This window comes from Jeongeupia sp. USM3 (assembly GCF_001808185.1).
Taxonomy (GTDB): Bacteria; Pseudomonadota; Gammaproteobacteria; order Burkholderiales; family Chitinibacteraceae; genus Jeongeupia.
The window spans coordinates 395,019-450,628 of sequence record NZ_CP017668.1 but is presented as its reverse complement, the minus strand read 5'-3'; the positions used below and the strand labels follow the sequence as shown (position 1 = coordinate 450,628).

Genomic DNA, 55,610 nt, shown 5'->3' with positions numbered 1-55,610 from the left:
CGATCGCGACGCGTTTCTACCCCAAGGTGCAGGAGACGCTGCACGCGCTGCACGAGCGCGGCCTGCCGCTCGCCATCGTCACCAACAAGCCCGAGCGCTATACGCTGCCGCTGCTGCGGGAGCTGGGCGTGTCGGAACAGTTCGAGGTCGTGGTCGGCGGCGACACCCTGCCCGAGCGCAAGCCGTCGGCGCTGCCGCTGCAGCACGTGCTCGAGCGCTTCGGCGTCGCCGGGGACGAGATGCTGATGGTCGGCGATTCGAAAAACGACATCCTCGCCGCGCGCGCCGCCGGCTGCCCGGTCGTTGCGGTCGAATACGGCTACGGCAGCGACGTGGCTTCGCTCGGCGCCGACCACATCATCGCGTCGTTTGCCGAGCTGCTCGAGTTTGTCGAAGCCTGATCGGCGGCAGCAATGAAAAACGGGCCGACGGCCCGTTCTTCATTGCTGCGACATCCCGGCGTTCAGGCCCGCCGGTAAGTCACGAAAGCGAAGTCGATCTCCTTGGCGCTGTGCTGGGCCACGCGCTCGGCTTCACGCCACTCGCCCGCCGGCAGCGCCGGGAAGGTCGCATCGCCGTCGGGTGACAGCGCCACCTCGGTCAGGTACAGCGTATCGGCGAGCGGCAGCGCCTGGCGGTAGATCTCGCCGCCGCCGATCACGAAGGCCTTCTCGTCACCGGCACATGCCGCCAGCGCCGCTTCGATGCTGGTGAACGCTTCCGCGCCCTCTGCCCGCCAGCCTGCATTGCGGGTGATCACCAGGTGGCGGCGGCCGGGCAAGAGGCCGGGCAGCGAGTCGAAGGTCTTGCGCCCCATCAGCATCGGCGCGCCCATCGTCAGCGCCTTGAAATGCTTGAGGTCCTCGGGCAGGTGCCAGGGCAGCTTGTTGTCGATGCCGATGACGCGGTTCTGCGCCAGTGCGGCGATGATGGCGAGCTCCATCTCAGACCGCCACCGGCGCCTTGATCGCCGGATGAGATTGGTAGTTTTCGAGCACGAAATCCTCGAACTCGAACGCGAAGATGTCCTTCTTCGCCGGATTCAGGCGCATCGTCGGCAGCGGCAGCGGTTCGCGGCCGAGCTGGGTCTGCACCTGCTCGAGGTGGTTCAGGTAGATGTGGCAGTCGCCGCCGGTCCAGACGAAATCGCCGGGCTCGAGGTCGCAAGCCTGCGCCATCATCAGCACCAGCAGCGAGTACGAGGCGATGTTGAACGGCACGCCAAGGAACAGGTCGGCGCTGCGCTGGTACAGCTGGCACGAGAGCTTGCCGTCGGCAACGTAGAACTGGAAGAACGCATGGCACGGCGGCAGCGCCATGTTCTCGATCTCGCCGACATTCCATGCCGATACGATGATGCGGCGCGAATCCGGGTTGGTCTTCAGCGTCCTGACCACGTCGGCGATCTGGTCGATGTGCCGGCCGTCGGCGGTCGGCCAGCTGCGCCACTGGTAACCGTAGATCGGGCCGAGCTCGCCGTCGTCGCGCGCCCACTCGTTCCAGATCGATACGCCGCGTTCCTTCAGCCAGTTGTTGTTGGTTTCGCCCCGCAGAAACCACAGCAGCTCGTAAATGATCGACTTCAGGTGCGCTTTTTTGGTCGTGACCAGCGGGAAACCTTGCGAAAGGTCGAAACGCATCTGGTGGCCGAAAACCGACAGCGTACCGGTACCGGTGCGGTCTTCCTTCTTCGTGCCGTGATCAAGAACATGCTGAAGAAGATCGAGGTATTGCCGCATCGTGCACTCCGGGGCCGGCAGTGCGCCGGCGTGTCGAATCAAACCTCGATTCTACCGTCCCGTTGCGAGTGCGTCTCCCCGGCGGCAGGCGCCACGCTGTCGTCCGGTTCAGGCAGGCTCACCGTAAAGGTCGTGCCGTGGCCGAGCAGGCTGTCGCAACGGACGCCGCCGCCCATTTCCTCGGCCAGGCGCTTGACGATGGACAAACCCAGCCCCGTCGTATGCTCGCCACCGGTAGGCACCGCGGAGAGGCGGCCGAACTTGCGGAACAGCCTTTCCATTTCGTGCGGCGCAATGCCCGGACCGTGGTCGTGAACGCCGATCTCGACCATGCCGAGCGAGCGCGCCGCGGCGATCTCGATCGTGCTCTGATGCGGCGCGTACTTCGATGCATTCGACACCAGATTGTCGAGCACCTGCCAGAGCGCCTGGCGGTCCGCCAGCACGATCAGACCGTTCCGGCCGTAGCGGCAGCGCTGCTGCTTTTCCTCGAGCCGCCCTTCCCAGCTCGCCAGCAGCTCGGCGACGACATCGTCGAGCTGCAATGGCTCAAGCATCAGCCGATACTGGCCGGATTCGAGCGTATTGATGTCCAGCAGGTTGCCCAGAATGCGCTGGATCCGGTTCGCCAGCTGGGTAATGCCCTGCAGGCGGTCGCGCACACGCTCCTTGGGCCAGACGTCGAACTTGCTGCCGATCAGCCCCGCCATGCCGCCGATGCTCGCAACGGGGTTCTTCAGGTCGTGGGCGGCGATCGTCAGCAGCTCGTTCTTCTCTTCGTTCAGGCGGGAGAGCTCGGCGTTGGCCGTCTCGAGTTCGGTATTGCGCTGCGCCAATTCGTCGGTCCGCGCGGCGACCTGCGTCTCCAGCTGCTGGCGATGCCGGGCGATCGTGCTGGCCATGGCGTCGAAGCTGCGCGCCAGATCGCCGAGCTCGTCGTTGCGTTCGGTATCGAGCGGATGGGTGTACCGCCCTTGCGCCAGCGACTGGATGGCGGCCTTCAGCCTTCCCAGCGGACGCGAGACATCGACCTTGAGCACCCAGGCCATCAGTCCCAGCTCGATCAGCAACGCGATCAGGCCGAGCAGCAGCACCATGCTCGCGGCCAGCGCAGCCTTTTCCTGCAGCAGTCGCTTCGGGTAGACGATGACGAACAGCCAGTCCGCGCCGCGTATCTGCGCCATGCCCAGCCACGACTGGCCGTCCGGGCTTTCGACGAAGAGCTGCCCCGGCGATGCGCCGGTGATCGCCGCGAACTGCTCGCGCAGCGTCTTGTCGCCGGCGTCGTTCACGTTGTAGCGGCCGCGTGCGGCCTCGACCTGTTTCATCCGCTCCGGGTGGGCGATCAGGTCGCCGTGTCGCGTAATGATGAAATTGGTCGTCCCCGGAACGCCGACGCTGTTGGTCCGCGCAATCAGTTGGTCGAGCAGCAGGTCCTGCCCGGCGCCACCGATGTAGCGCCCCTGAAAGTCGATCGGCGTCACCACCGAAACCATCCACTGCACGGCCTGCTTGTCGAAGTAGATGCCGGTCCAGAACGTCTTGCGCTCCGGGTTGCGCGCCGGCGTGGCGCCGACCTCGGTTTCGAGGTCGAATTCGAAGTCGGCCACCGAGCCGTTGCGCGCGTAGTTGAGGTCCGGCAGGAACATCAGGCTGCCGTCCGAAACGTTCAGGTCGATGAAGGTATCGTAATAGCGGTTGCGAAACGCCGGCCCGTACCGGCTCAGCAGGTCGTAGCCGAGCATGACCTGCCGCATGAACTCCGGCGTCAGCTCGACGCGTGGCAACAGCGCAACGGTGGCGTGATACTCGAAGTCGTCGCGCTCGACCCGGATCCGCCACATGCCGTCGCGATCCTGCTTGAGCAGCGAGTGGAACTCGGCCGACACGTCGCTGCCCTGCATCTGCGCGTAGCGGCGGATGAACTCGTTGCGCAGCAGCCTGGTATTGGTTTCGGCCTGCAGGAAGGGCTCGCTCTCGAGCTGGCTGCGGGCCCGGATGTACTTCTCGAGATTGGTCAGCGCCTCTTCCTGCAGGCGCAGATAGCTGTAGTAGTAGCTGGCGGCGGAAATGAGCAGCGAAACGACGGTGATCCGGAACGCCATGTTCCGGAGGACGCGACGGAAAAGGCGACTGGGCTTGGAGCGTTCCATGCGCGCAGCATATCCAAATGGAAAGCCTTGCGCAAAATCTGGATCAGCCCTGTATCAGCTGGGGTACTCGGTGTTCAGTGCCTGGTAGCGCACGCCGACGATTTCGATTTCCTCGGTCCCGCCCGGCAGGCGCAGGAGCACCGCGTCGCCATCGCGGGCCCGCAACAGCGCGCGGGCGATCGGCGCCGTCCAGCTGACGTAGTGCCGCTTCAGGTCGGTTTCGTCGATGCCGACGATGGAGACCGTTTCCTCGCTGCCGTCTTCGCGCAGATAAGTCACCGTCGCGCCGAAGAAGACCTGGTCGGTCGCCTCCCTCGCTTCCGGATCGACCACCTCGGCATTTTCGAGCCGCTTGGTCAGAAAGCGGATGCGCTTGTCCGTTTCGCGCAGCTTCTTCTTGCCGTAGATGTAGTCGCCGTTTTCGGAGCGGTCGCCGTTGCTCGCCGCCCAGTTGATGATCTGGGTCAGCTCGGGGCGCTGCTTGGTGACGAGGTCGTGCAGTTCGGCCTTCAGCCGGCGCCAGCCGCCCGGGGTCATGTAGTTCTTGCTGCCGGCCGGGACTTTCAGCTCGGACGGGAGTTCGTCGTCGCCGTCGCGGTCTTCTTCCCTGGTGAAGTCCTTGCTCATGGCGGACTCAATGGTCCTTGGCTTCGCCGTTGAGCTTCAGGCCGGCCCATTTCATCACCGCCAGCACCTCGGTTTCGGACAGCTCATAGAACTGGCCACGCTTGAGCCGCCCCGGCAGCGTCAGCGCGCCGAAGCGCACGCGCATCAGCCGCGAGACGGTCAGGCCGAAATGCTCGAACATCCGCCGCACCTCGCGGTTGCGCCCTTCCTTGAGCACGACGCGGTACCAGTGGTTCATCCCCTCGCCGCCCTGGGCTTCGATGTGGGTGAACTTCGCCGGACCGTCGTCAAGCTCGATGCCCTTGCGCAACTGGGCAACCTGCTCGTCGGTCAGTTCGCCGAGCACGCGAACCGCGTATTCACGTTCCATTTCGAAGCTCGGGTGCGTCATCCGGTTCGCCAGATCGCCCGAGGTCGTGAAAATCAGCAAGCCGCTGGTATTGAAGTCGAGCCGGCCGACGGCGACCCATTTGCTCGACGACAGTCGCGGCAGGCGCTCGAACACGGTGAGCCGGCCTTGCGGGTCGTCCCGCGTGACCAGTTCGCCTTCCTGCTTGTGGTAGAGCACCACGCGCGCAAGGCGATCCTGCCAGCGCATCGTGACGCGCTTGCCGTCGATGCGGACGTCGTCGCCCTGCCCGACCTTGGCGCCCAGTTCGGCGATCTTGCCGTTGACGCTGACGCGCCCGGCCGCAATCAGTTCTTCCATGTCGCGGCGCGAACCGATGCCGCTGAACGCCAGCGCCTTCTGCAGCCGCTCTTCGCCAACCTGCGCCGACGTCAGCCGCTTGGCGCGCAACTGCTTTTGCACCGCGACTTCGTGCTGCGAACCCGCGCGCTGCTTCATGCGCTTGGCCTTGGTTACCACGCTGCGACTGCGAACCGGCTCAGCGCCGGTCTTGTCGGCACCCGCAGCACCTGCGGCGGCGCCGCCGCGCTTGGACGACGGCGCCGCAGCGGCGCCGTGCGGCTTGCGTCCCGATTCGAACTCGTCGCCCGGCTTCGGTGCTGCACGTTTGTTGCGACTCGCGAGGCCAGCGCGCTGCTGACCTGCGGCATTTTGTTCACGAATCGCCGGCTGGGGGCGGCGGGCACGAGTGGTTTTCATCGAAAGGCAAATCCGGAAATAACAGACGATTATATCGTGCTTCGCCGCGCCCGTTGATGCCGGCCGTTCGATCGCGGGGCGACAAGCAAACAGGGCCGCTCGCGGGCGGCCCTGTCAAACGGCAGGCCGAACCGGTCAGCTTTCGGCGCTTTCGGTAAAGAACGCAATGCAACCCAGGCTGGTCAACCCGAGATTGAAGTGCTGGCTCTCGAACCGCCCGGTCCCGCGCAGTTCGGCCTTGCGCAGGATGTCGTAAAGCACCTCGACTTCCTTGAACATTTTCAGGACCCGGGTGTCGCCGTTGAGGCTGGCTTCGATGGCATCCTTTGCCGCATGTTCACTGCCGACGACGATCCTGCCATCGGCGCTGCTGTACAGCTGCACGGCCGGCGGAATACGCACGGCCAGCCTGTCAAGGCAGGCGCCGATCTCGTCGCCGAGGCGTGTCAGTTCGGTCGCGGCCTTGTCGCGCACGTCGGCCAGACGGATCGTCTCGTCACCCGGGTGAGCCCCCAGAAAACGGGCGATACCCTCGTCGATATCCCATTCATCACTATCTGCATGTCCGTTCGGACTTTGTACGGCTTCCACGTTGTTGCTCCTCGATACGCTGCTGATCTGTTTTTAGCCTAGTTCAGCAAACGCTTAAATCGGCCTGGTTGTTAATTTGTACTTTATTGCTTTTGATCAAGCATCGCCTTGAGCTCGAAAATCAGCGCCAGCGCGGCGCGCGGGCTCAAGTCGTCGGGGTCGACATCTGTCATTTTTTCGACGAGCGGATGCGCCTCCGGCTCCTGGATGGGCTCGATCGGCGCACTGAACAGATCGCCCTGATGCGCTTGACCCGGGCTGGCCTGTTCCAGTTCCGCGAGCTTGCGCTTGGCCTGACGGATCACCTCGCGCGGCACGCCGGCGAGCTGGGCCACTGCAACGCCGTAGCTCTGGGACGCCGGTCCTTCCTGTACCGCGTGAAGGAAGACGATCCTGTCCTTGTGCTCGACCGCATCGAGATGGACATTGGCGACCACCGGGTAATCCTGCGCCAGTCGGGTCAGCTCGAAGTAATGCGTCGCAAACAGCGTGTACGCGCGGTTCTTGTCGATCAACTGTCGGGCGATCGACCAGGCGAGCGCCAGCCCGTCGAAGGTCGATGTCCCGCGGCCGACCTCGTCCATCAGGACCAGGCTGTGCTCGGATGCGTTGTTGAGGATGTTCGCCGTTTCGGTCATCTCGACCATGAAGGTCGAGCGCCCGCCGGCCAGATCGTCCGATGCGCCGATGCGCGTAAAAATCCGGTCGACCTTGCCGATCACCGCCTGCGTCGCCGGAACGTAGCTGCCGATGTGCGCGAGCAGCACGATCAGCGCCACCTGGCGCATATAGGTCGATTTACCGCCCATGTTCGGACCGGTGATCAGCAGCAGCTTGCGCGTCGGGCCGAAGCTCACGCCGTTCGGGATGAAGTCGTCGATCTGCGCCTCGACCACCGGATGACGGCCGGCGTCGATCTCGAGCCGGACGTCATCGACGAACTCCGGCGCGACGTAGCCGCGCTGCTGTGCATGCTGCGCAAGGCAGGCGAGCACGTCGACCGTCGCGATCGCCTGCGCCGCCAGCCGCAGCGGCGCCAGCTGCATCTGCAGCGTATCGAGCAGCGCGTCGAACAGCTGCTTCTCAAGCGCCAGCGCCCGATCCTGGGCCGACAATGCCTTTTCCTCGAACACCTTGAGTTCGGGCGTGATGTAACGCTCGGCGTTCTTCATCGTCTGGCGCCGGCGGTATTCGGGCGGCACCTTGTCGACGTTGGCATTGCTGATCTCGATGAAGAAACCGGCGACGCGGTTGTATTCGACCCGGAGCGTCGGGATGCCGGTGCGTTCGCGCTCGAGCAACTCCATCCGCTGCAGGTATTCGCCGCAGTTCGCCTGGATGCCGCGCAGCTCGTCGAGCTCGCCCGAATAACCGTCGGCGATCACCCCGCCCTCGCGCAGCACCACCGAAGGCTCGGCCATCACCGCTTTTTCGAGCAGCGTGCGGAGCGCGTCGTCGGGCAGCAGCGCCTGCGACAGTCCGGCAAAGAACGGCGTTGCCGGCAGCTGCTCGCCCAGTTGCGGCAACAGCGCCAGGCTGTCGCGCAGGCTCGAGAGGTCCCGCGGGCGGGCACTGCGCAAGGCGATACGAGCGGTGATCCGCTCGATATCGGCAATGCCGCTCAGTGTCTGGCGCAGGCCGTCGGCCGCGCCGGTATCGAGCAGGGCGCCGATCGCAGCCTGCCGCTCGAGGATGGCCGGCTGCTGCCGCAGCGGGTGGTGCAGCCAGTGGCGCAGGCAGCGCGAGCCCATGCTGGTCTCGCAGGCATCGAGCAAGGAAAACAGCGTCGGCGCGGCTTCGCCGCGTATGGTTTCGGTCAGCTCGAGATTGCGGCGCGTCGCCGGATCGAGTTCGATGTACTGGCTGGCGAACTCGACACGCAGGCCGGCCAGCGCCGGCAGTACGCCGCCCTGCGTGGTCCGGACGTACTCGAGCAGGGCGCCGGCGCCACCGACTGCCAGCATGGTGTCCGCGACGCCGAAGCCTGTCAGGTCATGGGTGGCGAAATGCCGGGTCAGCGCCCTTGTGGCGCTTTCACGGTCGAACTGCCACGGCGGCATCTGCCTGACCGGAATGGCCAGCGCATCGAGCAGCGCAAGCTCGGTATCAGACGAGACGACGATCTCGGCCGGGCGCAAGCGCTCGAGTTCGGTCGGCAGGCGTTCGACCTCGGTATCCATCAGCGCGAAATCGCCCGATGCAAGCGACAGCCAGGCGAGCCCGAGCCTGCCCTTGTTCGCGACGATCGCCAGCAGGCGGTTCTCCTGCTTGTCGTCAAGCAGCGCCGCATCGGTCAGCGTGCCCGGCGTCACCACGCGCACGACCTTGCGCTCGAGCGGCCCCTTGGTCGCGGCCGGATCGCCGAACTGCTCGCAGATCGCCACCGACTCGCCCAGCTTCACCAGACGCGCGAGGTACTGTTCGGCGGCGTGATAGGGCAAGCCGGCCATCTTGATCGGCTGGCCTGCGCTCTGGCCGCGCGTGGTCAGCGTGATGTCGAGCAGCTTGGAGGCCTTGACCGCATCGTCATAGAACAGCTCGTAGAAGTCGCCCATCCGGTAGAAAACCAGCTTGTCCGGATGCTCGGCCTTGAGTTTGAGGTACTGCGCCATCATCGGAGTGTGACTCAACTCCTTGTTTTTGCTTGATGTTTTATCCAATTCTCTAATGCCTGTCTAATACTGGGGAGCCAATCAGCGAGATTTTACCTTGAGGGAGACCTCAGATATGGCAAGAAAGTCGCAAGCGCCCGACATCGAGCCGTTCCGACGGCCGGCTGCGGGACGAATGCAGGAAGGAGCACTGCTTCACTAACCCGGCGCATGCGCGGGTGCTGATCGAGGTTTGGCGGCAGAAATGCAACGAGAAGCGGCCGGAAAAGGCTTGAGGTGGGCTGACGCCTTCGGCTTGTGAAAGCAATTGGCGATGAAAAAACCGTTAGTATCGGGTGCCGGACTCTAGAGAGTACTGCCACTCATGACGGGTTGACGTCGCTTCGGCGCCATCGAGGCATCACAGGGAAATATTATTTCGCAGTCCACAGAGAAAACACTACTAATTGCATTGGCTTATAATGCGTCAGTAATTTCCAAGCTTCACAATCGATATGCAGCGTTTCACGCGTACAGCGCTCAAATCCATCCAATGCCGTGGAAAGCATACTCACCATGCCGGACAGCAGCTTACAAACATGGTCGTGGGTTTTTATACAGAGCGCTCTAGGCGGCCATAGGGGGTAACAATATGGTGCTTGCCATTTTTCGCACGCCCCCCCGAACAAGCCCGACGAATCTATACTTGCTTTTTCGATGACCGGACACCATTCCGCCCCGCGCCGATTTTTCAGCCCCCACCGATTCGCAATCCAAAGGAGAATACAATGCACCTTTCCAAGGCGATAAAATTGAACGTCATTGCACTTTGCCTTGCCGCGAGCGGCCATGTGAGCGCTCAAGGCAATCCCCCTCCCGACCTTCTGCTAACGACCCCGGCAACGCCTGAAGTGATCCACAAGGGACTGCAGGCCGACGGCTACAGTCTGGCCATTGCCGCCTACAACTGGGGTTACCCGTTGGTCAGGATGGAGCGGGTCGCTCGTGAGTACACCGACACCCCGTCCCCAAAACCTGCAACCAGCTATCGCGCCCCCTTGGGGCAGATCGGCTGGGCGACCTCGCTAGCCACGCCGGCTGCGACGGACATGCCCACCGCCAACAATGACACCTACTACATGAGTGCGGTGCTTGACCTGAACGAGCCATACATCCTGACGGTGCCTGACACCCGTGATCGGTACTACGTCATCGACGTTTTCAACATGTGGCAGGAGCTGGAACACTACATTGGCCGCCGCACCACCGGAACAAAAGCCGGCAAGTATGTGCTGGTGCCGCCCGGCTGGAAGGGGGCGCTGCCGAAAGACGCCAAGCGTCTGGATGTCACAACGCGAAAAGTCTGGCTGTGGGGGCGGCTGCACGTCAAACAGGGAGAAGACACCACTCCCGTGCTCGCGCTTCAGAAGAAATTCTCGGTCACCCCGGCAAGCGGAAAAACCAGCAAGCTTGAACGCCTGCCGGCCCTCCCCCAAACCGGCAACGCTGAGCTCGGCTTCTTCACCGAGCTGGCCGCCGCACTCAAGAACAACGCGGTCAAGCCCGCAGACCGGGCGCTGTTTGCCCAGTTCGCGCGCGTCGGCCTGACCGAGAAAGGCTTCGACAGCAAAAAGCTCGACCCCGCCACCCGCAAAGGCATGATCGAAGGGTTAAAGGATGCACCCGCGGTCGCAGTATCGTCGTTTGCGAGCACATCGTCGGTGCGCAATGGCTGGAACTGGGTAACGGGGCTCGACAACTTTGGCTTCAATTACCCGCTGCGCGCCATGGTTGCCGGGCCCTACCTCGGCGGGCAAGGCGAGCGCGAGGCGATGTATCCCATTCGTTATACCGACAGCACAGGCCAGACACTCAACGGCGCCAATCGCTACGCCGTCAAGCTCGACTCCGCGCCGCCCGTAGGCGCCTTCTGGTCACTGACGATGTACAACGCCGATGACAAGATGCTGGTGAACAATGAGATTGGCCGTTACAAGGTCGGCACCGATACGCCGGGATTGAAGGCTGCGCCGGATGGCTCGATCACCATTCCGATCTCGCACAGCAAACCGGCCGGCGAAAACGCGGCCAACTGGCTCCCCGCACCGAGCGGCAATTTTTATGTGATTTTGCGCCTGTATCAGCCTTCGGATGACATCCTGTCCGGCAAATGGGCTTTGCCGCAATTGCACAAGGTCAACTAAGCGACATTCCCCCTCTCCGCCCAGGAACCGTTCATGACAACACTCAAAATGACGGCGGCCAGCCTTTGCCTCATGGTCGCCTTTACTGCCGCGACGGCCCAGACCGAACCATTGGGCGGCCAGCCGCCAATCGGATCGAAGGCTTCCGCGCCTGACCTGAGTTATCAGGTCAAATACCAGCGCGCCTTTGAGGTGGCATTGTGGGCATTGCCTGCTGTGGCAATTTACCGGTTTCGAAGCGCGGCCTTTGACGACCTCGGCCTGAAAGACAACGACATCATTGCCTATTCGACACCAGCTACGCCGAAGTTGGAGGCAATTACCGCGAACAGCACAACGCCTTATATCACCGCGTTTGCCGACCTCAAGAAGGAGCCTGTTGTCCTCGAGCTTCCGCCGGCCGGCCCGGATGGCAGCCTCTACGGTCAGGTTGTCGATGCGTGGCAACTCACGATTGCGGACGTCGGGCCATCCGGACTGGACAAGGGCAAGGGTGGCAAATACCTGTTCACGCCGCCTGGCTATGCAGGCACGGTTCCGAAAGGATACATCCAGGTCAAGTCGCCAAGCTACCGCATCGCCCTTGCGTTCCGCTCCGTGATTGCCAAAGGCAAAACCGCCAAAGATGCATACGCGTATTCGAAGCATCTCAAGATGTACAACCTGTCGCAGTCCGCAAACCCGCCCAAACAACGTTTTGTCGATCCTGCCAACGAGCGTTACGCCACGCTGCCATTCTATGACGAGCGCTACTTCAACGACGTATACGACATCTTCACCTACGAGCCGAGCAGCCCGGATTACAAGGTGATCATGGGCATGCTGTCGACGCTGGGCATCGAACGCGGCAAGCCGTTCAATCCGGATGAAACAACCAAGAAGGCCATGCGCCAGGCCGCTGTCGACGCCTGGGCCTACCTCCAGTCTCGGTTCGACAATTTGCCGCAGGAAGCGATGATCTGGCCTGATCGCCATTACGCATCGCTACTGCTGCCAGACAAGAATAAAAAGTTCACATACGACGACGGGGATCGCATTGCAATCGACATGCGCGCGATGATGTACTTCTGGTGCACGTATGTACCCAAAGAAGTTTCGGACAAACCACCGACAGCCTACCTGATGGCGCTTCGCGATAAAAATGGGGACGCATTGGCGGCCGGGAAAACCTACAAGGTGACTGTGCCTGCAAACATGCCGGTCAAACAATTCTGGGCCGTCACCGTTTACGACCGCGCCACCAATTCCTTCATCTATACGAAGTCAAACAGAACGACCCTTTCTTCGTATGATCTTCCAAAGATGAAGAAAAATGCAGATGGCAGCGTTACGCTGTACGTCGGGCCTGCAGCTCCCGCCGGTGAGGAAGCCAACTGGATTCCCACCGAAGGGAAGCGACCACTCCCGGCCGTCCGGCTTTACGGGCCAACCGAAGAATTCAACAACAAGTCATTCAAAATGCCTGATTTCGAACTGGTCAGGCAATGACCACTTTTTGAACTGGACTGAACACGCTGCCGACAGAGCAAATCTGTCGGTCAGCTGTTGCATCCCGAAGATAATTCGAGCCCGCCTCCGAAGCGGGTAGCGCCAGGCGGCCGTGCGCGAATTCCTCACGCCACGGTTTCCAGGTCCGGACTCGAGCGCTGCCTGCGTCACCACGGCCTGGCAGCTTGCGGGCGCTCGAAACGGCCGTACCGTCAATGGCAGCGGAGTCACCGGCCGGCTAATTCCGGTCGCTGCGGCGCCGGCTTGCACGCCCGATGACGGCGATCATCACCGCGCCGGCGCTCGGGCTGCTCGATGCAAACCGGCGTTTTCGGCCATTTGCCGTCACAATGTGCGCCTCCGCGATCATGCATCGACGTCATGGACAGCCAGAACCGCCGCCGACTCAAGCAACTCAAGAAGCAACTGCAAGCCACCGCCCCCGCCGCACCGCCGCCACCGGCGGCGCCGAGCGACCACGAGCTGTTTTTACGTGCAACGGCCGGCACCCGGCCATTGCGCCTGCCCGGCCAGCACCATCACCCGGCGACGCCGCCGAGCCCCTGGCCGCAGGCGCGCGCATCGACCGGCGATGCATCGACAGTCGATGCGATGAGCGATTTCTGGCCCTGGGACGAGCTCTCCGCCGGCGAGGAGCTGCTGTATCTGCGCCCCGGGCAGCGGCTCGACACGCTCAGGAAGCTGCGACGCGGCCACTGGCTGGCGCAGGCCGAGCTCGACCTGCACGGCAGCGACAGCGACAGCGCGCGCCGGCAGGTCGGCGAGTTTCTCCACGCGGCCCAGACGGCCCGACTGCGGTGCGTGCGCATCATCCACGGCAAGGGGCTGAGCTCGCGGAACAAGGAGCCGGTGCTCAAGCACAAGCTGCGCAACTGGCTGGTCCAGCGCGACGAAGTGCTGGCCTTCAGTCAGGCGCGGCCGGCAGATGGCGGCAGCGGCGCGGTGCTGATCCTGCTGAAAAACCGGCGCTTCACGCTCGCTTAACTGGCGACGCCTAGTGTTTTCGCCTATCGTGTCGGCGCCTCACGCGCTGACAAGAATATGGCAGCACCACCTTCCTTTTGCCGGAACCCTGCATGACCGATTTTGCCCACAAGCGCTGGCCCAAGTGGCTGCTGCTGCTCTGCTTTGCCGTTCTCTGGTTCAGCACGCTTGGCTACCGCAAGCTGATTTCGCCTGACGAGGGCCGATATGCCGAGATCGGCCGCGAGATGCTGGCCAGCGGTGACTGGCTGACGCCGCGACTCAACGCGATCAAGTATTTCGAGAAGCCGGCGCTGCAGTACTGGGCGACGGCGACCAACTTCAAGCTGTTCGGCGAAACCGAGTTTGCCGCCCGGCTGTGGCCCGGGCTGACCGGCTTTCTGGCCGTCATCGCACTGTATTTCACCGCCAAGCGGCTGTTCCGGCGCAAGCCCGACGCCGAGACCCGGGCGGTCGGCGCTGCGGCCATCCTCGCCAGCAGCCTCTGGTGGATCGGTAACGGCCACTTCCTGTCGCTCGACATGGGCGTATCGAGTTTTCTGGCGATCGCGCTGTTTGCCTTTGTCTGGGCGCAGCTGGATGACGCCACGGCGCGCGAGAACCGCAATGCAATGCTGGTCGCCTGGGGGGCGATCGCACTGGCGATCATGTCCAAGGGGCTGATCGGGCTCGTTTTTCCCGGTGGCACGCTGCTGGTCTACTCGCTGTGGGCCCGCGACTGGAAACCATGGAGGCGGATGCACTTCGTCAAGGGCATCGCGCTGCTGCTGCTGATTACCGCGCCGTGGTTCGTGATGGTGTCGCGCACCAATCCGGAGTTCGCGCAGTTCTTCTTCATTCACGAGCACTTCCAGCGCTTCGCCACCGACACCGCCCGCCGCGACGGCGCGTGGTATTACTTCATCCCGCTCCTGATCGCCGGCATGCTGCCGTGGGCCGCGCTGCTGCCGCAGATCGCCCGTGCCGGCTGGCAGCGTGACGGCATCCGGCACTTCCAGCCCCAGCGCTTCCTGCTGGTCTGGGCCGTGCTGATTTTCCTGTTCTTCTCCAAGTCGCAGTCGAAGCTGCCGTCCTACATCCTGCCGATGTTCCCGGCGCTGGCGCTGTTGGCGGGCTTCGTGCTGACCGACCTGCGCCGCCGCAGCTGGCTCTGGCTCAGCGGTACGATGCTGGCACTCGGCATCGCGCTGATGGCCGCGGTACCGTTCATCGCCGCCAAGGGCAGTGACAAGACGCCGCAGATCTACAATGCGGCGTTTTCCGAGTGGGCGCTGGTCGGTGGCGGCATCATCACCGCACTTGCCGCAGCCGCACTCTGGAGCGCATTGCGCCGGCGCTTCGACCTGACGCTGATCGCACTCGCCGCTACCGGGCTGATCGGCGCACAGATCCCGATGCTGGGTCACAACGCCTTTGCCGCGACCAACTCGAGCTATTACCTGATCGAGGCGATCAAGCCGCAACTGCAGCCCGGCAGTACCGTGTACATGTACCGTTACTATGACCAGACCGTGCCGTTCTACCTGAAGCGGCCGGTGCAACTGGTCGAATACGTCGACGAATTCGAACTCGGCCAGCGGCACGAGGCCGGCAAGCTGATGCGGGACGACGAATTCTTCCGGCGCTGGCGCGACGACCCGGCGCCGGTTGCGATCACCAATCCGGACCGCTTCCGCCAGTTGCAGCAGCATGGGTTGCCGATGCAGGTCATCGCCCGCGACCCGCGCCGCATCGTCATCACCCGCCCTGCTTCGGCCACACGCTGAGCGAAACGGAACGATCGAGACACGCCATGGACTTTCTGCCCTTTACCCGCCCGACCATCGACGAAGAAACCATTGCCGACGTCGCCGACGTGCTGCGCTCGGGCTGGATCACCAGCGGCCCCAGGGTTGCGGCGCTCGAGGCCGCGCTGTCCGGCTACTTCGGCGGCCGGCCGGTCCGTGTCGTCACGTCGGCCACCGGCGCGATGGAGATCGCGCTGCGGCTGATCGGCCTCGCACCCGGCGACGAAGTCATCACCACGGCGATGACCTGGGTCGCGACAAGCAACGTCATCATCAACGCCGGCGGCAAGCCGGTCTTCGTCGACATCGATCCGGCCACGCGTAACATCGATCTCGACCTCGTCGAAGCCGCGATCACCCCGCGCACGCGGGCGATCCTGCCGGTCGACCTCGCCGGCCTGCCGGTCGATCGCGACCGGCTCTACGACATCGCCGGCAGACACGGCTTGCGCGTGATCGAGGACGCCGCCCAGTCGCAGGGTGCCAGCTGGAACGGCCGGCGCATCGGCAGCTTCGGCGACCTCTGCTCGGTGTCTTTCCACCCGAACAAGAACATGACGACGATCGAGGGCGGCGCACTGGTGATGAACACGCCGGAAGAGGCGCGGCTGTTCGAGAAGTGGCGCCTGCAGGGCGTCACCCGGTTGCCGGACGGCACGATGGATGTCGACCTCCCCGGCGGCAAGTACAACCTCACCGACGTTGCCGCCGCAGTCGGCCTCGGCCAGCTGAAGCGGCTCGACGCCTTCAACAAGCGCCGTACCGAACTGGCCGATCGCTACTTTGCCAGGATCGACCGCGGGCTCGGACTCGCACTGCCGCTCGAATCGAGCGAGAGCAACTGGCACATGTTTCAGGTGCTGCTGCCGCTCGAGCGGATGAGCATTTCGCGTGGCGAGTTCATCGCCCGGATGAAGGAAGCCGGCGTCGGCGTCGGCGTCCACTACCCGGCGCTGCACTTGTTCAGCTACTACCGCGGCCTTGGTTATACGGACGGCATGTACCCGCATACCGAGCGCGTCGGCGCCAGCACGATCAGTCTGCCGCTGTTTCCTGCAATGATCGAATCGGACGTCGATCGCGTCTGCGATGCGCTTTCCGCCATACTGACGCCGGTGCTGAGGGCGTGAACGCCGATGACTTCATCGCCGCTTAAACCTGCCGCCGCATCATTCGACACAGACGCCACCGATACGCAGCCCATGTCCGAACCTACCGTTTCCATCGTCATCCCCGTCTACAACGAAGAGGATGGCCTCGCCGCACTGTTCGACCGCCTGTACCCGGCACTCGATGCGCTCGGCAAATCCTACGAAGTGCTGTTCATCAACGACGGCAGCCGCGACCGCTCGCCGGCGCTGCTCGCCGACCAGTTCCACAAGCGCCCCGACGTCACCCGGGTGATCCTGTTCAACGGCAACTTCGGCCAGCATCGCGCGATCCTCGCCGGCTTCGAGCATGCGCGCGGCCAGCAGATCGTCACGCTCGACGCCGATCTGCAGAACCCGCCCGAGGACATCAAGACGCTACTTGACGAAATGGACAAGGGCCACGATTACGTCGGCTCGATCCGCCGCCAGCGCAACGACTCGGTCTGGCGCCACGTTGCCAGCCGGGCGATGAACCGGCTGCGCGAGAAGCTCACCCGGATCAGGATGACCGACCAGGGCTGCATGCTGCGCGCCTACAGCCGCCGGATCATCGACACGATCAACCTGTGCAACGAGATGCACACCTTCATCCCGGCGCTGGCCTATTCGTTCGCCCAGAACCCGACCGAGGTCGTCGTCGGCCACGAAGAACGCTTCGCCGGCGAGTCGAAATATTCGTTCTACAGCCTGATCCGGCTCAACTTCGACCTGATGACCGGTTTTTCGATCGTGCCGCTGCAGATGTTCTCGATGCTCGGCATGGTGATCTCGACGCTGTCGGGCTTTCTGGTGCTCTACCTCGTCGGCCGCCGCTTCCTGATCGGCCCCGAGGAAGGCGGACTGTTCACGCTGTTCGCCGTCGCCTTCCTGCTGATCGGCATCGCACTGTTCGGCATCGGCCTTTTGGGCGAATACATCGGCCGGATCTACCACGAGGTACGGCAGCGGCCGCGCTACCTGATCGCCGGCATCCTCGAAAACCGGGGCCGCGAGTGACGCGCGCCGTCGTTTTCGCCTACCACAACGTCGGCGTCCGCAGCCTCAGGGTGCTGCTGGCGCAAGGCGTGCAGATCGACCTCGTCGTCAGTCATGAAGACAACCCCGCCGAGAACATCTGGTTCGGCTCGGTCGCGCAGCTGTGCCGGGACCATGACATCCCGTGCATCACGCCGACCGACCCGAACACCCCCGAGATCGAGGCGCGCATCGCCGCACTGGCGCCGGACTTCGTGTTCTCGTTCTACTACCGCCACATGCTGAAAGCGCCGATCCTCGCCGCGCCGACCCGCGGGGCGTTCAATCTGCACGGCTCGCTGTTGCCGAAATACCGCGGCCGGGTGCCAGTCAACTGGGCGATCATTCACGGCGAAACCGAATCCGGCGTCACGCTGCACGTAATGAACGTCAAGCCCGACAACGGCGCCATCGTCGACCAGGTCGCCGTACCGATCCTGCCCGACGACACCGCACACGACGTGTTCGAAAAGGTCACCGTTGCCGGCGAGCTCTGCCTGATCCGCGCCTTGCCGAAGCTGATCGCCGGCACCGCGACGTTCACGCCGCAAGACCTGCGTCTTGGCGGCTACTTCGGCGGCCGCAAGGCCGAGGACGGCCGGATAAACTGGCGCCAGAGCGCCACGCAGCTGCACAATCTGGTGCGTGCGGTAACCCGGCCGTATCCGGGCGCGTTCAGCGACACCGGTCGCGGCCGGCTGACGCTCTGGCGCAGCCGGTGTGTGGATACCGCGCCTGCGCAGCCGGACGCGACCGGCGCAGCGCTCTGGGGCGCGGCCGGCCGCCTCTGGCTCCGGATGAACGACGGCACGCTGCTGTGCGTGCTCGACGCCGAACTCGACGGCACGCCGCTGACGCCGGATGCGCCCGGCCTGCCACTTGCACTCGAATCCTGATTTCAATACCGACAAGCAGACATCACCATGAAAAAAGTCCTCATCCTCGGCGTCAACGGCTTCATCGGTCACCATCTGACCAAGCGCATTCTCGAGACGACCGACTGGGAAGTGTTCGGCATGGACATGTACGCCGGCAAGGTCGGCGAATTTCTCTCGCACCCGCGTTTCCACTTCTTCGAGGGTGACATCACCATCAACCAGGAGTGGATCGAGTACCACGTCAAGAAGTGCGACGTCGTGCTGCCGCTGGTTGCGATCGCTACGCCGGCGACCTATGTGCAGGAACCGCTGCGCGTGTTCGAGCTCGACTTCGAAGCCAACCTGCCGATCATCAAGTGGTGCGTGAAGTACAAGAAGCGCGTGGTGTTCCCGTCGACCTCCGAGGTCTACGGCATGTGCAAGGACGGTGAGTTCGACCCGGAGAACTCCGAACTGATCTACGGCCCGATCAACAAGCCGCGCTGGATCTACGCGTGCTCGAAACAGCTGATGGACCGCGTGATCGCCGCCTACGGCCAGCAGGAAGGCCTCGACTACACGCTGTTCCGCCCGTTCAACTGGATCGGCGCCGGCCTCGACAGCATCCATACGCCGAAGGAAGGCTCGAGCCGCGTGATCACGCAGTTCCTCGGCCACATCGTCCGCGGCGAAGCGATCAAGCTCGTCGACGGCGGCGCGCAGAAGCGCGCGTTCACCTACATCGACGACGGCATCGCCGCGCTGATGAAGATCATCGATAACAAGGACGGCAAGGCGTCGGGCCAGATCTACAACATCGGTAACCCGGTCAACAACTACTCGATCCGCGAACTGGCGACGATGATGCTCGAGCTGGCCGGCAAGTATCCGGAATACGCCGAGGGCCTCGCCAATGTACGCATCGTCGAAACGACGTCGGGCGAGTACTACGGCAAGGGCTATCAGGACGTGCAGAACCGCGTTCCGAAGATCGACAACACCAGAACCGACCTCGACTGGGCGCCGACCGTCACGATGGCCGACGCGCTCAAGGGCATTTTCGACGCCTACAAGGATCAGGTCGCCGAAGCGCGCAGCCTGGTCGACTGATCCATCGTTCCGTTCCTCGAAAAAACCGGAAGGCGCCGCCCTCCGGTTTTTTCATGATAACGCCGCCCCGCACGAGTCCTTATAATGGCGAGGCTTCTCGCCCGAACAGACCGCCATGCCCGCCCCAAGCAACCCGACCGATATCGCCAGAGAAACGCTGAGGCAGTTGATGCTGCGGCGCGTCCCGCCTACGCCGGACCATTACGCGCAGATCTACGATGCGATCGCCGAGACGCCCGAAGAAGACCGCCTGCCGCCGCTGATGCACGCCATCGACGCCGCACTGCACACCCTGCCGCGACAGGGGCAGGAGTTCCTGCGCCTGATCAAGCAGCTGCGGCAGTCGGCCAGACTGGGCGAGTGGAAGGAAATTCCGCCGCTGGTCTTCCGTGCGGTCGAGCTGCAGGGGGGGCAGGCGAAGCTGGCGATGCCCTGGGCCGACCTCGTTCGCGAGCTGGTCCGCCTCTGGGACATGCGCAACCCGCTGTACACGCCGACGCGCAAGCAGGAGTCGCTCGAGCGCGTACTGATCCATTTCAGCAACGAACCCGAAATCCTCAACGACAAGCTGGCGGCGCTGCTGCAGGCCTGGAGCGAAACCAGCGGCGAAGCCGGAGAGCCGGCCATTGCGGCAACGGCAAGTGCCGCGCCGTCCGCCGACGGTGCCTGGTCGGACTGGCGTGACGCGGTCGTCCAGACGCTGGAGCTCGGCGTGCGGCCCGCACTGGCGGCGAGCTCGCCCGAGCTGGCCGACGAGGCAGGCCAGATCGGTGCAGAGGCCCGCTCGATCACGAGCGAGTACGACCTGCAGAAATGGCTACCCAGACTGAAGAAACTCTGGCTGCGGATCGAGCTGCAGGGGCAGCAGGAACGACGGCTGACCGATGGCCTGCTCAGCCTGCTGCGCTTGCTGACCGACAATATGAGCGAATTCGTCGTCGACGACGGCTGGCTGCAGGGCCAGGTTGCGGTGGTGCAGGACATCATGTCGCGGCCGCTCGACATGCGGCTGATCTACGACGCCGAAGCGGGGCTGAAGGAAGTCATCTACAAGCAAAGCCTGCTGAAGCAGAACCTGCACGACGCACAGACGACGCTCAAGAGCATGGCGACGACCTTTCTCGACCGCCTTGGCTCGCTGTCGGCAAGCACCGAGCAGTATCAGGAGAAAATCCGCCAGTACGCCGACAAAGTGCAGACGGCCGACAACCCGGCCAGCCTCAAGTTCGTGCTCGACGACATCATGCGCGACACCCGCACCTTGCAGCTGGACGTGCTGCGCTCGCGCGACGAGCTCGTTTCGGCCCGGCAGGAAGCCGACAGCGCGCAGCAGCGCGTGCTTCAGCTCGAACGCCAGCTGCGCGAGGTCAGCGAGAAGGTGCGCGAAGACCAGCTGACCGGTGCGCTCAACCGGCGAGGGCTCGAGGAAGCCTACGAGGTCGAGTTGTCACGGATGGCGCGCAACCACGAGACGATGGCGCTCGCCCTGCTCGATATCGACAATTTCAAGAAGCTCAACGACCAGATGGGCCATGCCGCCGGCGACAGCGCGCTGGTGCATCTGGTCCAGGTCATCCGCGAGCTGCTGCGGCCGACCGACATCGTCGCCCGCTATGGCGGCGAGGAATTCGTGCTCTTGCTGCCGGACACCGAAATCGACGACGCGATCCAGATCCTGCAGCGGCTGCAGCGCGAGTTGACGCGGCGCTTCTTCATGCACAACAACGACAAGCTGCTGATCACCTTCAGCGCCGGCGTCACCATGGTCACGCCGGACGAGCATCGCGCCCATGCGATCGAACGGGCCGATCACGCAATGTACCGTGCCAAACTGCTCGGCAAGAACCGGGTCGAGCCCGAGCCGCCGTTTTCGGCGAGCTAGAAGAAACGGCCGCAAGCGGCCGTTTCTTTCGCCCCTATGGTGCGCCCTATGGTGCGGCGAACACCTCGTCCTGCAACACCGTCGCGGTACCCAGCTTGGCAACGACGATGCCGGCCGCATGGTTGGACCAGCTCATCGCTTCGGGCAGCGGCAGACCGGCCGCCAGCATCAGCCCCAGCGTGGCAATCACCGTATCGCCGGCGCCCGACACGTCAAAGACCTCGCGGGCCAGCGTCGGCTGATGGACGACGCCGCTGCTGCGGAACAGCGTCATCCCCTCCTCGCTGCGCGTGACCAGCAGCGCCTCGAGATCGAGCTGCTCGCGCAAGGCCTGCGCCCTGGCGGTCAGGTCGGCCTCGTCGCGCCACTCGCCGGCAACCTGGCGGAATTCGCTGCGGTTCGGTGTCAGCAAGGTCGCACCGCGATAACGCGAATAGTCGTCGCCCTTCGGGTCGACCAGCACCGGCTTGCCGGCTGCGCGGGCTGCGGCAATCATTTCGTAGACGTGCTGCAGACCGCCCTTGCCATAGTCGGACAGGATCACCACGTCGGTATCGGCAAGCAGCCGGCGGAAGTCGTCAAGCTTTGCCGCGAGAATTTCGTGACTTGGCCTTTCCTCGAAATCGATCCGCAGCAGTTGCTGGTGGCGTGCCAGCACGCGCAGCTTTACCGTCGTGGCGATCTCGGGATCCCGGTACAGCGAGGTCTTGACCCCGTCGTCGACGAGCAGCTTCTCCAGACTGCGCCCGGCCTCGTCGTCCCCGACGACGGCGAGCAGCGTTGCCTGGCCACCGAGCGAGGCGATGTTGCGCGCGACGTTGGCCGCGCCACCGGCACGCTCGTCGGTCTTGCGGATCCGCGCCACCGGCACGGGTGCCTCGGGCGAGATCCGCTCGACATCGCCGAACCAGTAGCGGTCGAGCATCACGTCTCCGACGATCATGACGCGCGCACCGGCAATGGCCGCCTTCAGGGCGGCGACAGTTTGACCCGCCGGCAGCATCATTTGCGTCCGATCGCGTCGTATTCGAGCCCCAGCGCGCGCACCGCTGCCGGCTCGTACAGATTGCGGCCGTCGATGATCAGCGGCGTCTTCAGCGCCTGCTTGATCCTGTCGAAGTCCGGCGCACGGAACTGCTTCCACTCGGTTGCAATCAACAGCGCGTCGGCACCGTCGAGTGCGTCCATCGGGTTCTCGGCGTAATCGATGCGCTCACCCAGTACGCGATGCGCCTCTTGGTTCGCCACCGGATCGAAGCCGCAGACGGTCGCGCCGCGCGACACCAGGCCATCGATCAGCGTCAAGCTCGGCGCTTCGCGCATGTCGTCGGTACCCGGCTTGAACGCCAGCCCCCAGAGCGCAAAACGGCGACCGCTCAGGTTGTCACCAAAGCGAGCGACGACTTTGTCGATCAGGCGCTGCTTCTGTGCATCGTTCGCTTCCTCGACCGCGGCCAGTACGCGCAGCGGCACGCCGTTTTCCTCGCCGGTCTTTTGCAGCGCCTTGACGTCCTTCGGGAAGCACGAGCCGCCGTAACCGCAGCCTGAATACAGGAAGCTGTAGCCGATGCGCGGATCGGAGCCGATACCGCGGCGCACCAGCTCGATGTCGGCGCCGAGCACCTCGGCGAGGTTGGCCAGCTCGTTCATGAACGAGATCCGCGTCGCCAGCATGGCGTTGGCGGCGTACTTGGTCAGTTCGGCCGAACGGATGTCCATCACCAGCGTCCGGTCGTGGTTGCGCTGGAACGGATGGTAAAGCGCGCGCATCGTATGGATCGCCTGTTCGTCCTCGGCACCGATGACGATGCGGTCCGGACGCATGAAGTCCTCGACCGCGGCGCCCTCCTTGAGGAACTCGGGATTGGAGACGACGCTGAAATCGAGCGACAGGCCGCGCTTGGCCAGTTCGTCGGCGATGGCCGCCTTGACCTTCTCGGCGGTACCGACCGGCACCGTGGACTTGTCGACGACCACCTTGTAGTCGGTCATGCGCTGGCCGATGTTGCGCGCGGCCGCAACGACATACTGCAGGTCGGCCGAGCCGTCCTCGTCGGGCGGCGTGCCGACGGCGATGAACTGGACCGTGCCGTGCACGACCGAACGGTCGATGTCGGTCGTGAAGTGCAGCCTGCCAGCGGCAACGTTGCGGGCGACGACTTCGTCGAGGCCCGGTTCGTAGATCGGCAACACGCCCTGATGCAGCTTGTCGATCTTGGCCTTGTCGAGGTCGAGGCAGAGTACGTCGTTGCCGACCTCGGCCAGGCAGGCGCCGGTGACGAGGCCGACATAGCCGGTTCCGATGACGGTGATTTTCATAGCAGTTCCAACGATTGGTTGATTCGGTTCAGCGTCGCGACCGGGTCGGCGCTCCGGGTGATCGGCCGACCGATCACCAGATAGTCGCTTCCGGCACGGATGGCCGCATCCGGGGTCATGATCCGGTGCTGGTCGTCGGCGCTGGCGTCCGCGGGCCGGATGCCCGGCGTCACCAGCTTGAAATCGGCGCCGCAGGCGGCACGAAGCAGCGCGGCTTCCTGGGCCGAGCAGACCACGCCGTCGAGCCCGCAATCCCTGGTCAGCCGCGCCAGACGCTCGACTTGCACCGCGGGCTCGGGCAGCCCCAGCTCGGCCAGCTGCACCGCGTCCATGCTCGTCAGCACGGTTACCGCAATCAGCAAGGGACGCGCCGGCAGGGCTTCAAGCGCTTCGCGCGTGGTCTCCATCATGGCGCGGCCACCCGAGGCGTGGACGTTGACCATCCAGACGCCCAGACTCGCCGCTACTTTGCAGGCCTGTGCAACGGTATTGGGGATGTCGTGGAATTTGAGGTCGAGAAAAACATCGAAGCCCTTGGCCGCCAGCGATTCGACCAGTTGCGGCCCCGCCGTGGTGAAGAGCTCCTTGCCGACCTTCAGCCTGCACTGTGCCGGCGAGACGAGATCGGCAAATGCCAGCGCTGCAGCGGCGTCGGCGAAATCAAGCGCGACGATGACTTTGGGGTCTTTCATAGATTTGTGTCCGGAAGAAATCAGCCGGCATTTTTCTTGCGGCCACGCACCGGCGGGTAGGTCTCCCACTCGTTGCAGGCCGGGCAATGCCAGAAATACTGTTTGGTCTTGAAGCCGCAGTGGCGGCAGTAGTACATCGACTGCTCGCGCGTGACGTCGTTCAGCAGCCGGACGATGATCTCAAGCTCGGGCTTCTGGTCGTCCGGGGCGACGAGCAGGTGCGCCTCGAGCACCTTGCGCAGCCCCGGCATCGTCGGGTGTTCGCGCATCCGTTCACGGACGAAATCGTAGGCAGCATCGACACCCTGCAACGACATCAGGCGCTCGTACGCCAGGTCCATCACGTCGAGTTCGGGATACTGCTTCAGCAGCCGCAGCAGCAGCGTCGTGCCTTCCTGCTCGCGGCCGAGTGCATCATAGGCAGCCATCAACTGGCGCATGGCCAGTGCCAGCGCGTGCGGCTCCTGCGATTCGAGTTCGAGCCACTCGCCGATGGCCTTGGCGTAATCCTTGTCGGCCATCGCCATCTCGCCCAGCAGCAGGCGCGCGCGGGTGCATTGCCGATGCGTTTCGAGCGCCTGTTCGAGGTAATGGCGTGCCTCGTCGCTCTGCGACCGGGCCAGCGACTGCTCGGCCAGCTCGCAGTAGAACTGGGCGATCTCGTGCTGGTAGCTGTGACTGTCGTCGCGCAGTTGCTGCGCGGTCTCGATCGCTTTCTTCCAGGCCTTTTCGAGCTCGTACATGCCGAGCAGCTCGGTCCGGGCCTGCCTGGCGTAGTCGCTGTGCTGCAGCTCGTTCAGCAGCGCCTCGGCCCGGTCGAACAGGCCGGCCTTCATGAAGTCCTGCGCCAGCTCGAACTGTGCCTGCTGGCGTTGCGCATCGGTCAGTTCGCGCCGCTCGAGCAGCTTCTGGTGCATGTTGATCGCCCGCTCGAGCTCGCCGCGGCGGCGGAACAGGTGGCCAAGCGAAAACTGCAGTTCGATCGTCTCGGCATGATGTCTGGCGATGTCGACGTAGACCTCGACCGCGCGGTTGGTCTCGCCGTTCAGCAGGTGGTTCAGTCCCTTGAAGTATGCCGCCGGCAGTGAGCGGGTTTCCGACAGGACGTGTTTGATATCGACGCGCGCGGCCAGCCAGCCGAGCCCGAAGAAAATCGGGAAGGCGATCAGCCACCAGTATTGGGATTCGAGCATGGGGAAAGCCTGTCAGGCCAGAGGGTCAGACGGCGTCTCGCGGCGGCTGCAGTGCGGCGCCGTCGACGGTTACGACTTCGGGCGTGCTGCGCGTGCGCACTTCCTTGCGCAGCGAGACAAGTTCACGGCGCAGGCGAATCACCTTGCCGAGCACGGCCAGGATGCCGAACACGGTGCCAAGCACGAACGAAATCAGTAGCAACAGCGCCAGCGGTGCCTGCCAGACGTAGCCGAGGAAAAAGTTGAGCGCCACCGGCTCGGCATTGTGCATGGCAAAGCCGAACAGTACGACGAACAGCAGGAATTTGATCAGCCAGAACAGGTAGCGCATCCGCACGTCCGCAACAATGATTCGACCTCGCATTGTAGCCGATTACACCCATGCCAGCGCAGCGGGCGACATGCAAAAAAATGACGACACCCGGGGGTGTCGTCATCATTGCCGCAAGCGACAGGATTACATCAGCTCGTCAACGCGCTCACGCAATTCCTTGCCGGCCTTGAAGTGGGGAACGAACTTTTCCGGCACCTCAACTTTGCTGCCGGATTTCGGATTGCGCCCCACGCGCGGCGGTCGGTAGTTGAGGTCGAAGCTGCCGAAGCCACGGATCTCGATGCGCTGGCCTTGGGCAAGGCTCTTGGCCATGGCATCGAGAATGGTCTTGACGGCCAACTCAGCATCCTTCGCAACAAGCTGCGGATAGCGCTCGGCGAGCTTTGCGATGAGTTCGGACTTGGTCATGCCGCCTCAAGCCTCCTTACTCTTGCGAGCCGGACAGCTTGGCCTTCAGCAGCGCGCCGAGGTTGGTCGTACCGGCCGATGCATCGGCGGAGAGCTGGCTCATTGCAGCCTTTTCTTCGCCCATGTCCTTCGACTTGATCGACAGGTTGATCGAACGGTTCTTGCGATCAACGTTGATGATCATGGCTTCGACTTCATCACCTTCCTTCAGGACGGTGCGGATGTCTTCGACGCGGTCACGCGACACTTCGGTAGCGCGCAGGTAGCCTTCAACTTCGTCGGTCAGGCCGATGACAGCGCCCTTGGCGTCAAGCGACTTGACGGTGCCGCGGACGATGGTGCCCTTGTCGCTGGTCGACACGTAGTTGTTGAACGGATCGCCTTCGAGCTGCTTGATGCCGAGGCTGATGCGCTCCTTGTCGATGTCGATCGACAGGACCACGGCTTCGACTTCGTCGCCCTTCTTGAAGTTGCGAACGGCTTCTTCGCCGGTTGCGTGCCACGACAGGTCCGACAGGTGGACCAGGCCGTCGATGCCGCCCGGCAGGCCGACGAACACGCCGAAGTCGGTGATCGACTTGATCGCGCCCTGCAGCTTGTCGCCCTTCTTGAAGTTCTGGCCGAACTCGTCCCACGGGTTGGCCATGCACTGCTTCATGCCCAGCGAGATGCGGCGCTTTTCTTCGTCGATGTCGAGGATCATGACTTCGACTTCGTCGCCCAGCGAAACAACCTTCGACGGATGGACGTTCTTGTTGGTCCAGTCCATTTCGGACACGTGCACCAGACCTTCGATGCCCTGTTCGATTTCAACGAATGCACCGTAGTCGGTCAGGTTGGTGACCTTGCCGAACAGGCGGGTGCCCGACGGGTAGCGGCGCGACAGGCCAACCCACGGATCTTCGCCGAGCTGCTTGAGGCCGAGCGAGACGCGATTCTTTTCCTGGTCGAACTTGAGGACCTTGGCTTCGATTTCGTCGCCGACAGCCAGCACTTCCGACGGGTGCTTGACACGACGCCAGGCCAGGTCGGTGATGTGCAGCAGGCCGTCGATACCGCCGAGGTCGACGAATGCGCCGTAGTCGGTGATGTTCTTGACGATACCCTTGATGACCGCGCCTTCGCGCAGGGTTTCCATGAGCTTCTGGCGCTCTTCACCCAGCGACTCTTCCAGTACGGCACGACGCGAAACCACGACGTTGTTGCGCTTGCGATCGAGCTTGATGACCTTGAACTCGATCTGCTTGCCTTCGTACGGGGTGGTGTCCTTGACCGGACGGATGTCGACGAGCGAACCCGGCAGGAAGGCGCGCAGGCCGTTGACCATCACGGTCAGGCCGCCCTTGACCTTGCCCGAGATGACGCCGGTCATGACCAGACCCTTCTCGAGGGTGTCTTCCAGCTCGATCCACGCAGCCAGGCGCTTGGCCTTTTCGCGCGAGAGCTTGGTTTCGCCGTAGCCGTTTTCGATGCTGTCGATCGCGACGGTAACGAAATCGCCGATCTTGACGTCGAGTTCGCCTGCGTCGCTCTTGAATTCTTCAACCGGAATCAGCGATTCCGACTTGAGGCCGGCATTGACGGTGACGAAGTTGTGGTCGATCGCGACAACTTCGGCGGTGATGACTTCACCAGAGCGCATTTCCTGATTTTGAAGGCTTTCTTCAAACAGGGCGGCAAAGCTCTCCATCGAGCCAAAAGCAGTTTCAGTAGTCATTGAGAAAATGTTCCAAACCTCCCTACTGACGCAGGGAGCGGGGGGTAAGTTGAACTTCATCGGCACCGCCTTGCGCAGCGCCGATCCCTTGCTTCAAAAATACGACGGCGCCGGTTACGGCAACGCCGCAACCGGTCACAGCCGTGATTTTATTGAATTCTCTTTTTTACTTCAAGCGTTTAGCAAACTTTCCCACCAACGGCAGACCTGATCGACCGCCTCGTCGATACCCATTCCGGTCGTATCGAGCAGCAGCGCATCGGGCCATTGCTGCAGTGGCGCCACCGCACGGGCGCGATCGCGGGCGTCGCGCGACTCGAGATCGGCGGCGATCGCGGCCAGATCGGCCGGCTCGCCACGCTCGCGCAACTGCTTGCAGCGCCGCTCGGCCCGCGCCTGCGCCGATGCGGTCAGGAATACTTTCAGCCGCGCGTCGGGAAACACGACCGAACCCATGTCCCGGCCGTCGGCGACCAGCCCCGGCGCCCGGGCAAACGCATGCTGGCGCGCCAGCAGCGCCGTCCGCACCGCGGGCAGCGCCGCGACGATAGAGGCGCCGATGCCGACCGATTCGCCGCGGATGGCCTCGGTGACATTTTCACCATCGAGCAGGATCGCCGCGCCGTCGAACTCGACATCGAGTTCGCCAGCCAGCCGGGCGACGTCGACCTCGTCGCGCCAGCGCAAGTCGCGGCGCTCGGCCGCCAATGCGGTCAGCCGGTACAGCGCGCCCGAATCGAGGTAGTGAAACCCCAGCGCAGCCGCAACGCGCTGCGCGACCGTGCCCTTCCCCGACGCAGACGGACCGTCGATGGTGATGACGGGAACAAGCGACATACTCAACTCCAATGAAAAACCGGCGGCCTTGGCCGCCGGCGCATGAACAATACGACACTCAATCCTTGAGGATGGCTTCGATGCGCGCCAGTTCGTCGGCGCTGAAGTCGAGCCGCTCGACGGCACCAACGTTCTCGACGATCTGCTCGACGCGGCTGGCACCGATGATGACCGAAGTCACCGTCTGCAGCGCCCATGCCAGCGCCATCTGCGCCAGGCTCTGTCCGCGCTCGACGGCGATGTCGTTCAACGCCCTCACCTGTGCCAAGCGCGCCTCGACCTTGTCGGCCGTCAGGAAAGGGTTGTCGGCGGCCGCGGCGCGCGAATCGGCCGGAATGCCGCCGAGGTAGCGACTCGTCAACACCCCTTGCGCCAGCGGGCAGAAGGCGATCGAACCGATCCCTTCATCGGCGAGCACCGTCGTCAGTGCTTCGGCATTCGCACCGTCGGCCGGGCGCTCGATCCAGCGGTCGAACATCGAGTACGACGGCTGGTGGATCAGGCACGGGGTGCCGAGCTGCTTGAGGATGCGCGCCGCATCGCGCGTCTGTTCGGCCGAGTACGACGAGATGCCGACGTAGAGCGCCTTGCCCTGGCGGACGATCGCGTCGAGCGCGCCCATCGTCTCCTCGAGCGGCGTATCGGGGTCGGGGCGGTGCGAGTAGAACACGTCGACATAATCGAGCCCCATGCGCCTGAGGCTCTGGTCGAGACTGGCGATCAGGTATTTGCGGCTACCGAGATCGCCGTACGGGCCGTCCCACATCTGCCAGCCGGCCTTGGTCGAGACGATCAGTTCGTCGCGGTGCGTGCGCAGGCCATCGGCAAGAACACGACCGAAGGTTTCCTCGGCGGAGCCAGGGAGCGGGCCGTAGTTGTTGGCAAGGTCGAAATGGGTAATCCCGAGGTCGAACGCCTTGTGGATCATCGCCTTGCTGTTGTCGAACGCCTTGTTGCCGCCGAAGTTGTGCCACATCCCCAGCGAAACCGCCGGCAACATCAGGCCGCTGCGGCCGCAACGGCGATAAGGCATGCGGCCGTCGTAGCGCGCGGTATCCGGTACATAACTCATGCGTCTCTCCTGAGTGTCGGCGCGAAACCGTCGCGCCGGGACGGTCATTTTCGGGCACGCCCGCCCCACTCGGCCCGCGCCTTGCTGGCACGGTCGATATAGGATTTCAGCGCATCGGCGTCACCAGCCTCGATCAGCGCGGTCAGCCGGTTCAATGCCTCGGTATTGGCACGCAGGTCGGCCAGCACCGCACTGCGGTTGGCCATGGCGATATCGCCCCACATGTCCGGGTGCGAGCCGGCGATGCGCGTGAAGTCGCGAAATCCGGTCGCGGCGAAATCGAGGCAGGCGGCGACGTCGGGTTTGTCGAGCAGCGCGTTCATGTATGCGAACGACAGCAGGTGCGGCACGTGGCTGACCGCCGCAAAGATGCCGTCGTGCTCGGCCGGCGTCATCTCGAACACTTCGGCGCCGCACGCTTCCCACAGGGCGCGGGTGCGCGCAACCGCATCGGCGGCGGTTTCCGGCAACGGCGTCAGCACGACGCGGCGCCCCTCGAACAGCCCGTACTGCGCCGCGGCGGCGCCAGACAACTCGGAGCCGGCAATCGGATGGCCGGGCACGCAATGCGACAGCTGTCCGGCAAGGTGCTCGCGATACAGCGCGGCAACGTCCTGCTTGGTCGAGCCGCCGTCGGTGACGATGCAGTCGTCGGCCAGTACCGGCGCGATCTCGGCCATCAGCCGCCCCATCTGCCCGACCGGCGTCGCCAGCAGCACCAGGTCGGCACCGTCGACCGCTTCGGCCGCGACGTGCGAGGCGCTGTCGATGACGTTGAGGTCGAGTGCGCGCGACAGGTTGGCCGCATTGCGCCCGACGCCGACCACGTGCCGGACCAGTCGGGCCCGCTTGAGCGCCAGCGCGAACGAACCACCGATCAGGCCGGTGCCGAGCAGAACCAGTTTGCGAACAGGAGTCATCGGGTCATCGCTCCGCCAGCCGGCGGGCATTGGAAACGGAAATGCCGCCACCCGGAAGGCAGCGGCGAGGCATTCATCGGCGTCACTCCCGGGTCGGCCCCGGAAGCAGCGCCGGCCATTTTAACGGCATTGCGCGATCAGCGACGCGTTTCCAGCGTTTCGATCAGGATCAGCTTGCGGTTCGGCGCATCCGCAGGCGGGTTTTCGACACGCTCCTCGCGGACCTTGACGGTATAGCCGACGCCCGGTTGCGGCTCGAAACCCTCGATGCCGAAGTACATCAGCTGCCAGTCCTTGGCGCCCGGCTCGCGCACCTGCAGGCACTCCATCTTGCCGACACCGGAGCAGGTCTTGCGCTCGGGCGAGATTTCCAGCACGCGTTCGACACCGGCCGGGGCAGCGGCATCGGCGCGCACCAGCGAGATCAGGTTGCCCGCGTCGTTGCTGAAGATCAGCTTGCCTTCCGCCAGCGAGAACGACTTGGCACCATTGAGCACCTGATGCATCGCATGTTCGTACGTTGCGGTTTCGTTCTGGATGCACGCCATCATCGTCGACGCCAGCGGGCCGACCTTGAGCGGCTTGACGCCGTACTCGATCTGCCCGGTGAAACGGTTGCAGCCTGAAAAACCGCTGATGCGCGCGCCGTCGATCTTCACCGTCAGCTTGCCGTCGTCGCCGAAGCGCTGGACGCTGCCGTCGTACACCAGCCGCTCGACGCGATAGTCGCCGTCGAGCATCGAACGCGCCTGCGCGCCGGACATCATTGCCAGTGCCAGCGTGCCGACCATCAGGCCGCTGCGAAGTATCGATTTCTTCATGTCTGTTCTCCTTGCGTTCAAATCGTACGGCCGACGGCCTTGGCGATCGCGCCAAGCGTCACCATCAGTGCCTTGAGTTCGTCGGGCGTCAGCGCCTGGTCGGCGTCACACCACGCATCGCACGGGTTCGGGTGCATTTCGATCAGCAGCCCGTCGGCGCCGGCCGCAACTGCCGCCTGCGCCAGCGCCGGAACCATCCATGCCTTGCCGCCGGCGTGGCTCGGGTCGACGATCACCGGCAGATGGGTTTCGCGCTTGAGCATCGGAATCGCCGTGACGTCGAGCACGTTGCGGTAGGCGGTCTCGAAGGTGCGGATGCCGCGTTCGCAGAAAATGATGTTGTGGTTGCCGCCGGCGGCGATGTACTCGGCCGACATCAGCCACTCGGTCACTGTTGCCGACAGCCCGCGCTTGAGGATGATCGGCTTGTTGACGCGGCCGACCTCCTTGAGCAGGTCGAAGTTCTGCATGTTGCGCGCACCGATCTGGATCACGTCGACGTCGTATTCCATGAAGGTGTCGAGCATCCGCACGTCCATCAGCTCGGTCACGATCGGCAGCTTGTGCCGTTCTGCCGCGCGCTGGAAGTACTCGAGCCCCTGCACGCCGAGTCCCTGGAATGCGTAGGGACTGGTGCGCGGCTTGAACGCCCCGCCGCGCATCATTCGGCAGCCGGCGGCGGCGGCGGCATCGGCCGCGATGTTCATCTGGTCCTGCGTTTCGATCGAGCACGGCCCCGAGATCACCTGGATCTGCTCGCCGCCGATCGGAATGCCGCGCACCTTGATGACCGAACCCTGCGGATGCGAATCGCGCGAAACGATCTTGTACTGCTTGGTGACGCGGTTGACGCGTTCGACGCCGGCCATGATTTCGAAATGGCCCGGGTTGATCCGGTCCTCGTCGCCGATGGCACCGATGATCACCAGCTCGGAGCCGCGGGAGACGTGCTCCCGCAGGCCGGCCTTGCGAATTTCGTCAACCACCGCCGCGACCTCCGCGTCGCTGGCATGGTGCTGCATCACGATAATCATTGTGCTTGTCCGATTTGGGGTCTGGCCTGCGTTTACGCTAGCAGGCGAATAGGCTGAACATCGTCGCAATACTCGGCGCAGGCGACAACCGTCATTTTACCTTGCAACGTTCATGCTGATGGTCTTGCCCGGTAGCCCCGCCTGGCACACGAGGCCGCCGATCGCCGACACGGCCGCCGCCAGCGCGAAGACGGTGACACCGGAAAAATCGCGCCACAGAAAGCCGGCAATGACCCCGCCGAGACTGCCGCCGATGCCGAACGATGCGGCGATGTACAGTGCCTGCCCCTTCGCGGCATGGGCGCCGGCGAAATGCCGGTGCAGATAGCCCATGGCCACCGCATGATGGCAGGCGAAGGTAAACGCATGGCCAAGCTGGGCGATCACCAGCAAGGGCAGACTGTGCGCGCCGAATGCAATCAGCAGAAAGCGCCCTGCCGCGATCGCAAAATCACCGACGAACAGCGTCTTCGGCGACAGGCGCGCATTCAGCCACGGCATGGCCATGAACAGCCCGACCTCGGCCAGCACGCCGACGGCCCATAGCCAGCCGATGGTCGACTGGCCGACGCCGTGTTCTGACAGGTGGATCGAGTAAAAGCTGTAATACGGCCCGTGCGCCAGCGACATCAGGAAGCAGCCGGCAAAGAAGATCCACACTTCGCGCCGGCGCAGGATGGCGCCGAAGCCGGCAGCGCCCTCGTTCGCCGCAGGCCGGGCCGGCGACTCGGGCAGGCGCCAGCAGTACACCGCCAGCCCGGCCATCGTGCCGACCACGGCCAGCGAAAACACGTGTACGCCGCTCGCTTCGATCCAGTAGCCGGCGCCGAGCGACGCCGCGATGAAACCGATCGATCCCCACACCCGCAGCCGTGCATAGCGGCCGCTGTCGCCGGACAGCCTGGCGATCGCCAGCGACTCGACCAGCGGCAGCGCCGCACTCCAGAAAAAGCTCGCGAACAGTACGGCAATGAACATCGGCCAGAACGTGTCGACGGCGAGCAGCGGCAGAAAGCCGAGCAGGCCGGCGACGCCGGCCAGACGCAGGATCGTGCGACGACGACCGCTGCGGTCGGCCAGCCAGCCCCAGATCGCCGGCGCATAGATCCGGTTGACCTGGGTCAGCGAGGTCAGGATGCCGATCTGCCACGCCGGCAAGGCCAGCGCAGCAAGATAGAGCCCCCAGTACGGCGAGAACAGCCCGTTGAAGGCGAAGTAGCAGAAGTAGAAACCGCCGATGACGGCGACACCGCCAGCCGGCGGCTCAGCCTTCACGGAACTGCTGGGCCGCGACGCGCAGGTAGTAGAACATCGACACGATGGTCAGCACGCCGGCGATGTACAGCGCGATCGCACCGATCAGGTCGGTCGGCACGCCCGGCAGCAGCGGTCCGCTCCAGAGCAGGAACAGGATCGCGAGCATCTGCGCGGCGGTCTTGAGCTTGCCGATGTAGGCAACGGCGACGCTCTTGGTCTTGCCGAGCTGGGCCATCCATTCGCGCAAGGCCGAGATGGTGATTTCGCGGCCGATGATGATCACCGCCAGCCACGCCGGCGCACGGCCGATTTCGACCAGCAGGATCAGCGCCGCGGCAACCATCAGCTTGTCCGCGACCGGATCGAGAAAGGCGCCGAAGCTCGACGTCTGGTTCCAGCGCCGGGCCAGATAGCCGTCGAACCAGTCGGTCAGCGCCGCGACGGCGAAAATGGTCGCGCCGATCATGTTCTTCATTGGCATGCTGACCAGCACATCGGGCAGGTAGAACAGGCCGACGAAAACCGGAATCAGCGCAACGCGCAACCAGGTCAGCAGGATGGGCAGATTCAGGGGCATCGGTGCAACGTCGGCAAGGCAGGAAAGTACCGCATTCTAGCGTTTGCCCCGGTTGCGCGAAACACACAATCGCATCCGCCCCGGGGCATGTCGGTGAACGATGCTGGCGGCGAACGCCGCCTGGGCTTCGGCGTGACAAACGGCGACACCGGTACCGGCCGCGATTGACAATAAAACGATCGTTTGACACCGTGGCGGGCATTGCTCCGGGAGCCCCGCTCAAATGAACGCACGCCTGCTGCGCCACCTGATCAACGGGTGGCCCCCTTTCCTGCTGACCGGCATCCACGCCACGCGGATTACCGACGACTTCCGCGAGGTCGACGTCGAGTTGCGGCTGCGCTGGTACAACCGCAACTATGTCGGCACCCATTTCGGCGGCAGCCTGTTCGCGATGACCGACCCCTGGTACATGCTGATGCTGATGCACGTACTCGGCCGCGATTACTACGTCTGGGATCAGGCCGCCGGCATCGATTTCCTTGCCCCCGGGCGCGGCGTCGTGACCGCGCGCTTCCGGCTCGACCAGGCCACGCTCGACGACATCCGCACCCGGACCGACGGCGGCGAGAAATATCTGCCGCAGTTCCGGATCGACATCGTCGACGCCAGCGGCGAGGTTGTCGCCCGGGTCAACAAGACGCTGTACGTGCGCAAGAAGCCCAAGGCACGCGAACCGCTGCCGAAGGCGGCGGCCGGCTGAGCCCGGCTGGCACAAACGCGGTCGCGGCGGCAGAATCACGCCTCGAACGACAAGACGAGGATCTGCCCGATGCAACACGTGATCGACGCCACGCGCGACTGGCTGGAAAAGGCCGTCATCGGGCTGAACCTGTGCCCGTTCGCCAAGGCCGTTTACGTCAAGGAGCAGGTCCGCTACGTGGTCAGCGAAGCGCGCCACCTCGATGCTTTCCTCGAGGAGCTCGACCGCGAGCTCGATCTGCTCGCAGCGAGCGACCCGGAACGGATCGACACGACGCTGCTGATCCACCCGACACTGTTCGACGATTTTCTCGTCTTCAACGACGTCGTCGGCATTGCCGAGGAAGCCGTGGGCGAGCACGGCCTCGACGGCGTGCTGCAAGTCGCCAGTTTTCACCCGCGCTTCCAGTTCGCCGGCACCGAACCCGACGACATCGGCAACTACACCAACCGGTCACCGTACCCGACGCTGCACCTGCTGCGCGAGGACAGCATCGCCCGTGCCACAGCGGCGTTCCCCGATGCGTCGGTCATTTTCGAACGCAATATCGCTACGCTCGAAAAGCTCGGCCACGCCGGCTGGGATGCGCTGCAAATCGGCCCAAAGGAATGAACATGCACATTCGCGAAACCCGCCCCGACGATCTGCCCGCACTGTTCGCGCTGCGGGCGCAGACACGCGAGAACGCCCTTGGCGTCGAGGAGCTCGCCGGCTACGGCATCACCCCCGAATCCAGTGCCGCAGCGATGCAGCGAGACGAGATCAAGGGCTGGCTGTGCGAGGCCGACGGTAGCATCGTCGGCTTTGCCAGCGGCGATCGCGCCAGCGGCGAGATGCTGGTGCTGGCGATGCTGCCCGACTACGAGGGCCGCGGCATCGGCAAGGCGCTGCTCGATCACGTCGTCGGCTGGCTGCAATCGCTCGGCCACGCCCGGATCTGGCTCGTCGCCAATCCGGACCCGACGGTCCGCGCCCACGGCTTCTACCGCCATTGCGGCTGGACCGCCACCGGCGAGCTGATCGGCGGCGAAGAAGTCATGGAGTACCGAGGCGTTCAGCCGCGCAGCGCCGCGTAGATCTTCTCGGCCAGCGCGGCGTTGATGCCGTCGACGAGCATCAGGTCGTCGACACTCGCCGCCTTCACGCCCTGTAACCCGCCAAAGCGCGCCAGCAGCCGCTGCCGGCGCTTCGGGCCAACACCGTCGATGTCCTCGAGGCTCGACGCCACCCTCGCCTTGGCGCGGCGCGCCCGGTGGCCGGTGATCGCGAAGCGGTGCGACTCGTCGCGGATCTGCTGCACCAGATGCAGGCCGGGATGGTCGCGCTTCAGGTGTTTGACCTCGTGCGTCGTCGCCAGAATCAGTTGCTCGAGCCCGGCCTTGCGTGTTTCGCCCTTGGCGACGCCGATCAGCGTCGGCTGCGTCAGCCCGACTTCGGCCATCACCGCCTCGGCCTGCGTCAGTTGACCCTTGCCACCGTCGATCAGGATCACGTCGGGCACCACGCCCTCTCCGGCGGCGATCTTGCCGTAACGGCGCTCGAGCACCTGCTTCATCGCGGCATAGTCGTCGCCGCCGGTGATGGCCCCTTCACCACTCGTGGGGATGTTGTAGCGGCGGTATTCCTTCGGCTGCATGTCGCCGCGGTCGAACACCACGCAGGATGCAACGGTCAGTTCGCCCATCGTGTGCGAGATGTCGAAACACTCGATCCGCTGCGTTTCTTCGGGCAGGTTCAGCGCCTCGACCAGCGCCGCAAGCCGGCCGGCCTGCGTCGCGGACTGGCCGAGCCTGAGCGCGATCGCCAGCTCGGCGTTCTTTCTGGCCATCTCCAGCCAGACCCTGCGCTCGCCATTCGGGTTGCTGTTGAGCCGCACCGCACGTCCCGCCTGGTCCGACAGCAGCGAGGCGATCACCTCGGCATCGGGCGGGGCGGGGTCGCACAGCACCATGGGCGGAACGCTGCGATCGAGATAGTGCTGCGCCAGGAAGGCCGACAACGCGTCGGCCGCGTCGTAGTCATCGGCATGACTGGGGAACAGGTTCTTGTCGCCGACGTGGCGTCCGCCACGCACCATCGCCAGGTTCACGCAGACCATGCCGTCCTTGACGACGCAGGCCACGATGTCGGCATCGCGCTCGCTGGTGTTGCTGGAGACGAACTGTTTTTCCTGAATCTTGGCCAGCGCCTGGACCTGATCGCGCAGCATCGCCGCCCGTTCGAAATCCCAGCTTTCCGACGCGGCCTGCATCTGCTGCTGCAGTTCGTCCAGCAGCTCGGTGGCCTTGCCGCTGAGGAACAGCGCCGCGCTGTCGACATCGTGCCGGTACGCCTCCGGGCTGATCAGGCCGACGCACGGCGCCGAGCAGCGCTTGATCTGGTGCAGCAGACAGGGGCGCGAGCGATTGGCAAACACCGTGTCCTCGCAGGTGCGCAGCTTGAACACCTTCTGCAGCAGCTGCAGCGACTCCTTCACCACGTAGCCGTTCGGGAACGGCCCGAAGTACTGGTTGCGCTTGTCGAGCGCGCCGCGGTAATAGGCCAGCCGCGGTGACGCGTGGCCGCTGATCATCACGTAGGGATAGCTCTTGTCGTCGCGGAACAGGATGTTGTACCGCGGTGAAAGCGCCTTGATCAGGTTGTTCTCGAGCACGAGCGCTTCGGCTTCGCTGCGCACGACCGTCGTCTCGATTTTCGCGACTTGCGCCAGCATCAGCCGGATGCGCGGGCCATGGTCGCTCTTCTGGAAGTACGAACCGACGCGCTTGCGCAGGTCGAGTGCCTTGCCGACGTAGAGTATGGCCCCTTCGGCATCGAGGTAGCGGTACACACCGGGCAGGTGCGGCAGCGCCTTGACGTGCTCGATCAGCGCGGCAAGTCGGGCATCGGTGGCCGGGGTGGCGGGTGTTTCAGCGTTCATCCGTTCATTTTACCGCGTCTGCGCTGCGGATTTCCCGAAGCGACAGATCGGCCGGTCGGGGTCATAATCCGCGCCTTTGTCCTCGCCGGCGATCCCGGCGCGGTCTATGACGCAATTGAGTCGCCCGCATGACCCGTGCGCAGCCCGAGCGGCGACCATACCCGGGAGTACGCGCCATGGCGCAACGCGACGGCTTTACATCTACTTTTGGCGTTCTGGTCGCCACGCTGGGCTCGGCGGTCGGGCTCGGTAACATCTGGAAGTTCCCCTACCTGACCGGCACCAACGGCGGCGCCGGTTTCCTGCTCGTTTACCTGCTGGCAACGCTGCTCGTCGGTCTGCCGGTGATGATCGCCGAGATCATGCTCGGCCGCACCGCCCGCGCCAACGCGGTCAGCAGCTTCGAGATCCTCTCGCCCAGGCAACCGTTCTGGAAAAGCATCGGCTATATGGGGCTGGTGGCCGCGGTGCTGATCCTCGCCTTCTACACCGAAGTGGCCGGCTGGGTGTTTGCCTATGTGGTCAAGAGCCTTACCGGCGCACTCGGCCACACCGATCCGGTTGCCGCCAAGGCAACCTTCGGCGCGCTCGTCTCGTCGCCCGCACAGGCGCTGCTCTGGCAATGGCTGGTACTGGCGCTGACCGGCGGCATCATCATGCTCGGCGTATCCAAAGGCATCGAGGCCGCGGCCAAGAAGCTGATGCCACTGCTGTTCCTGCTGCTGATCGCGCTGTGCGTCCGCAGCCTGACGCTACCCGGCGCGGCCGAGGGTCTGCGCTTCCTGTTCGCACCGGATTTCACCAAGATCAACACCGGCGTACTGCTGACTGCGCTGGGGCTGGCGTTCTTCAAACTGTCGATCGGCATGGGGACGATGCTGACCTACGGCAGCTACTTCCGCCCGGAGCAGAACATCCCGACCACGGCCGCGCGCGTCATGCTCGCCGACCTGAGCGTGTCGCTGCTCGCCGGGATGGCGATCTTTCCGGCCGTGTTCGCCTTCGGTTTCGAGCCGGCCGCCGGCCCGTCGCTGGTGTTCATGACGATTCCGGCCGTATTCGACAGCATGCCCGGCGGCAGCATCTTCATGACGCTGTTTTTCGTCCTGACTGCGGTGGCATCGCTCGGCGCGATCCTGTCGATTCTGGAAGTGCCGGTAGCAATGATGACCGAGCGCTGGTCGTGGAGTCGCAGGAAGGCCACGCTGGCCACGCTGGCCGTGATCGCGCTGCTCGGTGCACCGGCTTCGCTGTCGCAAAGCCTGACGCAACACTGGACGCTGTTCGGGCTGAATGCGTTCGACCTGTTCGATTACCTGAGTTCGAACGTGCTGCTGCCGCTCGGCGGCATCCTGATCTGCCTGTTTGTCGGCTGGCACTACGGGCTGCCCAGGCTGCGCGCCGGCCTGTCGAACGACGGCGCGCTCGACAACGGCAAGCTGGTGGGCGCGCTGTTCGTGCTACTGCGCTATATCTCGCCGCTGCTGATCGTCATCGTCATGTTCAAGGCGATCGGCGCGTTCTGAGTGCCCGCCTGCCGCGGGCGGAGAAAGCTCGGCCGGCAGGTCGAACGCCGGCGGACTGACGTCGGCGCCGGCTTCGAGCAGGTAGATGAAGGCCAGCAGCTCGGCCACCGCACGGTAGAGCTGCGGCGGAATATGCCGGTCAAGGTCGACCTGCATCAACAGCGACACCAGTTCGGGCGATTCGTGGACGAACACCCCGGCCGCGTGCGCCTTTTCGATGATTTTTTCGGCGGTCAGCCCCTGCCCCTTGGCAACGACGCGCGGCGCGCCACTGCCTTCGCCATAGGCCAGCGCCACCGCCTGCTGGCGGCTTTTGGGCTTATTCATCCGGACCGTCGACAATGGCCGGCGTCGCGGCCAGCGCCAGCCCCGCGGCAGCAAAGCGCGCAGCCAAGGCTGGTTGGCCGCCCTGCAGTGCCGCACGGGTCTCGTCGCTCGGTGCGATAAAGCGGATATTGAACCGCCCGCCCTGCAGCTCGGCCACGACCGACACCGACCCCAGTCGCGGAAGGTCGAGGTCGAGCCGGGTTTGCCAGCGCTTGAGCTGGGCATCATCCGTGGCGGCGGCATGTTCGTCGGCCGCTTCGACGTTCAGCGTCCAGCGCAACGGCTGGCCTTGCCACGCCTGCCCCTGCCAGATGATGCCGTTCTGGTCGAGGGTGTCGAGCTGCCGTTGCACGAGCTGGCCCAGCACGGCCTTGGCATCGTTCAGCCTGCCGTCGCCCGTTCCGCCGGCTGCGCCGGCATCGCGCGACACCGGCTCCCGCGCCTCCGGCAGGTTGTTCTGCGGCTCGCGCATCAACGCCTGCAGCGGCCGTTCGCCGCGCGCCCAGTCGGCCTGGTGCGATTCGTAGAAAATTCCGCTGTCGTTGACCACCTGCGTCAGACGTGCCGCCAGTTGCATGGCGTCGGGCGCCGCGCCGCGAGCCATCAGCGGCACCGGATCGACGCCGGCAGGCTTCCCTTCGCCGGGACGAAGCAGCTCGGCCAGCACCCGTGCCGCCGAACTGAGTGTCGTCGCCGGGCGCGGCGTCGCGTCGCCTTGCAGCAAGGCAAAGCGCAGCGTTGGCGAGGCCGAGACGACCTCAAGCTCGACAGTGGTGCCTGGCTCGGTATTGCGTGGCAGGTTGAGATCGAGCAACTGATCCTTGATCTGGACCAGAAAGCGGCCACCGGGCAGCTCGTTGCGCACGATGGCCTGAAGGCGCTCGCCCAGCGTCAGCAGCGGCGCTTCGGTCGGCGCCGGCAAGGTCCCGGCATCGATCAGCGGGGTCTGGCCCTGCAGGTATTGCTGCAGCAGGCCGATACTGCCCGGCAGCATCGCTATTGACGCCCCGGCTTGCGGTACAGCGCGATGATCAGGTCGACCTCTCCGCGCGACAGGCCGCATACCGAGGCCACCTGCGACGCCTCTGCGCCCTGCTTTGCCAGCCGGATCGCGTGCGCGTACGGCGACTCGGCCGGCAGCTCTTCATGCGGTTCGATGCCGCTCGCCACCGCCTCGACCTGCTGGGCAGCCAGCCTGATCTTGAGCCGCTCCACCTCCTGCCGCAGCGCAATGACCTCCTGGGCCAGCGCGTCGGCAGACGACACCCTATGGTGCGGCCAGTGCCAGCCATGCCGCTTGAGAAAGAACAGCAACTGCGCGACGTAAAACACGATCAGGGCCAGACTGATGTAAAGCAGTTGCTGCCAGGTGATCACAATGCCGTTCATGCTCGATGCCCTTGGGGCCGGAATTCAGCGATAGGCTCGATTCAGTTTATCGGTGTTGTGCAGGTTTTGCAGCGCCCCCTGCGACTCGTCCCGCGCCTGGCGGATCAGCGGCATCAGCGCCGCCAGCAGCGCCTGCGACTCGCGCAGCAAGGCTTCGGCCTGCGCCCGCTGTGGCGAGGCGCGCCAGTCGACCACCTGCTGCGCATCGGCAGCCGCATCGTAGCGGGCCAGTGCGTCGAGCACCGTATCGGGATCGCCGGAGTCGAGCGCAGCCTGCACGCCCAGCAGGCTGTCCCGCAGGGTGCGCAGCGCCGCGAGGGAATCAGGCGCGGCCATAGCTGAGCACGCTGGCCGAATCCTGACGCGGCGCCTCGGCCGCCTGTGCGGCTTGCGCTACCGGGTCGATCGCCTCCCACGACTGCTTGAGGCCGCCGAGCAAACCGAGCACTTCATCGAACAGCGCGACATCGTTGCGCAGATTGGCCTGCAGCAACTGGTTGCTGATGTATTCATACAGCGCGTCGAGGTTGTCGGCCAGCTCGCCGCCCTGGTTCTTGTCGAGCGACAGGCGCAGGCCGTCATCGACGATCGCAATCGCCTTCGACGTCGCCATGCCTTTCTCGGCGACATTGCCGGCCTCGAGATGCATCCTGGCCATCGCCACGGCCTTGATCGCGCCGTCGAACAGCATCGTCACCAGCCTGTGCGGGCAGGCAACGTCGACCGCCATTTCCACCGAGGTCTGGCCGTAGGCGTTCAGCGCTTTTTTCATTCCCAACATCAGTCTTTCCTTTTCAGCGTGCCGATCAGTTGGCCGACAGGCTAGCCAGCATCGCCATCAACGACGAACTGCTTTGCTGCATCTTGGTCAGCGTCTGGTCGAGCGCGACGTACTGCTTGCGCAGCCGGGCTTCGGTTTCGGTCAGCTTGGCGGTCATCGTGGTCCGCTGATCACTAAGCAGCTTGATGCTGCGATTGATGCCATCGGTACGGCTGTCGAGCGTGCCGCCCTTGGTCAGCATCTTGTCGAGCATGTCGTTGAGCTTGTAGCCGAAGCTGTCCTGGGTCGATTCCGGCGGTTTGGTCGGGTTCTTGGTCTTGTCATAGGCGCCGAGAAACGACAGTACCGAATCCAGGTTGTTGGTGACCGCCTTGTCGAGCTTGGTCGAATCGAGCGCCAGCTTGCCGTCCTGCTGGAACGAGACACCCAGTTGCGACAGCGTCTTGATCGCGTCGTCACCGCTACCGAACGACACACCCAGCATGCCCCGCAGCTGATTCTGCACGCCACGGACCGATGCATCACCCTGCAGGATGCCACCGGTCTTGGTTTTCGCGTCGTAGCCCGAAGCCGAGCTGATCGTGGCTTGCATGTCGTTGTAGGCCTTGACGAAGGCCGTCATTGCCGTCTTGATCGCACCACTGTCGCGCTGGGATGTCAGCGTCACCGGCGTGGACTTGCCGGCCGAATCGATCGTCGTTTTCAGCAAGTTGATCGTCAGGCCGCCAACTACATCCGTCAGCGTATTGCTCTGACTGACGACGTCGATGCCGTTGATCTTCGCCTTTGCATTCTGCGCAGCGTCGCCCGGCAGGATGCCGAAGCTGCCCGACGGTGCGGTCGGGTCGAACGCCAGTTCATTCAGCCCGGACGATGTTGCTGCGCCGGCATTCACGTCGAGCTTGAACGCCATTTTTTCGCCGGTCTTGGCACCGGTCAGCACCAGCCGCACGCTGTTGTCGGTCTCCTTGACGATGGACGCAGTCACACCGAGGTCGGATTTCTTGTTGATCGCATCGCGCACTTCACCCAGGGAAAGCTTGCCGTCCTTGTTGGCATCGCTCAGATCAACGGTCGCCGCCTTGACGTCCGGGTTGGTGGTAAATCCGCCGCCCGAGGCGGTGCCGAACGTAAACGTCAGTTTGAGTCCGCTCAGGTCACCTGTCGCGAGTACCGCATCGGCGTTCTTGTACAGCGGCGCGCCACCACCATCCGTGGCGTTGGTCGTGATGCGCTGTGCCTTGGCCAATTGCGACACCTCGAGTGCAAAGCTGCCGAGATCGGCCGTATTGCTGGCGGTGATCGTCGCGATGTCCGACGCGCTCGACGTCGTCTTCACACCGTTGAGCTTGTTGATGTCGAGCAACGCCGCCATGGCGCTCTGCAACCCCGACACCGCCCCCTTGACCGCGCCCAGCGCGCTCAGCTGCGACTGGAAGCTCACCTCCTTCGAGTTGAGCTTGGCGATCGGCTGCTGCTCGATCTGCATCAGCTGGCTGACAATCGAATTGATGTCGAGCCCTGAGCCGCCGTTCGAGGTAATCGTTGCCATGGGGTTTCCTTTTCAGACGTATTGCGAGGTCAAGCCTTGTCGCGCACCAGCAAGCCGCGGAGCTTGTCGATGCTTTTGGCAATGTTCAGCGCCTCCTCGGTCGGAAGCTGCCGGATGACTTCCTTCGATTGCGTGTCGATGACCTTGATCAGCGGGATCTGCGTGTCCTTGTCGACACTGAACTCGACACCCACTTCCGGCTGCATCGATTGCACCGTTTCATTCAATTTCTTTACTGCATCCTCGACCGCGGCGGCCTGCTGCTTTGGCGTCAGTGCCTGCACGGCATCCGGGTTGCTTGCAACGCTGCCGTTGGCCGACTGTACGGCCGCGGCAAACTGGGCAGCGGGCTGTCTTGCATCTCCGTATTGCTGCAGCGCCGGCGTCTGGGCCGGGGGATTGATCGACGAAATCGTCATGGGTTCCCTCTCCTGCAATAAAGCCCCGGCACACGGCCGGGGCTTATCAGTTTAACGCAAGGTCAAACCGTAGGCTTAGCCGCGGAGCAGGCTCAGCACCTGGTTCGGCAGCGCGTTGGCCTGTGCCAGCATCGCGGTGCCAGCTTGTTGCAGCACCTGGTTGCGCGTCATGTTGGCGGTTTCCGAAGCGAAGTCGGTATCGCGGATGCGGCTGCGCGAAGCGGAGAGGTTCTCCGACGTCGATTGCAGGTTCGAGATGGTGTTCTCGAAGCGCGATTGCACGGCACCGAACTTGGCACGTTCGTTGTTGATCAGCGAGAGAGCCGAGTCGACGGTCTTCAGGGCTTCGGTGGCGTTGGCGAAGCTGGTGATGTCCAGCGACGAAACCTTGTTCAGCGTCGAGTTGACCGTTGCTGCACCGACCGCGCCGAGCACGTTGGTGCCGCCAGCCGCCTGAACGGCCGAGAACGATTTTTCCGAGTCGAACGTCAGTTGACCGGTGACCAGCACGCCGTCGGCCGTGGTGTCGGCCGCGAGGGTGCGCGACGCGCCAAGCGCCGTGGTCTGGTCTGCCTTGAGTGCCTGGACCGAGGTCGTGCCGGCGTTGGCCGTGGCGGTATCCTGCAGCTTGATGTTCTCACCGGTGGCGCTGGTCAGGATGATGCCGCTGTTGTCGGAAGCGAGCGATGCGGTCACACCGGTCTTGGCCGACTTGTCGTTGAACGCGGTGACTGCGGCAGCCAGGCCGTCTGCACCCGAAGAAGCCGACAGCGTGAACGACACGGTTTCAGCGGTCGAGTTCTCACCCATGATCTTGAGGTTGTATGCGCCAGCAGCGCTGAAGCTCACCTTGGCATCGGTACGTGCCGATGCGGTCACGCCGGTGGTGTTCGATGCGTTGTTGACGTCTTGCGCAATGGTCTTGGCAGTTGCGCCGGTGGCGACGTTGATCGTCTTGCTGCCGATGAAACCGTTGACATCGAAGGCACCCGAGGTCACCAGCGACGCTTCCGAACCGGCACCGGCGACCGAGCCGGCACCCAGACCCGCGCCGGCCGCGCCGACCTGGTTGTTGCCGTAGTTGGTGGTGCGCAGGTTGGCTGCGCTGGCAGAAATCGTCTGGTTGGCATTGGCGCCGACCTGGAACTGGGCAGTACCGAACGAACCGTCGAACAGCTTCTTGCCGTTGAATTCGGTCGTGGTCGAAATGCGGTCCAGTTCGGAAACGAGCTGGGTCACTTCGTTCTGCAGCGACTGGCGGTCGCTGGCCGAGTTGGTCGAGTTGGCCGACTGCACGGCGAGCTCGCGAATACGTTGCAGCATGTCGCCGGCCGAGCTCAGCGCGCCTTCGGCGGTCTGGGACATCGAGATGCCGTCGTTGGCGTTGCGCTTGGCTTGATCCAGGCCGCGGATCTGGCTGGTCATGCGCTCCGAGATCGACAGGCCGGCGGCGTCGTCCTTGGCGCTATTGATGCGCAGGCCCGACGACAGGCGTTGCAGCGAGGTATTGAGGCTGGCTTGCGAGGTACCGAGGTTGCGCTGCGAATTGAGCGAAGCAACGTTGGTGTTGATGACTTGAGCCATGATGTTTCTCCGATAGAGAGACGATTATTTTTGGGAAGCCGGACCAGCGTTGCTGCGTCCTTGTTTGCCTTATCGTCACGCCGGGGCCGAACTTTAGCGTTTGCTTAAATTTTTTTGCTCGCATCGGCGCGGCGACCGGTTGCGAAGCGGCTTAGGGCACTTCCGAACGCGGTATAGTGACGCGCTCACTGACCGAGGAAGTCCAGATGTCCAAGCGCCCCTCACGTCGCATCAATCCCCCCCGGTCGATCAACGGCTCGAGTCGCGGCAAGTGCTGGCCGAACAGATGCACAACCAGGGCAATCCGGCGCCGCTGGAAGCGCTGTGTCGGGATCTGTTGCAAGATGATCACGGCAACGCCTATGCCTGCGCCAATCTTGGCGTTTTGCTCGAGGCCAAGTACGAATTCGGACAGGCGCTCGCCCTGTATGAGGCGGGACTTGCAGCGCACCCGGACAATTTCGAGCTGAACTTCAATCTCGGCAATCTGCTGCGCCGCCTCGGCGAAAACGAACGCGCGCTCGCCTACGCGAGTACCGCCGTCGAACTGGCGCCGGGGGATGCGCTGGCCTGGCTGTCGCTAGCAAGCCTCGCGCGTCAGACGCGCAGGTTCGACGACTCGCTGCAGGCCTGCCAGAAGGCACTGGCGATCTCGCCGGACCAGCCGCTGGCGCTCACGCATCTGGCCAACTACTACCTCGACACCGGCCGGCCCGGCGAGGCCATCCGCCACTACCGCAAGGCATTGGCCATTGCTCCCGATGCCGAGCTGGCCCACAGCAACATGCTGCTGGCCATGCAGTACGACGCAGAAACACCGCTGCAAGAAGTGGTCGATGCAAGCGCGGCGTACGCACGCAAGATCGGCGACGAAGCCAAGGATCCTGCCCCGTTTCCAAATGATCCTGCACCATGGCGCCGGCTGCGGCTTGGCTTTGTTTCCGGCGACTTCCGCAGCCATGCTGCGGCCTATTTCCTCGAACCGCTGCTGGCGCGGCTCGACCGCAGCCAGTTCGAGCTCTTCGGCTACAACACGCACACGACCAGCGATGTCGTGACCGAGCGCTTGAGCCGCTACTTCGATCGCTTCCAGTCATTTGCATCGTTCGATACCGACGCCCGCTGCCGGCAGATCCGGGACGACCGGATCGACGTTCTGATCGACCTGTCCGGTCATACCAGCGGACACGCACTGCACGTGCTTGCCTGCAAGCCCGCCCCCGTCCAGGTGACGTGGCTGGGCTACCCGGGCACGACCGGCTTGAGCAGCATCGACATCCGGATCACCGACGAGGTCGCCGATGCCTGCGCCCGGGACGGCGAGTACAGCGAGGCCCTGTACTACCTGCCGGCGCCGTTCTGCGTCTACCGGCCGTGCATCCGCAACCCGCTGCAGCGTTACTGGCCCGACTACCAGGTCAAACCCACCCCGGCGCTTAGCAATGGCTTCATCACCTTTGGCACCTGCAACAACCTGTCCAAACTCAGCAAGCAGACGCTCGATGCCTGGGGCAGACTGCTCGGGCGCATGGCGAATGCCAAGCTGCTGATAGAGGCAAACGGCCTGGAGAATCCGGAAGTCCGCCGGTCGCTGGTCGAGCGCTGCACCCGGAGCGGCATCGACGAATCAAGGCTGATCCTGATTCCGCGCACATCGACCAATCAGTACCTGACCTATCACCAGATCGACATCGCGCTGGACCCCTTCCCGCTCACCGGCGGCACTACCACGTTCGACACCTTGTGGATGGGGGTGCCGCTGGTTTCGATGATCGGCGACAGCTACCGCAGCCGGATTTCCACTTCGCTGCTGACCGCCACCGGGCTCGGCGAATGGCTGGCGAGCGATGAGGCCGAATATCTGGGCAAGGCGGTTGCACTGGCAAGCGATGTCAATGCACTCAACCAGCTGCGGCTGTCGCTGCGCGAGCATGTAGAACGCGGCCCGCTGATGGACGAGCAGCGCTTCGCCGTCTATTTCGACAATGCGCTCAGGCAGGCGTGGATCAACTGGTGCAACCACCAGGGGGCCGAAGTGGCGCCAGCCCCTGTAACGCCCCAGCAACAAGCGCAGGTATTCATCAGCAATGGCAATCGTGTCCCGCTCGAACAGGAATTGGCGCCGCTGGCCCGGTCGGTCGCCGAGCACAACTGGCCGCGGGTCTATCAGCAGGCGGAGCGGATTCTGGGTTGCCTGCCGCGCCAGCCCGACGCGCTGGCCGCACTGGCCGAGGCCGACTTTGCCAACGGCCACACAATGGCGGTCTGTTATCTGTCGAACGCGCTCGACGCTGCGCCGGATCGGCCCGAATACTATCTGCGGCTGATGGAAATGCTGATCGCCCAAGGTGAACACGCCGCTGCTCAGGGCATCGCGGCGCTGGCCGAAGCACGGTTTCAGCCGCAGTAACGTCGCCGCGCGGCATCATCCGCGCGGCAGCGCTTACAACCGGAAAATATCGGCCAGGATGTCGCGCCGGTTGGGCTTGAAAATCAGCCGGTCGGCGCCGGCAAACACCAGCTGATCGGGCGGCACGTCGCGATTGACCACGCTCACCCCTTGCGACAGTACGGCATTCCGCCCGATGTGCGATCGGCCGATGATCGCGGTATTCGGATACATCACCACGCCCGGCTCGATCACCGGCGCGACTCCGTGATTCTTGCCGACGGTCGAGTTCTGATAGAGCACCAGATGGCTGCCGTACGTGGCCTTGGCCAGTACGATTCCGACCGAATGCCCGATGAAGAACACATCAGGCATTTCCACTTCGTAGAACAGGTCGATCCCGTTCAGTGTCTTGTTCAGCAGGAACAAGCGCGTGGCGACCCGGGTATCACCGCCGGCGCGCCAGAGCGTGTTCGCAAGGAAGTACAGATAGAGGCAGTACTGCGTCGAGTGCAGATGGCTGAACTTGCCGGGCTGCCACATCCGCACCGCGTCGATGCACGTGCCGGTACGGGCCAGCGCATCGTCAAGATGGCGATCCAGCTCGCGCCGGACGGCATCGGCCCTACCGTCGGGAAAGAAATGGCAGATCTGCGTACTCGTGTAGTCGAGCAGACCTTCGCGCGTCTGGTCAATCAGTTCCATCGCGTAATCCCTGCAGGTACTGGCCGACCTTCTCCTGCACCGGCGCCGGCCGGACGCCGAACGATTGCAGCAAGATGCTGTTGAAGCTGGGGAGTGCAGCCGCTCCGCCGGTGCCCGAATAGCCGATCTGCCAGCCTTGGTCTGAAAAAACCGCCGCAATATCGGCGTTGCTCACGTTCCGGCCGGAGACAACGTTAACGATACCCGCGTATTCCGAGCCGGCGATCTTCAGTATCGAATCGACGACGTCGTCGATATGGATGTAATCGCGGACGATGGCGGGAGACGAATCGACGCGGAATGCACGTGCCAGCCTCGCCTGCGACAGCAGCCCGCTCAGGAAGCCGTGCGCCCGGCTCGTCCAGCCGTAGACGCACCCCAGCCTCAGGACCACGCTGCGTGGGCCGGCGAGCGTCAGGCACAGGTTTTCGCCCAGCGCCTTCGACAGGTCGAACAGGTGCCGCTTCGATGCGGGATCGAGCTGAAGCGGTGTTTGCTCGTCGACCAGCCGGTCGCCGAGCGTGTCGTACAGGCGCACCGACGACAGATAAACGAGCCGGCCGACCTTGTTGCAGAGCAGCAAGCGCGACAACAGGTTCACGTGGACGTCGATCGTCGAGGCCGGCGACGCGAGGTAATCGGCCGTTGCGCCGGCGCAATAGAAGACGGTCCCGAGGTCCTGGTCGACGAGGCCCGGCAGTTCGTGCCGTGTCGGACAGGATGGCTCGAAACCTTGACGCCGCAGCACTTCGGCAAGAGCACCGCCGATGAAGCCGCTCGCGCCGACGATAGTGAGACGCTCAGCCACGGCGCAGCGGTGCGTGCAGCGCCGGGTTGCGATGGCGCAACAGTTTGGGGCTGACGTTCCGGCAGATGCTGAACCCGGCACCTTCGAGCAGGGACGCATCCTTGACCGCCACCATGTTGAACCCGTGCGGCGGTCCGTCGAGGTAGACCGAATCCACCGGGATCAGCTCGATCGGCTCGCCACTCATGTCGCGGTTGGAGTTGTAGTCGCGCAGCGCATAGACGACGTAGCCATTGCTCGACAGCAGCGAAACGATCTCGGTGTTGGCCAGGCCCGCATCCCAGTCGACATAGCTGCGGTGGACCTCGAACACGATGATCGGCGCATGCGCGGCGTCCAGCGTCAGATATGGCGACGCGCCCTGCAGCGCGGCGAGTTCCGCCCCCTCGATATCGAGCATGATCAGGTCGGGTCCGCCGTCCTTGCCGAAGTAGTCGCGCAGCGCCACCGTGGCAAAGCCACCTGCGTCGACGACCTCGGTACTGGCGAACGAGTCATAGCCGACCAGCTTCAGTGTGGTCGAACTGTCGGACCACAAACCCTCGGGACGGATTCGCACGTTGTCGAGCCCGTTCAACTGCAGATTGCGCTCGAGCATCCTGCGCTGGTCGTCGTTGGGCTCGAACGCGTGCACAACCCCGCCGGCAGCGGCAACGGCCTTGGCAAGAAGCACCGCCTGGTCGCCGAAGTACGCCCCGCCGATCACGATGTTCCGGCAGCGGCCGGCAAAGTGCAGCAGCAACTTGCTCGTTTGCGGCTCCCAGACATGGTCGGGAACCGGCCTGTCGGCCATGACGAAATCACGGGCAATCTTCGAGCGATAAAGGAACTCGAATTTCAGCCCGCCGCTCAATGCCTTGACCAGCGGCTCGCCCTCGACAAACAGCGCATCGACCAGCGGGCCGGTGATTTCCTCGCGGATATCGAAATCGATGAGCTGGTTCCGCTGCTCGAAATCGAGCAGCATTTCAACGAACGATGAGCGCATTGATTCGCTCGCGGCCAGTTTCTGGAAGGCGGCGGACAATTGCTCGGCCTTGTTCATTCGATTTTCCTCTCGTCAGATCAATTCTGCAGCGCTGGCAGCGACTTGTCCTTTTCGGACATGCTCACTGCCGGCACGATTGGCCAGGCAATTACCAGTGCCGGATCGAAGCTCGCAATACCCGCGGCACAGGCGGGGTCGTACGGTACGGTCATTTGATAAAAAACCAGCGTATCGTTTTCGAGCGTCTGAAACCCGTGCGCGACGCCCTTCGGAATATAGAGCTGCAAGCCGTTGTGCTCACTGAGCTCGACCGAATGCCACTGCCGGTAGGCGGGTGAATCGCCACGCAAATCGACGATCGCGTCGAAGATCGCCCCCTTGTGAACGGCGACCAGTTTTTCCTCTTCGAGCGGTGCGGTCTGGTAATGCAGGCCGCGCAGCGTTCCCCGTTTCTCGTTCCACGACACGCTTTGCTGGATGAACCGGCCGTTAAGGCCATGTTCGGCGAATTGCTCCACGCACATCGTCCGGGCAAAGAAACCCCGTTCGTCGCAAAGCGGTTCGGATTCGATGACGAAGGCGCCTGGAATCGGCGTCGGGTGAAAAATCATCGCAGCACCGTTACCGCCGGAATCGGCACGACGAATTGTCCGCCCCAGTCGCGGATGCCGGCCATATCGGCGACAATTTCGTCCTTGATGTTCCACGGCAGGATCAGCAGGCAATCGGGCTTGTCTTGCATGACGAACTCGGGCGGCCGCACCGGAATCCGGCTGCCGGGCAGGTATTTGCCTTGTTTGGCAGGATTGCGATCGACGACGTAGTCGACGAAGTCGCGACCAATACCGCAGTAGTTGAACAGGGTGTTGCCCTTGGCCGCGGCACCGTAACCGACGATCCGCTTGCCGTTGCGCTTGGCATCGACCAGAAAGGCGAGCAAGTCACGCTTGAGCGTACGAACACGCTCGGCAAAGGCATGATAGGTCGCCGGGTCGGTCAGTCCGGCCGACACCTCGTGGTCGAGCATCGCGTGCACCGCGGCGGTTTCTTCGTGTCGTGCGCCGGCATGGCAGCCGTAGATTCTCAGGCTGCCGCCGTGGGTCGGTAGAGTCTCGACGTCGAAAATCCTCAGCCCGGCTTGCGCAAATACCGGCAGCAGCGCCGTCAGCGACAGGTAGAAATAGTGCTCGTGGTAGATCGTGTCGAACTGCTGGCCGGTTATCAAGCGCAGCAGGTGCGGGAACTCCAGCGTGATCACGCCCTCGTCGGCCAGCAAGATCGGCATCGCCGCAACAAAACCGTTGATGTCGGGAACGTGGGCGAGGACATTGTTGCCGAGCAGCAGGTCGGCCTTCCTGCCCGATCGGGCCAGCTCGTTCGCAGTCTGCGCGTCGAAGAAGGTCTGCAGCGTCGGTACGCCTCTGGCCTCGGCGGCGCGGGCGGTACTTGCGGTCGGCTCGACGCCAAGACAGGGAATCTGCCGCTTCACGAAATACTGCAGCAGGTAGCCGTCGTTGCTGGCGATCTCGATCACTTGGCTGGCGCGATCAAGCGCGAAGCGCGCCACCATGTCGGCGACGTAGCGCTCGGCGTGCACGAGCCACGAACTCGAATACGACGAAAAATAGACGTAGTCGTCGTGGAAGTGCGTATCGGCACGCAAGACCTCGGTCAGCTGCACCAGCCAGCAGTTGCGGCAGACCATCGCGTGCAACGGGTAGTACATCTCGCCGCGGTCGAGATCGCGCTCGGCAACGAAGGCGTTCGATACCGGCGACAGGCCCAGGTCGACGAACGAGTCGACTAGCCCGGCGCCGCAGGCGCGGCAGTGATGAGCGTGGCTGGGTGGTACAGTCATGAGAAATACCGTTCGATTTGCGACAGCGTCAGCGCCCGGGCCTGTTGCGGCTCATCGAGCACCGTGCGGTACCAGTCGGCCGTGTACTGCAACGACTCGTCGAGCGACCAGCGCGACTGCCAGCCCAGCAGCTGTTGCGCCTTGCTCGAATCGAGGTGCAGTAGCGCCGCTTCGTGCGGCGCATCGTAATCGGGTTGGTGAAGCGTTTGCAGTTCGGGCCAGTATCGCTGCAAACGGTGCAGCAGTTCGCCGACGGCGAGATTGCCTTGTGCGTTCGGGCCGAAATTGAACGCACCGTTCACCTGCGGGTCGCCCCGCAGCGCGCACGCACCGAGCAACAGATAACCATGCAGCGGCGCCAGCACGTGCTGCCATGGCCGCGTAGCGGCGGGCCTGCGCAGCACCAGCGGCTGCCGCTGCTGCACTGCGCGGACCGCGTCGGGGATCAGCCGATCCTCCGCCCAGTCGCCACCGCCGATCACGTTGCCGGCACGTGCAGTGGCGATGATCGTCTGCCGCTCTTCCAGATAGGACTTGCGGTAGCTGTCGACCAGCAGCTCGCATGCGGCCTTGCTGGCCGAGTACGGATCATATCCGCCGAGCCGATCGGTTTCGCGGTAGCCCCAGTGCCATTCGCGGTTGTCGTAGCACTTGTCGGTGGTCACTGCGACGACGGCGCGAACCGACGGGCAATGACGGACGCCTTCGAGCACGTGCGCGGTGCCGAGCACATTGGTCTGCCAGGTGAGGATGGGGGCGCGGTAGCTGGCCCGCACCAGAGGTTGCGCGGCCAGGTGAAAGACGATCTCGGGCCGAACCCGATCGATGGCCTGCCTGAGCAAATCCGGCTGGCAAATATCGCCGATGGTGTGCGAAGCCAGCATGCTCTGCAGATCGGCCAGTTCGAACAGATTGGGGCTGGTATCGGGCGCCAGCGCAAAACCGTGCACTTCGGCGCCAAGCGTATTCAGCAGCGTCAGCAACCAGCCACCCTTGAAGCCGGTGTGGCCGGTAATGAAAACGCGCTTGCCGCGATATGCGAGGTTCACGTCCATGATTTCCACGGCGGATTACCGGAATCCCATAGCGATTCGAGCAGGTTTTTCTCGCGCAGCGTATCCATCGGCTGCCAAAAGCCCGAATGCTCGTACGCCATCAACTGGTCTGCTTGCGCCAATCGCTGCATCGGCTCGATTTCCCAGCTCGTTTCATCGCCGTCGATCAGTTCGATACAGCGTGGATCGAGCACAAAGAAACCGCCGTTGATCCAGCCACCATCGCCCTGCGGTTTTTCGACGAAGCCGGTGACCCTGTCTTCGCTGCGGATCAGCGCCCCGTATCGTCCCGGTGGCTGCACCGCAGCGACCGTTGCCCAGCAGCCATGCGAGCGATGGAAGGCGATTTCAGCGCTCAGATCGATATCGGCAACGCCATCGCCGTAGGTAAAGCAGAACGGTTCGTCCGGATCGAGATAACGGGCGACGCGCTTGAGCCTTCCGCCGGTCATCGTCGTCTCGCCGGTATCGACGAGCGTCACGCGCCACGGCTCACCCTTTTGCTCATGCACGGTGATGCTGTTGTTCGAAAGGTCGATCGTCACATCCGACATGTGCATGAAGTAATTGGCGAAATACTCCTTGATGACGTAACCCTTGTACCCAAGGCAGATGATGAAGTCATTCACGCCATGCGACGAATAGATTTTCATGATGTGCCAGAGCAGCGGTCGGCCACCGACCTGAATCATCGGTTTTGGCTTTAGGTGGCTTTCTTCCAGAATCCGCGTACCCAAGCCACCCGCCAGAATCACAGCCTTCATCATTGCTTCCAATCAAAATCATTCAATCGCCAGCAAAATCGCAAGCAAATCGGGCATTCTCCGCTCGAGAACGACTGCGGCATCCAATTGCGATACTTCCATGCGGCTTTTCGCCACGCCGGCGGCCCAGTTTACTGAAATTGCCAGTGTTGTGTACGCCAGATTCATTTCGCGCGCCAGTACCGCCTCGGGCATGGCCGTCATGCCGACCATGTCGGCGCCGTCGCGGCGGATCTTGCGGATCTCGGCTGCGGTTTCCAGCCTCGGCCCCTGCACGCAGGCGTAGACGCCGCCATCGACCAGCGGCACCCGGGTCTGCGCGGCCGCCCGCAGCAGCTCGCTCCTGATTGCGCCATCGTAGGGTTCGGTGAAGTCGACATGCGTGATCGCCTGGTCGCCGCCGTCGAAAAATGTCTGCTGCCGGCCCCAGGTGTAATCGATGAGCTGGTCGGGCAGCACCAGCACGCCCGGGCGCAGCGACGGCTTGATTCCGCCGACCGATGCAAGCGCGACGACGCGGGTCGCGCCCTGCTCGGCCAGCGCCCAGATGTTGGCGCGGTAGTTGATCCGGTGCGGCAGAATGGTGTGACCGTAGCCGTGACGAGCCAGGAAGAGGACTGATCGGCCGGCCAGCTCGCCGATGATCAGCGGCCCGGACGGCTCGCCGTACGGCGTCCGCACGATCAGCCGCTGCTGCACGCTCAATCCCGTCAGGCTCGCCGCTCCGGCGCCGCCGATGATGGCCAGCATGATCGCTCCGAACCGGTTCAGCCACGCGGCGCCGGCCCTTCAATCATATGCACTGGCGAAGGCGCAAACGAAAAAGGCGGCCCGCAGGCCGCCCTTGATCGAACACGGCCGATCAGCCCCTCGGCAGCGTGAAGCGGCTCAGGTATTCGGCAAACTCGCCGCCGACCTCGGGGTGCTTGAGGCCGTAAGCCAGCGTCGCCTTCAGGTAGCCGAGCTTGGAGCCGCAGTCGTAACGCGTACCCTTGAGCTTGTGCGCAAGGATGTGCTGCTCCTGCATCAGCGCGAAGATGCCGTCGGTGAGCTGGATCTCGCCACCCTTGCCCGGCTGCACGTGCTGCAGGTGGTGGAAAATGCGCGGCGTCAGGATGTAGCGGCCGACGACGGCGAGATTCGACGGCGCTTCTTCGGGCTTGGGTTTTTCGACGATGTTGTTGATGCGCAGCCGGCCGTTGGTGCCGTCGACCGCGACGATGCCGTACGAGCTGGTTTCCTCCTGCGGCACCTCTTCGACGCCGAGCACCGCGCAGTGCGTATCGCCGAAGACTTCGACCATGCGCGCCATTTCCGACGTCGTGCCGCCGTCGATCAGATCGTCGGCAAGGAT

The 55,610-nt window shown here is 63.9% G+C and carries 56 protein-coding genes (2 of these 56 cut by a window edge); 17 read left to right on the top strand and 39 right to left on the bottom strand.

Annotated features, from left to right (window positions below):
- Window positions 1–401 carry the 3' portion of a phosphoglycolate phosphatase gene (locus BJP62_RS02060; protein ID WP_070526002.1) on the top strand. It extends 262 nt beyond the left edge of the window, so the window shows 401 of its 663 coding nt (coding positions 263–663); its start codon lies off the left edge, out of view; its stop codon occupies window positions 399–401.
- Between the two features lie 62 nt (window positions 402–463).
- Here the strand turns inward: BJP62_RS02060 and BJP62_RS02055 are convergent, their stop codons facing one another.
- The 7 genes from BJP62_RS02055 to mutS form a co-directional block, all read right to left on the bottom strand.
- Entirely contained in the window at window positions 464–943 is a 480-nt protein-coding gene (locus BJP62_RS02055; protein ID WP_070526001.1) for a dihydrofolate reductase, read from the bottom strand.
- Window position 944: 1 nt separating this feature from the next.
- Window positions 945–1,739 carry a thymidylate synthase gene (locus BJP62_RS02050; RefSeq protein WP_070525999.1) on the bottom strand — a complete coding sequence of 265 codons (795 nt, stop codon included), beginning with the start codon at window positions 1,737–1,739 and terminating at the stop codon, window positions 945–947.
- A gap of 38 nt (window positions 1,740–1,777) precedes the next feature.
- Complete coding sequence (locus tag BJP62_RS02045; RefSeq protein WP_083300643.1) at window positions 1,778–3,892, bottom strand: sensor histidine kinase; 2,115 nt, start codon at window positions 3,890–3,892, stop codon at window positions 1,778–1,780.
- A 54-nt stretch (window positions 3,893–3,946) separates the two neighbouring features.
- A complete protein-coding gene (greB, locus tag BJP62_RS02040; RefSeq protein ID WP_070525995.1) occupies window positions 3,947–4,519 on the bottom strand; it encodes a transcription elongation factor GreB in 573 nt (190 codons plus the stop codon).
- 7 nt (window positions 4,520–4,526) lie between these two features.
- Entirely contained in the window at window positions 4,527–5,627 is a 1,101-nt protein-coding gene (gene rluB, locus BJP62_RS02035) for a 23S rRNA pseudouridine(2605) synthase RluB (protein ID WP_070525993.1), read from the bottom strand.
- A 135-nt stretch (window positions 5,628–5,762) separates the two neighbouring features.
- Window positions 5,763–6,218: a hypothetical protein gene (locus tag BJP62_RS02030; protein WP_145927070.1), complete on the bottom strand. Its 456-nt coding sequence runs from the start codon at window positions 6,216–6,218 to the stop codon at window positions 5,763–5,765.
- An 83-nt stretch (window positions 6,219–6,301) separates the two neighbouring features.
- Window positions 6,302–8,833 (bottom strand): DNA mismatch repair protein MutS, encoded by a 2,532-nt coding sequence (gene mutS / locus BJP62_RS02025; protein ID WP_070525991.1) that lies wholly within the window; start codon window positions 8,831–8,833, stop codon window positions 6,302–6,304.
- Window positions 8,834–8,943: 110 nt separating this feature from the next.
- On the opposite strand from mutS, the gene BJP62_RS17815 reads away from it, so the two are divergent.
- The 10 genes from BJP62_RS17815 (at window position 8,944) to BJP62_RS01980 (ending at window position 21,307) form a co-directional block, all read left to right on the top strand.
- Window positions 8,944–9,105, top strand: a complete 162-nt coding sequence (locus tag BJP62_RS17815) for an integrase core domain-containing protein (RefSeq protein WP_083301022.1) — start codon at window positions 8,944–8,946, stop codon at window positions 9,103–9,105.
- A 492-nt stretch (window positions 9,106–9,597) separates the two neighbouring features.
- A complete protein-coding gene (locus BJP62_RS02020) occupies window positions 9,598–11,013 on the top strand; it encodes a DUF1254 domain-containing protein (RefSeq protein WP_070525989.1) in 1,416 nt (471 codons plus the stop codon).
- Window positions 11,014–11,046: 33 nt separating this feature from the next.
- Complete coding sequence (locus tag BJP62_RS02015; protein ID WP_070525984.1) at window positions 11,047–12,501, top strand: DUF1254 domain-containing protein; 1,455 nt, start codon at window positions 11,047–11,049, stop codon at window positions 12,499–12,501.
- A gap of 381 nt (window positions 12,502–12,882) precedes the next feature.
- Entirely contained in the window at window positions 12,883–13,506 is a 624-nt protein-coding gene (locus BJP62_RS02010; RefSeq protein ID WP_083300642.1) for a Smr/MutS family protein, read from the top strand.
- Window positions 13,507–13,598: 92 nt separating this feature from the next.
- Window positions 13,599–15,272, top strand: coding sequence for a phospholipid carrier-dependent glycosyltransferase (locus BJP62_RS02005; RefSeq protein WP_070525982.1), 1,674 nt, complete (start codon window positions 13,599–13,601; stop codon window positions 15,270–15,272).
- A gap of 26 nt (window positions 15,273–15,298) precedes the next feature.
- Window positions 15,299–16,423, top strand: a complete 1,125-nt coding sequence (locus BJP62_RS02000) for a DegT/DnrJ/EryC1/StrS aminotransferase family protein (protein WP_070525980.1) — start codon at window positions 15,299–15,301, stop codon at window positions 16,421–16,423.
- Between the two features lie 72 nt (window positions 16,424–16,495).
- A complete protein-coding gene (locus BJP62_RS01995; RefSeq protein WP_070525978.1) occupies window positions 16,496–17,440 on the top strand; it encodes a glycosyltransferase in 945 nt (314 codons plus the stop codon).
- On the top strand, window positions 17,437–18,354 hold the full coding sequence (locus BJP62_RS01990; RefSeq protein WP_070525977.1) for a formyltransferase: 918 nt from the start codon (window positions 17,437–17,439) through the stop codon (window positions 18,352–18,354). The genes BJP62_RS01995 and BJP62_RS01990 overlap by 4 nt, the downstream gene beginning before the upstream one ends.
- A 27-nt stretch (window positions 18,355–18,381) precedes the next feature.
- Window positions 18,382–19,425 carry a bifunctional UDP-4-keto-pentose/UDP-xylose synthase gene (locus BJP62_RS01985; RefSeq protein WP_070525975.1) on the top strand — a complete coding sequence of 348 codons (1,044 nt, stop codon included), beginning with the start codon at window positions 18,382–18,384 and terminating at the stop codon, window positions 19,423–19,425.
- 115 nt (window positions 19,426–19,540) lie between these two features.
- Entirely contained in the window at window positions 19,541–21,307 is a 1,767-nt protein-coding gene (locus BJP62_RS01980) for a GGDEF domain-containing protein (protein ID WP_070525973.1), read from the top strand.
- Between the two features lie 46 nt (window positions 21,308–21,353).
- Here BJP62_RS01980 and rfaE1 read toward each other — a convergent pair whose 3' ends face one another.
- From rfaE1 to rpsA, 7 genes are all read right to left on the bottom strand, one after another.
- Entirely contained in the window at window positions 21,354–22,310 is a 957-nt protein-coding gene (rfaE1, locus tag BJP62_RS01975; protein ID WP_083301021.1) for a D-glycero-beta-D-manno-heptose-7-phosphate kinase, read from the bottom strand.
- On the bottom strand, window positions 22,310–23,626 hold the full coding sequence (locus BJP62_RS01970) for a UDP-glucose/GDP-mannose dehydrogenase family protein (protein ID WP_070525969.1): 1,317 nt from the start codon (window positions 23,624–23,626) through the stop codon (window positions 22,310–22,312). Before BJP62_RS01970 ends, rfaE1 begins: the two co-directional genes overlap by 1 nt.
- Complete coding sequence (gene pyrF, locus BJP62_RS01965; RefSeq protein ID WP_070525967.1) at window positions 23,623–24,318, bottom strand: orotidine-5'-phosphate decarboxylase; 696 nt, start codon at window positions 24,316–24,318, stop codon at window positions 23,623–23,625. Before pyrF ends, BJP62_RS01970 begins: the two co-directional genes overlap by 4 nt.
- Before the next feature lie 20 nt (window positions 24,319–24,338).
- Complete coding sequence (lapB, locus tag BJP62_RS01960; protein WP_070525965.1) at window positions 24,339–25,511, bottom strand: lipopolysaccharide assembly protein LapB; 1,173 nt, start codon at window positions 25,509–25,511, stop codon at window positions 24,339–24,341.
- A gap of 25 nt (window positions 25,512–25,536) precedes the next feature.
- A complete protein-coding gene (locus BJP62_RS01955) occupies window positions 25,537–25,842 on the bottom strand; it encodes a lipopolysaccharide assembly LapA domain-containing protein (RefSeq protein WP_070525963.1) in 306 nt (101 codons plus the stop codon).
- Between the two features lie 126 nt (window positions 25,843–25,968).
- The gene (locus tag BJP62_RS01950; protein ID WP_070525962.1) at window positions 25,969–26,253 is read right to left on the bottom strand and encodes an integration host factor subunit beta; all 285 of its coding nucleotides are present in this window, start codon (window positions 26,251–26,253) and stop codon (window positions 25,969–25,971) included.
- A 16-nt stretch (window positions 26,254–26,269) separates the two neighbouring features.
- Window positions 26,270–27,943: a 30S ribosomal protein S1 gene (gene rpsA, locus BJP62_RS01945; protein ID WP_070525960.1), complete on the bottom strand. Its 1,674-nt coding sequence runs from the start codon at window positions 27,941–27,943 to the stop codon at window positions 26,270–26,272.
- A gap of 76 nt (window positions 27,944–28,019) precedes the next feature.
- Here rpsA and BJP62_RS18605 point away from each other — a divergent pair, with 76 nt between their 5' ends.
- A complete protein-coding gene (locus BJP62_RS18605) occupies window positions 28,020–28,181 on the top strand; it encodes a hypothetical protein (protein WP_168163775.1) in 162 nt (53 codons plus the stop codon).
- On the opposite strand, the gene cmk is transcribed toward BJP62_RS18605, so the two are convergent.
- The 7 genes from cmk to pgsA form a co-directional block, all read right to left on the bottom strand.
- The gene (cmk, locus tag BJP62_RS01940; RefSeq protein ID WP_070525958.1) at window positions 28,142–28,807 is read right to left on the bottom strand and encodes a (d)CMP kinase; all 666 of its coding nucleotides are present in this window, start codon (window positions 28,805–28,807) and stop codon (window positions 28,142–28,144) included. The two genes, BJP62_RS18605 and cmk, sit on opposite strands and share 40 nt — an antisense overlap.
- A gap of 58 nt (window positions 28,808–28,865) precedes the next feature.
- Window positions 28,866–29,879, bottom strand: a complete 1,014-nt coding sequence (locus BJP62_RS01935) for an aldo/keto reductase (RefSeq protein WP_070525956.1) — start codon at window positions 29,877–29,879, stop codon at window positions 28,866–28,868.
- Window positions 29,880–29,923: 44 nt separating this feature from the next.
- Complete coding sequence (locus BJP62_RS01930; RefSeq protein WP_070532177.1) at window positions 29,924–30,799, bottom strand: prephenate dehydrogenase/arogenate dehydrogenase family protein; 876 nt, start codon at window positions 30,797–30,799, stop codon at window positions 29,924–29,926.
- A 137-nt stretch (window positions 30,800–30,936) separates the two neighbouring features.
- Window positions 30,937–31,620 (bottom strand): META and DUF4377 domain-containing protein, encoded by a 684-nt coding sequence (locus BJP62_RS01925; RefSeq protein ID WP_070525951.1) that lies wholly within the window; start codon window positions 31,618–31,620, stop codon window positions 30,937–30,939.
- A 17-nt stretch (window positions 31,621–31,637) separates the two neighbouring features.
- The gene (gene aroF, locus BJP62_RS01920) at window positions 31,638–32,654 is read right to left on the bottom strand and encodes a 3-deoxy-7-phosphoheptulonate synthase (RefSeq protein WP_070525949.1); all 1,017 of its coding nucleotides are present in this window, start codon (window positions 32,652–32,654) and stop codon (window positions 31,638–31,640) included.
- A 96-nt stretch (window positions 32,655–32,750) separates the two neighbouring features.
- The gene (locus BJP62_RS01915) at window positions 32,751–33,929 is read right to left on the bottom strand and encodes an MFS transporter (protein ID WP_083300640.1); all 1,179 of its coding nucleotides are present in this window, start codon (window positions 33,927–33,929) and stop codon (window positions 32,751–32,753) included.
- The gene (gene pgsA / locus BJP62_RS01910; RefSeq protein ID WP_070525947.1) at window positions 33,919–34,488 is read right to left on the bottom strand and encodes a CDP-diacylglycerol--glycerol-3-phosphate 3-phosphatidyltransferase; all 570 of its coding nucleotides are present in this window, start codon (window positions 34,486–34,488) and stop codon (window positions 33,919–33,921) included. The genes BJP62_RS01915 and pgsA overlap by 11 nt, the downstream gene beginning before the upstream one ends.
- 223 nt (window positions 34,489–34,711) lie before the next feature.
- Between pgsA and BJP62_RS01905 the strand changes: the two genes are divergently transcribed.
- The 3 genes from BJP62_RS01905 to BJP62_RS01895 all read left to right on the top strand — a co-directional run bounded on the left by BJP62_RS01905 (window position 34,712) and on the right by BJP62_RS01895 (window position 36,267).
- The gene (locus tag BJP62_RS01905) at window positions 34,712–35,191 is read left to right on the top strand and encodes a DUF4442 domain-containing protein (protein WP_070525946.1); all 480 of its coding nucleotides are present in this window, start codon (window positions 34,712–34,714) and stop codon (window positions 35,189–35,191) included.
- A gap of 69 nt (window positions 35,192–35,260) precedes the next feature.
- On the top strand, window positions 35,261–35,803 hold the full coding sequence (locus BJP62_RS01900; RefSeq protein ID WP_070525944.1) for a DUF1415 domain-containing protein: 543 nt from the start codon (window positions 35,261–35,263) through the stop codon (window positions 35,801–35,803).
- Window positions 35,804–35,805: 2 nt separating this feature from the next.
- Window positions 35,806–36,267, top strand: coding sequence for a GNAT family N-acetyltransferase (locus BJP62_RS01895; RefSeq protein WP_205700945.1), 462 nt, complete (start codon window positions 35,806–35,808; stop codon window positions 36,265–36,267).
- Here the strand turns inward: BJP62_RS01895 and uvrC are convergent.
- Window positions 36,246–38,111, bottom strand: coding sequence for an excinuclease ABC subunit UvrC (gene uvrC / locus BJP62_RS01890; protein ID WP_083300639.1), 1,866 nt, complete (start codon window positions 38,109–38,111; stop codon window positions 36,246–36,248). The two genes, BJP62_RS01895 and uvrC, sit on opposite strands and share 22 nt — an antisense overlap.
- A 176-nt stretch (window positions 38,112–38,287) precedes the next feature.
- On the opposite strand from uvrC, the gene BJP62_RS01885 reads away from it, so the two are divergent.
- Window positions 38,288–39,637 (top strand): sodium-dependent transporter, encoded by a 1,350-nt coding sequence (locus BJP62_RS01885; RefSeq protein WP_070525940.1) that lies wholly within the window; start codon window positions 38,288–38,290, stop codon window positions 39,635–39,637.
- On the opposite strand, the gene BJP62_RS01880 is transcribed toward BJP62_RS01885, so the two are convergent.
- The 8 genes from BJP62_RS01880 to BJP62_RS19230 form a co-directional block, all read right to left on the bottom strand.
- On the bottom strand, window positions 39,572–39,964 hold the full coding sequence (locus BJP62_RS01880; RefSeq protein ID WP_070525937.1) for an EscU/YscU/HrcU family type III secretion system export apparatus switch protein: 393 nt from the start codon (window positions 39,962–39,964) through the stop codon (window positions 39,572–39,574). The genes BJP62_RS01885 and BJP62_RS01880 overlap by 66 nt on opposite strands.
- A complete protein-coding gene (locus BJP62_RS01875; protein ID WP_070525935.1) occupies window positions 39,957–40,958 on the bottom strand; it encodes a flagellar hook-length control protein FliK in 1,002 nt (333 codons plus the stop codon). Before BJP62_RS01875 ends, BJP62_RS01880 begins: the two co-directional genes overlap by 8 nt.
- Before the next feature lie 2 nt (window positions 40,959–40,960).
- Window positions 40,961–41,353: a DUF2802 domain-containing protein gene (locus BJP62_RS01870; protein ID WP_070525933.1), complete on the bottom strand. Its 393-nt coding sequence runs from the start codon at window positions 41,351–41,353 to the stop codon at window positions 40,961–40,963.
- 24 nt (window positions 41,354–41,377) lie between these two features.
- Window positions 41,378–41,689, bottom strand: coding sequence for a hypothetical protein (locus tag BJP62_RS01865; protein WP_070525931.1), 312 nt, complete (start codon window positions 41,687–41,689; stop codon window positions 41,378–41,380).
- On the bottom strand, window positions 41,676–42,134 hold the full coding sequence (gene fliS, locus BJP62_RS01860) for a flagellar export chaperone FliS (RefSeq protein ID WP_070525929.1): 459 nt from the start codon (window positions 42,132–42,134) through the stop codon (window positions 41,676–41,678). Before fliS ends, BJP62_RS01865 begins: the two co-directional genes overlap by 14 nt.
- 25 nt (window positions 42,135–42,159) lie before the next feature.
- Window positions 42,160–43,686 carry a flagellar filament capping protein FliD gene (fliD, locus tag BJP62_RS01855; protein ID WP_070525927.1) on the bottom strand — a complete coding sequence of 509 codons (1,527 nt, stop codon included), beginning with the start codon at window positions 43,684–43,686 and terminating at the stop codon, window positions 42,160–42,162.
- A gap of 29 nt (window positions 43,687–43,715) precedes the next feature.
- A complete protein-coding gene (locus tag BJP62_RS01850) occupies window positions 43,716–44,105 on the bottom strand; it encodes a flagellar protein FlaG (RefSeq protein WP_070525925.1) in 390 nt (129 codons plus the stop codon).
- Between the two features lie 75 nt (window positions 44,106–44,180).
- Window positions 44,181–45,689 carry a flagellin gene (locus tag BJP62_RS19230; protein ID WP_070525923.1) on the bottom strand — a complete coding sequence of 503 codons (1,509 nt, stop codon included), beginning with the start codon at window positions 45,687–45,689 and terminating at the stop codon, window positions 44,181–44,183.
- Between the two features lie 271 nt (window positions 45,690–45,960).
- On the opposite strand from BJP62_RS19230, the gene BJP62_RS01840 reads away from it, so the two are divergent.
- A complete protein-coding gene (locus BJP62_RS01840) occupies window positions 45,961–48,099 on the top strand; it encodes a tetratricopeptide repeat protein (RefSeq protein ID WP_070525921.1) in 2,139 nt (712 codons plus the stop codon).
- Window positions 48,100–48,132: 33 nt separating this feature from the next.
- On the opposite strand, the gene BJP62_RS01835 is transcribed toward BJP62_RS01840, so the two are convergent.
- The 9 genes from BJP62_RS01835 to galU all read right to left on the bottom strand — a co-directional run.
- The gene (locus tag BJP62_RS01835) at window positions 48,133–48,783 is read right to left on the bottom strand and encodes a hypothetical protein (RefSeq protein WP_070525919.1); all 651 of its coding nucleotides are present in this window, start codon (window positions 48,781–48,783) and stop codon (window positions 48,133–48,135) included.
- Entirely contained in the window at window positions 48,770–49,591 is an 822-nt protein-coding gene (locus BJP62_RS01830) for an NAD(P)-dependent oxidoreductase (RefSeq protein WP_070525918.1), read from the bottom strand. The genes BJP62_RS01835 and BJP62_RS01830 overlap by 14 nt, the downstream gene beginning before the upstream one ends.
- Window positions 49,584–50,636 (bottom strand): FkbM family methyltransferase, encoded by a 1,053-nt coding sequence (locus BJP62_RS01825; RefSeq protein ID WP_070525916.1) that lies wholly within the window; start codon window positions 50,634–50,636, stop codon window positions 49,584–49,586. The genes BJP62_RS01830 and BJP62_RS01825 overlap by 8 nt, the downstream gene beginning before the upstream one ends.
- Before the next feature lie 20 nt (window positions 50,637–50,656).
- Window positions 50,657–51,190 (bottom strand): dTDP-4-dehydrorhamnose 3,5-epimerase, encoded by a 534-nt coding sequence (gene rfbC / locus BJP62_RS01820; protein WP_070525913.1) that lies wholly within the window; start codon window positions 51,188–51,190, stop codon window positions 50,657–50,659.
- Complete coding sequence (locus BJP62_RS01815; protein ID WP_070525911.1) at window positions 51,187–52,437, bottom strand: class I SAM-dependent methyltransferase; 1,251 nt, start codon at window positions 52,435–52,437, stop codon at window positions 51,187–51,189. Before BJP62_RS01815 ends, rfbC begins: the two co-directional genes overlap by 4 nt.
- Window positions 52,434–53,492 carry a CDP-glucose 4,6-dehydratase gene (gene rfbG / locus BJP62_RS01810; protein WP_070525910.1) on the bottom strand — a complete coding sequence of 353 codons (1,059 nt, stop codon included), beginning with the start codon at window positions 53,490–53,492 and terminating at the stop codon, window positions 52,434–52,436. The genes BJP62_RS01815 and rfbG overlap by 4 nt, the downstream gene beginning before the upstream one ends.
- Window positions 53,483–54,259, bottom strand: coding sequence for a glucose-1-phosphate cytidylyltransferase (rfbF, locus tag BJP62_RS01805; protein ID WP_269466103.1), 777 nt, complete (start codon window positions 54,257–54,259; stop codon window positions 53,483–53,485). Before rfbF ends, rfbG begins: the two co-directional genes overlap by 10 nt.
- Window positions 54,260–54,274: 15 nt before the next feature.
- Window positions 54,275–55,006, bottom strand: coding sequence for an S-methyl-5'-thioinosine phosphorylase (locus tag BJP62_RS01800; protein ID WP_070525905.1), 732 nt, complete (start codon window positions 55,004–55,006; stop codon window positions 54,275–54,277).
- Window positions 55,007–55,118: 112 nt separating this feature from the next.
- On the bottom strand, window positions 55,119–55,610 hold the 3' portion of the coding sequence (gene galU, locus BJP62_RS01795; protein ID WP_070532166.1) for a UTP--glucose-1-phosphate uridylyltransferase GalU. The gene runs 387 nt beyond the window's last position; only the last 492 of its 879 coding nucleotides appear in the window; the start codon falls outside the window, past its right edge — the gene reads right to left on this strand; it ends in the stop codon at window positions 55,119–55,121.

What these genes read in the sequence shown, in the direction of transcription:
- BJP62_RS02055 (WP_070526001.1), bottom strand. Translation starts at nt 943, where the DNA reads ATGGAGCTCGCCATCATCGCCGCACTGGCGCAGAACCGCGTCATCGGC.
- BJP62_RS02050 (WP_070525999.1), bottom strand. Translation starts at nt 1,739, where the DNA reads ATGCGGCAATACCTCGATCTTCTTCAGCATGTTCTTGATCACGGCACG.
- BJP62_RS02045 (WP_083300643.1), bottom strand. Translation starts at nt 3,892, where the DNA reads ATGGAACGCTCCAAGCCCAGTCGCCTTTTCCGTCGCGTCCTCCGGAAC.
- greB (WP_070525995.1), bottom strand. Translation starts at nt 4,519, where the DNA reads ATGAGCAAGGACTTCACCAGGGAAGAAGACCGCGACGGCGACGACGAA.
- rluB (WP_070525993.1), bottom strand. Translation starts at nt 5,627, where the DNA reads ATGAAAACCACTCGTGCCCGCCGCCCCCAGCCGGCGATTCGTGAACAA.
- mutS (WP_070525991.1), bottom strand. Translation starts at nt 8,833, where the DNA reads ATGATGGCGCAGTACCTCAAACTCAAGGCCGAGCATCCGGACAAGCTG.
- BJP62_RS02020 (WP_070525989.1), top strand. Translation starts at nt 9,598, where the DNA reads ATGCACCTTTCCAAGGCGATAAAATTGAACGTCATTGCACTTTGCCTT.
- BJP62_RS02015 (WP_070525984.1), top strand. Translation starts at nt 11,047, where the DNA reads ATGACAACACTCAAAATGACGGCGGCCAGCCTTTGCCTCATGGTCGCC.
- BJP62_RS02010 (WP_083300642.1), top strand. Translation starts at nt 12,883, where the DNA reads ATGGACAGCCAGAACCGCCGCCGACTCAAGCAACTCAAGAAGCAACTG.
- BJP62_RS02005 (WP_070525982.1), top strand. Translation starts at nt 13,599, where the DNA reads ATGACCGATTTTGCCCACAAGCGCTGGCCCAAGTGGCTGCTGCTGCTC.
- BJP62_RS02000 (WP_070525980.1), top strand. Translation starts at nt 15,299, where the DNA reads ATGGACTTTCTGCCCTTTACCCGCCCGACCATCGACGAAGAAACCATT.
- BJP62_RS01995 (WP_070525978.1), top strand. Translation starts at nt 16,496, where the DNA reads ATGTCCGAACCTACCGTTTCCATCGTCATCCCCGTCTACAACGAAGAG.
- BJP62_RS01985 (WP_070525975.1), top strand. Translation starts at nt 18,382, where the DNA reads ATGAAAAAAGTCCTCATCCTCGGCGTCAACGGCTTCATCGGTCACCAT.
- BJP62_RS01980 (WP_070525973.1), top strand. Translation starts at nt 19,541, where the DNA reads ATGCCCGCCCCAAGCAACCCGACCGATATCGCCAGAGAAACGCTGAGG.
- rfaE1 (WP_083301021.1), bottom strand. Translation starts at nt 22,310, where the DNA reads ATGCTGCCGGCGGGTCAAACTGTCGCCGCCCTGAAGGCGGCCATTGCC.
- BJP62_RS01970 (WP_070525969.1), bottom strand. Translation starts at nt 23,626, where the DNA reads ATGAAAATCACCGTCATCGGAACCGGCTATGTCGGCCTCGTCACCGGC.
- pyrF (WP_070525967.1), bottom strand. Translation starts at nt 24,318, where the DNA reads ATGAAAGACCCCAAAGTCATCGTCGCGCTTGATTTCGCCGACGCCGCT.
- lapB (WP_070525965.1), bottom strand. Translation starts at nt 25,511, where the DNA reads ATGCTCGAATCCCAATACTGGTGGCTGATCGCCTTCCCGATTTTCTTC.
- BJP62_RS01955 (WP_070525963.1), bottom strand. Translation starts at nt 25,842, where the DNA reads ATGCGCTACCTGTTCTGGCTGATCAAATTCCTGCTGTTCGTCGTACTG.
- BJP62_RS01950 (WP_070525962.1), bottom strand. Translation starts at nt 26,253, where the DNA reads ATGACCAAGTCCGAACTCATCGCAAAGCTCGCCGAGCGCTATCCGCAG.
- rpsA (WP_070525960.1), bottom strand. Translation starts at nt 27,943, where the DNA reads ATGGAGAGCTTTGCCGCCCTGTTTGAAGAAAGCCTTCAAAATCAGGAA.
- cmk (WP_070525958.1), bottom strand. Translation starts at nt 28,807, where the DNA reads ATGTCGCTTGTTCCCGTCATCACCATCGACGGTCCGTCTGCGTCGGGG.
- BJP62_RS01935 (WP_070525956.1), bottom strand. Translation starts at nt 29,879, where the DNA reads ATGAGTTATGTACCGGATACCGCGCGCTACGACGGCCGCATGCCTTAT.
- BJP62_RS01930 (WP_070532177.1), bottom strand. Translation starts at nt 30,799, where the DNA reads ATGACTCCTGTTCGCAAACTGGTTCTGCTCGGCACCGGCCTGATCGGT.
- BJP62_RS01925 (WP_070525951.1), bottom strand. Translation starts at nt 31,620, where the DNA reads ATGAAGAAATCGATACTTCGCAGCGGCCTGATGGTCGGCACGCTGGCA.
- aroF (WP_070525949.1), bottom strand. Translation starts at nt 32,654, where the DNA reads ATGATTATCGTGATGCAGCACCATGCCAGCGACGCGGAGGTCGCGGCG.
- pgsA (WP_070525947.1), bottom strand. Translation starts at nt 34,488, where the DNA reads ATGCCCCTGAATCTGCCCATCCTGCTGACCTGGTTGCGCGTTGCGCTG.
- BJP62_RS01905 (WP_070525946.1), top strand. Translation starts at nt 34,712, where the DNA reads ATGAACGCACGCCTGCTGCGCCACCTGATCAACGGGTGGCCCCCTTTC.
- BJP62_RS01900 (WP_070525944.1), top strand. Translation starts at nt 35,261, where the DNA reads ATGCAACACGTGATCGACGCCACGCGCGACTGGCTGGAAAAGGCCGTC.
- BJP62_RS01895 (WP_205700945.1), top strand. Translation starts at nt 35,806, where the DNA reads ATGCACATTCGCGAAACCCGCCCCGACGATCTGCCCGCACTGTTCGCG.
- uvrC (WP_083300639.1), bottom strand. Translation starts at nt 38,111, where the DNA reads ATGAACGCTGAAACACCCGCCACCCCGGCCACCGATGCCCGACTTGCC.
- BJP62_RS01885 (WP_070525940.1), top strand. Translation starts at nt 38,288, where the DNA reads ATGGCGCAACGCGACGGCTTTACATCTACTTTTGGCGTTCTGGTCGCC.
- BJP62_RS01880 (WP_070525937.1), bottom strand. Translation starts at nt 39,964, where the DNA reads ATGAATAAGCCCAAAAGCCGCCAGCAGGCGGTGGCGCTGGCCTATGGC.
- BJP62_RS01875 (WP_070525935.1), bottom strand. Translation starts at nt 40,958, where the DNA reads ATGCTGCCGGGCAGTATCGGCCTGCTGCAGCAATACCTGCAGGGCCAG.
- BJP62_RS01870 (WP_070525933.1), bottom strand. Translation starts at nt 41,353, where the DNA reads ATGAACGGCATTGTGATCACCTGGCAGCAACTGCTTTACATCAGTCTG.
- BJP62_RS01865 (WP_070525931.1), bottom strand. Translation starts at nt 41,689, where the DNA reads ATGGCCGCGCCTGATTCCCTCGCGGCGCTGCGCACCCTGCGGGACAGC.
- fliS (WP_070525929.1), bottom strand. Translation starts at nt 42,134, where the DNA reads ATGTTGGGAATGAAAAAAGCGCTGAACGCCTACGGCCAGACCTCGGTG.
- fliD (WP_070525927.1), bottom strand. Translation starts at nt 43,686, where the DNA reads ATGGCAACGATTACCTCGAACGGCGGCTCAGGGCTCGACATCAATTCG.
- BJP62_RS01850 (WP_070525925.1), bottom strand. Translation starts at nt 44,105, where the DNA reads ATGACGATTTCGTCGATCAATCCCCCGGCCCAGACGCCGGCGCTGCAG.
- BJP62_RS19230 (WP_070525923.1), bottom strand. Translation starts at nt 45,689, where the DNA reads ATGGCTCAAGTCATCAACACCAACGTTGCTTCGCTCAATTCGCAGCGC.
- BJP62_RS01835 (WP_070525919.1), bottom strand. Translation starts at nt 48,783, where the DNA reads ATGGAACTGATTGACCAGACGCGCGAAGGTCTGCTCGACTACACGAGT.
- BJP62_RS01825 (WP_070525916.1), bottom strand. Translation starts at nt 50,636, where the DNA reads ATGAACAAGGCCGAGCAATTGTCCGCCGCCTTCCAGAAACTGGCCGCG.
- rfbC (WP_070525913.1), bottom strand. Translation starts at nt 51,190, where the DNA reads ATGATTTTTCACCCGACGCCGATTCCAGGCGCCTTCGTCATCGAATCC.
- BJP62_RS01815 (WP_070525911.1), bottom strand. Translation starts at nt 52,437, where the DNA reads ATGACTGTACCACCCAGCCACGCTCATCACTGCCGCGCCTGCGGCGCC.
- rfbG (WP_070525910.1), bottom strand. Translation starts at nt 53,492, where the DNA reads ATGGACGTGAACCTCGCATATCGCGGCAAGCGCGTTTTCATTACCGGC.
- rfbF (WP_269466103.1), bottom strand. Translation starts at nt 54,259, where the DNA reads ATGATGAAGGCTGTGATTCTGGCGGGTGGCTTGGGTACGCGGATTCTG.
- BJP62_RS01800 (WP_070525905.1), bottom strand. Translation starts at nt 55,006, where the DNA reads ATGCTGGCCATCATCGGCGGCGCCGGAGCGGCGAGCCTGACGGGATTG.